This window comes from Paenibacillus sp. 79R4 (genome assembly GCF_013393165.1).
In the GTDB taxonomy this organism is placed as follows: domain Bacteria; phylum Bacillota; class Bacilli; order Paenibacillales; family Paenibacillaceae; genus Fontibacillus.
Map to the genome: position 1 here is coordinate 173,014 of NZ_QJOT01000010.1, position 57,671 is coordinate 230,684.

The 57,671-nt window shown below is 48.4% G+C and carries 54 protein-coding genes and 1 pseudogene (2 of these 55 only partly in view); 20 read left to right on the forward strand and 35 right to left on the reverse strand.

From position 1 onward, the window contains the following. From DMN77_RS15950 to DMN77_RS15960, 3 genes are all read right to left on the reverse strand, one after another. Window positions 1-210 carry the beginning of an ABC transporter substrate-binding protein gene (locus DMN77_RS15950; protein ID WP_179015665.1) on the reverse strand. It extends 813 nt beyond the left edge of the window, so only the first 210 of its 1,023 coding nucleotides appear in the window; it begins with the start codon at window positions 208-210; its stop codon lies beyond the left edge, outside the window. Window positions 211-351: 141 nt separating this feature from the next. After that, the gene (locus DMN77_RS15955) at window positions 352-2,013 is read right to left on the reverse strand and encodes a nucleoside recognition domain-containing protein (RefSeq protein WP_179015666.1); all 1,662 of its coding nucleotides are present in this window, start codon (window positions 2,011-2,013) and stop codon (window positions 352-354) included. Beyond that, complete coding sequence (locus DMN77_RS15960) at window positions 2,007-3,137, reverse strand: NAD(P)/FAD-dependent oxidoreductase (RefSeq protein ID WP_179015667.1); 1,131 nt, start codon at window positions 3,135-3,137, stop codon at window positions 2,007-2,009. The genes DMN77_RS15955 and DMN77_RS15960 overlap by 7 nt, the downstream gene beginning before the upstream one ends. Before the next feature lie 258 nt (window positions 3,138-3,395). Here DMN77_RS15960 and DMN77_RS15965 point away from each other — a divergent pair, with 258 nt between their 5' ends. From DMN77_RS15965 to DMN77_RS15990, 6 genes are all read left to right on the forward strand, one after another. Further along, complete coding sequence (locus DMN77_RS15965; protein ID WP_068780553.1) at window positions 3,396-4,841, forward strand: spore germination protein; 1,446 nt, start codon at window positions 3,396-3,398, stop codon at window positions 4,839-4,841. After that, window positions 4,838-5,992: a Ger(x)C family spore germination protein gene (locus DMN77_RS15970; RefSeq protein ID WP_179015668.1), complete on the forward strand. Its 1,155-nt coding sequence runs from the start codon at window positions 4,838-4,840 to the stop codon at window positions 5,990-5,992. Before DMN77_RS15965 ends, DMN77_RS15970 begins: the two co-directional genes overlap by 4 nt. 18 nt (window positions 5,993-6,010) lie before the next feature. Then, window positions 6,011-7,123, forward strand: a complete 1,113-nt coding sequence (locus DMN77_RS15975) for a GerAB/ArcD/ProY family transporter (protein ID WP_179015669.1) — start codon at window positions 6,011-6,013, stop codon at window positions 7,121-7,123. Between the two features lie 257 nt (window positions 7,124-7,380). Beyond that, on the forward strand, window positions 7,381-8,304 hold the full coding sequence (locus DMN77_RS15980; protein ID WP_068780550.1) for a permease: 924 nt from the start codon (window positions 7,381-7,383) through the stop codon (window positions 8,302-8,304). 19 nt (window positions 8,305-8,323) lie between these two features. Then, window positions 8,324-9,337: a TIGR03943 family putative permease subunit gene (locus DMN77_RS15985; RefSeq protein WP_179015670.1), complete on the forward strand. Its 1,014-nt coding sequence runs from the start codon at window positions 8,324-8,326 to the stop codon at window positions 9,335-9,337. Between the two features lie 31 nt (window positions 9,338-9,368). Next, on the forward strand, window positions 9,369-10,376 hold the full coding sequence (locus tag DMN77_RS15990; protein WP_179015671.1) for a CobW family GTP-binding protein: 1,008 nt from the start codon (window positions 9,369-9,371) through the stop codon (window positions 10,374-10,376). Window positions 10,377-10,499: 123 nt separating this feature from the next. Here DMN77_RS15990 and DMN77_RS15995 read toward each other — a convergent pair whose 3' ends face one another. The 18 genes from DMN77_RS15995 to nrdI form a co-directional block, all read right to left on the reverse strand. Next, window positions 10,500-12,245 (reverse strand): ABC transporter ATP-binding protein, encoded by a 1,746-nt coding sequence (locus DMN77_RS15995; RefSeq protein WP_179015672.1) that lies wholly within the window; start codon window positions 12,243-12,245, stop codon window positions 10,500-10,502. Next, window positions 12,238-14,037, reverse strand: a complete 1,800-nt coding sequence (locus tag DMN77_RS16000; protein WP_483874237.1) for an ABC transporter ATP-binding protein — start codon at window positions 14,035-14,037, stop codon at window positions 12,238-12,240. The genes DMN77_RS15995 and DMN77_RS16000 overlap by 8 nt, the downstream gene beginning before the upstream one ends. 76 nt (window positions 14,038-14,113) lie before the next feature. After that, a complete protein-coding gene (locus DMN77_RS16005) occupies window positions 14,114-15,115 on the reverse strand; it encodes an AraC family transcriptional regulator (protein WP_068780545.1) in 1,002 nt (333 codons plus the stop codon). A 2-nt stretch (window positions 15,116-15,117) separates the two neighbouring features. Next, window positions 15,118-16,614 (reverse strand): ABC transporter ATP-binding protein, encoded by a 1,497-nt coding sequence (locus DMN77_RS16010; RefSeq protein ID WP_179015674.1) that lies wholly within the window; start codon window positions 16,612-16,614, stop codon window positions 15,118-15,120. A 12-nt stretch (window positions 16,615-16,626) separates the two neighbouring features. After that, window positions 16,627-17,310 carry an energy-coupling factor transporter transmembrane component T gene (locus DMN77_RS16015; protein ID WP_229521011.1) on the reverse strand — a complete coding sequence of 228 codons (684 nt, stop codon included), beginning with the start codon at window positions 17,308-17,310 and terminating at the stop codon, window positions 16,627-16,629. Continuing rightward, window positions 17,307-19,046 (reverse strand): ABC transporter ATP-binding protein, encoded by a 1,740-nt coding sequence (locus tag DMN77_RS16020; RefSeq protein ID WP_179015675.1) that lies wholly within the window; start codon window positions 19,044-19,046, stop codon window positions 17,307-17,309. The genes DMN77_RS16015 and DMN77_RS16020 overlap by 4 nt, the downstream gene beginning before the upstream one ends. Next, window positions 19,039-20,880, reverse strand: a complete 1,842-nt coding sequence (locus tag DMN77_RS16025; RefSeq protein ID WP_179015676.1) for an ABC transporter ATP-binding protein — start codon at window positions 20,878-20,880, stop codon at window positions 19,039-19,041. The genes DMN77_RS16020 and DMN77_RS16025 overlap by 8 nt, the downstream gene beginning before the upstream one ends. Window positions 20,881-20,905: 25 nt before the next feature. Further along, window positions 20,906-21,499: an MptD family putative ECF transporter S component gene (locus DMN77_RS16030; RefSeq protein ID WP_179015677.1), complete on the reverse strand. Its 594-nt coding sequence runs from the start codon at window positions 21,497-21,499 to the stop codon at window positions 20,906-20,908. A gap of 227 nt (window positions 21,500-21,726) precedes the next feature. Then, complete coding sequence (gene rpsN / locus DMN77_RS16035; protein WP_179015678.1) at window positions 21,727-21,996, reverse strand: 30S ribosomal protein S14; 270 nt, start codon at window positions 21,994-21,996, stop codon at window positions 21,727-21,729. Continuing rightward, complete coding sequence (locus DMN77_RS16040; protein ID WP_068780537.1) at window positions 21,989-22,432, reverse strand: Fur family transcriptional regulator; 444 nt, start codon at window positions 22,430-22,432, stop codon at window positions 21,989-21,991. Before DMN77_RS16040 ends, rpsN begins: the two co-directional genes overlap by 8 nt. A gap of 46 nt (window positions 22,433-22,478) precedes the next feature. After that, entirely contained in the window at window positions 22,479-23,666 is a 1,188-nt protein-coding gene (locus DMN77_RS16045; protein ID WP_179015679.1) for a metal ABC transporter substrate-binding protein, read from the reverse strand. Then, window positions 23,647-24,519: a metal ABC transporter permease gene (locus tag DMN77_RS16050; RefSeq protein ID WP_179015680.1), complete on the reverse strand. Its 873-nt coding sequence runs from the start codon at window positions 24,517-24,519 to the stop codon at window positions 23,647-23,649. Before DMN77_RS16050 ends, DMN77_RS16045 begins: the two co-directional genes overlap by 20 nt. Then, window positions 24,465-25,169, reverse strand: a complete 705-nt coding sequence (locus DMN77_RS16055; RefSeq protein WP_372776036.1) for a metal ABC transporter ATP-binding protein — start codon at window positions 25,167-25,169, stop codon at window positions 24,465-24,467. Before DMN77_RS16055 ends, DMN77_RS16050 begins: the two co-directional genes overlap by 55 nt. Before the next feature lie 94 nt (window positions 25,170-25,263). Next, complete coding sequence (locus tag DMN77_RS16060; RefSeq protein ID WP_179015682.1) at window positions 25,264-26,472, reverse strand: GTP-binding protein; 1,209 nt, start codon at window positions 26,470-26,472, stop codon at window positions 25,264-25,266. A 20-nt stretch (window positions 26,473-26,492) separates the two neighbouring features. Next, window positions 26,493-26,642: a 50S ribosomal protein L33 gene (gene rpmG, locus DMN77_RS16065; protein ID WP_082790071.1), complete on the reverse strand. Its 150-nt coding sequence runs from the start codon at window positions 26,640-26,642 to the stop codon at window positions 26,493-26,495. Window positions 26,643-26,798: 156 nt separating this feature from the next. Further along, window positions 26,799-27,758, reverse strand: coding sequence for a class 1b ribonucleoside-diphosphate reductase subunit beta (gene nrdF, locus DMN77_RS16070; protein ID WP_068780532.1), 960 nt, complete (start codon window positions 27,756-27,758; stop codon window positions 26,799-26,801). 29 nt (window positions 27,759-27,787) lie between these two features. Beyond that, the gene (gene nrdE / locus DMN77_RS16075) at window positions 27,788-29,872 is read right to left on the reverse strand and encodes a class 1b ribonucleoside-diphosphate reductase subunit alpha (RefSeq protein WP_179015683.1); all 2,085 of its coding nucleotides are present in this window, start codon (window positions 29,870-29,872) and stop codon (window positions 27,788-27,790) included. Further along, window positions 29,859-30,218, reverse strand: a complete 360-nt coding sequence (gene nrdI, locus DMN77_RS16080; protein ID WP_068780530.1) for a class Ib ribonucleoside-diphosphate reductase assembly flavoprotein NrdI — start codon at window positions 30,216-30,218, stop codon at window positions 29,859-29,861. The genes nrdE and nrdI overlap by 14 nt, the downstream gene beginning before the upstream one ends. Before the next feature lie 598 nt (window positions 30,219-30,816). Between nrdI and DMN77_RS16085 the strand changes: the two genes are divergently transcribed. The 3 genes and pseudogenes from DMN77_RS16085 to DMN77_RS23980 all read left to right on the forward strand — a co-directional run. Continuing rightward, window positions 30,817-31,209 carry a MarR family winged helix-turn-helix transcriptional regulator gene (locus DMN77_RS16085; RefSeq protein ID WP_256872436.1) on the forward strand — a complete coding sequence of 131 codons (393 nt, stop codon included), beginning with the start codon at window positions 30,817-30,819 and terminating at the stop codon, window positions 31,207-31,209. A 79-nt stretch (window positions 31,210-31,288) separates the two neighbouring features. Next, complete coding sequence (locus tag DMN77_RS16090; protein WP_179015685.1) at window positions 31,289-32,689, forward strand: MFS transporter; 1,401 nt, start codon at window positions 31,289-31,291, stop codon at window positions 32,687-32,689. Between the two features lie 477 nt (window positions 32,690-33,166). Continuing rightward, window positions 33,167-33,377, forward strand: a pseudogene (locus DMN77_RS23980) (winged helix-turn-helix transcriptional regulator); the annotation flags it as partial. Window positions 33,378-33,490: 113 nt separating this feature from the next. Here the strand turns inward: DMN77_RS23980 and DMN77_RS16095 are convergent. Then, complete coding sequence (locus DMN77_RS16095; RefSeq protein ID WP_179015701.1) at window positions 33,491-34,060, reverse strand: YdeI/OmpD-associated family protein; 570 nt, start codon at window positions 34,058-34,060, stop codon at window positions 33,491-33,493. A gap of 75 nt (window positions 34,061-34,135) precedes the next feature. Next, window positions 34,136-34,600 carry a VOC family protein gene (locus tag DMN77_RS16100; protein ID WP_179015686.1) on the reverse strand — a complete coding sequence of 155 codons (465 nt, stop codon included), beginning with the start codon at window positions 34,598-34,600 and terminating at the stop codon, window positions 34,136-34,138. Window positions 34,601-34,702: 102 nt separating this feature from the next. Between DMN77_RS16100 and DMN77_RS16105 the strand changes: the two genes are divergently transcribed. After that, window positions 34,703-35,626, forward strand: coding sequence for a helix-turn-helix transcriptional regulator (locus DMN77_RS16105; RefSeq protein WP_179015687.1), 924 nt, complete (start codon window positions 34,703-34,705; stop codon window positions 35,624-35,626). Between the two features lie 92 nt (window positions 35,627-35,718). Here the strand turns inward: DMN77_RS16105 and DMN77_RS16110 are convergent, their stop codons facing one another. The 4 genes from DMN77_RS16110 to DMN77_RS16125 form a co-directional block, all read right to left on the reverse strand. After that, window positions 35,719-36,099 (reverse strand): VOC family protein, encoded by a 381-nt coding sequence (locus DMN77_RS16110; RefSeq protein ID WP_068780527.1) that lies wholly within the window; start codon window positions 36,097-36,099, stop codon window positions 35,719-35,721. Between the two features lie 17 nt (window positions 36,100-36,116). Further along, window positions 36,117-36,557 carry an SRPBCC family protein gene (locus DMN77_RS16115; RefSeq protein ID WP_068780526.1) on the reverse strand — a complete coding sequence of 147 codons (441 nt, stop codon included), beginning with the start codon at window positions 36,555-36,557 and terminating at the stop codon, window positions 36,117-36,119. 56 nt (window positions 36,558-36,613) lie between these two features. After that, complete coding sequence (locus tag DMN77_RS16120; RefSeq protein ID WP_069188348.1) at window positions 36,614-37,195, reverse strand: TetR/AcrR family transcriptional regulator; 582 nt, start codon at window positions 37,193-37,195, stop codon at window positions 36,614-36,616. 365 nt (window positions 37,196-37,560) lie between these two features. Further along, window positions 37,561-38,112, reverse strand: a complete 552-nt coding sequence (locus tag DMN77_RS16125; protein ID WP_068780525.1) for a CDP-alcohol phosphatidyltransferase family protein — start codon at window positions 38,110-38,112, stop codon at window positions 37,561-37,563. A 174-nt stretch (window positions 38,113-38,286) separates the two neighbouring features. Here DMN77_RS16125 and DMN77_RS16130 point away from each other — a divergent pair, with 174 nt between their 5' ends. Together DMN77_RS16130 and DMN77_RS16135 are read left to right on the forward strand one after the other, a co-directional pair. Next, window positions 38,287-38,763 (forward strand): MarR family winged helix-turn-helix transcriptional regulator, encoded by a 477-nt coding sequence (locus DMN77_RS16130; RefSeq protein ID WP_068780524.1) that lies wholly within the window; start codon window positions 38,287-38,289, stop codon window positions 38,761-38,763. 72 nt (window positions 38,764-38,835) lie between these two features. After that, window positions 38,836-39,324: a DoxX family protein gene (locus DMN77_RS16135; protein ID WP_068780523.1), complete on the forward strand. Its 489-nt coding sequence runs from the start codon at window positions 38,836-38,838 to the stop codon at window positions 39,322-39,324. 165 nt (window positions 39,325-39,489) lie between these two features. Here DMN77_RS16135 and DMN77_RS16140 read toward each other — a convergent pair whose 3' ends face one another. From DMN77_RS16140 to DMN77_RS16160, 5 genes are all read right to left on the reverse strand, one after another. Beyond that, window positions 39,490-41,220, reverse strand: coding sequence for an SGNH/GDSL hydrolase family protein (locus tag DMN77_RS16140; protein WP_179015688.1), 1,731 nt, complete (start codon window positions 41,218-41,220; stop codon window positions 39,490-39,492). 166 nt (window positions 41,221-41,386) lie between these two features. Beyond that, the gene (locus DMN77_RS16145) at window positions 41,387-42,484 is read right to left on the reverse strand and encodes a GerAB/ArcD/ProY family transporter (RefSeq protein ID WP_068780521.1); all 1,098 of its coding nucleotides are present in this window, start codon (window positions 42,482-42,484) and stop codon (window positions 41,387-41,389) included. 43 nt (window positions 42,485-42,527) lie between these two features. Then, window positions 42,528-42,749 (reverse strand): hypothetical protein, encoded by a 222-nt coding sequence (locus DMN77_RS16150; RefSeq protein WP_068780520.1) that lies wholly within the window; start codon window positions 42,747-42,749, stop codon window positions 42,528-42,530. Further along, window positions 42,746-43,930, reverse strand: coding sequence for a Ger(x)C family spore germination protein (locus tag DMN77_RS16155; RefSeq protein WP_068780519.1), 1,185 nt, complete (start codon window positions 43,928-43,930; stop codon window positions 42,746-42,748). The genes DMN77_RS16150 and DMN77_RS16155 overlap by 4 nt, the downstream gene beginning before the upstream one ends. A gap of 38 nt (window positions 43,931-43,968) precedes the next feature. Beyond that, on the reverse strand, window positions 43,969-45,459 hold the full coding sequence (locus DMN77_RS16160) for a spore germination protein (RefSeq protein WP_324254269.1): 1,491 nt from the start codon (window positions 45,457-45,459) through the stop codon (window positions 43,969-43,971). 203 nt (window positions 45,460-45,662) lie between these two features. Here DMN77_RS16160 and DMN77_RS16165 point away from each other — a divergent pair, with 203 nt between their 5' ends. Continuing rightward, window positions 45,663-46,091, forward strand: a complete 429-nt coding sequence (locus tag DMN77_RS16165; protein ID WP_068780518.1) for a hypothetical protein — start codon at window positions 45,663-45,665, stop codon at window positions 46,089-46,091. 37 nt (window positions 46,092-46,128) lie between these two features. On the opposite strand, the gene DMN77_RS16170 is transcribed toward DMN77_RS16165, so the two are convergent. Both DMN77_RS16170 and DMN77_RS16175 read right to left on the reverse strand, forming a co-directional pair. Beyond that, window positions 46,129-46,458 (reverse strand): hypothetical protein, encoded by a 330-nt coding sequence (locus DMN77_RS16170; RefSeq protein ID WP_179015689.1) that lies wholly within the window; start codon window positions 46,456-46,458, stop codon window positions 46,129-46,131. A 192-nt stretch (window positions 46,459-46,650) separates the two neighbouring features. Beyond that, window positions 46,651-48,783: an EAL domain-containing protein gene (locus DMN77_RS16175; protein ID WP_068780516.1), complete on the reverse strand. Its 2,133-nt coding sequence runs from the start codon at window positions 48,781-48,783 to the stop codon at window positions 46,651-46,653. Between the two features lie 326 nt (window positions 48,784-49,109). Here DMN77_RS16175 and DMN77_RS16180 point away from each other — a divergent pair, with 326 nt between their 5' ends. From DMN77_RS16180 to DMN77_RS16210, 7 genes are all read left to right on the forward strand, one after another. After that, window positions 49,110-50,435, forward strand: a complete 1,326-nt coding sequence (locus tag DMN77_RS16180; RefSeq protein WP_372776043.1) for a DUF3440 domain-containing protein — start codon at window positions 49,110-49,112, stop codon at window positions 50,433-50,435. After that, on the forward strand, window positions 50,413-50,871 hold the full coding sequence (locus tag DMN77_RS16185; RefSeq protein ID WP_068780515.1) for a GNAT family N-acetyltransferase: 459 nt from the start codon (window positions 50,413-50,415) through the stop codon (window positions 50,869-50,871). The genes DMN77_RS16180 and DMN77_RS16185 overlap by 23 nt, the downstream gene beginning before the upstream one ends. Further along, on the forward strand, window positions 50,840-51,508 hold the full coding sequence (locus tag DMN77_RS16190) for an IbrB-like domain-containing protein (RefSeq protein WP_082790070.1): 669 nt from the start codon (window positions 50,840-50,842) through the stop codon (window positions 51,506-51,508). Before DMN77_RS16185 ends, DMN77_RS16190 begins: the two co-directional genes overlap by 32 nt. A 331-nt stretch (window positions 51,509-51,839) precedes the next feature. Then, window positions 51,840-52,577, forward strand: coding sequence for a LytR/AlgR family response regulator transcription factor (locus DMN77_RS16195; RefSeq protein ID WP_179015690.1), 738 nt, complete (start codon window positions 51,840-51,842; stop codon window positions 52,575-52,577). A 22-nt stretch (window positions 52,578-52,599) separates the two neighbouring features. Beyond that, window positions 52,600-53,919: a sensor histidine kinase gene (locus tag DMN77_RS16200; protein ID WP_068780686.1), complete on the forward strand. Its 1,320-nt coding sequence runs from the start codon at window positions 52,600-52,602 to the stop codon at window positions 53,917-53,919. Between the two features lie 159 nt (window positions 53,920-54,078). Continuing rightward, window positions 54,079-55,908 carry an LPXTG cell wall anchor domain-containing protein gene (locus tag DMN77_RS16205; RefSeq protein ID WP_179015691.1) on the forward strand — a complete coding sequence of 610 codons (1,830 nt, stop codon included), beginning with the start codon at window positions 54,079-54,081 and terminating at the stop codon, window positions 55,906-55,908. A 34-nt stretch (window positions 55,909-55,942) separates the two neighbouring features. Beyond that, window positions 55,943-56,752 (forward strand): class B sortase, encoded by an 810-nt coding sequence (locus tag DMN77_RS16210; RefSeq protein ID WP_068780513.1) that lies wholly within the window; start codon window positions 55,943-55,945, stop codon window positions 56,750-56,752. A gap of 158 nt (window positions 56,753-56,910) precedes the next feature. Here the strand turns inward: DMN77_RS16210 and DMN77_RS16215 are convergent. Next, window positions 56,911-57,671: part of an S-layer homology domain-containing protein coding region (locus tag DMN77_RS16215; protein ID WP_179015692.1), annotated on the reverse strand (this coding region is incomplete at its 5' end). Its footprint extends 617 nt past the window's final position; the window shows 761 of its 1,378 annotated nt.

Below are 57,671 nucleotides of genomic sequence, written 5' to 3' on the forward strand. Positions count from 1 at the left end.
TGCTGGAAGCTCTACCTCACGGCCGGCATCGTCCGTAAACGTTAGAAAAGGGGCATCTGCAGGCTCAGATAACTGAACGGCTGGAGCCGCAGAGCCAGCTTCTGATGATTCCACCGCATTGTCAGCTGCTGGCGGCTTCCCGCAGCCGGCGGCCAATATCAGCAGTAGAGCTGCCAATAGGGTAAGTGTAAAATGCTTGAATGGATACATAGATCTCTTCCTCCCAATTAAAAGCGTAATTTTTACTATTTAAGCACAGAATAATGTTTGTTTTATCTCTAATGAACTTCCGTTGTCTGTTCTTGCCCTAGTTCCTGCTGCGCTTTACTTCAGCATGGAATGGTGACAGGTTCAGCCGCTTACTGCTTCCCCAATAAGCATGATCATTCCCGAAGATACCAGCGAGGTTGCTGCTTGCTTCCCGGCCAGCTTGGCGGCAAAGGGCCAGCCCATTTCCTTTTTCACCGTCCACAAGGTAACCAGGCAGGCTGTTAGTGTAGAAGCGAGATAGACCAACAGAAAAACCTGATTGGCAGGCATAGAACGCAACAGTTCCCCTTCTCCCTGGTTTAACACCAGTAATCCGTCTTTACGTATTACGGAAAAAACAATGCCGCTCGCGGCATCGGGCGGGAGATGAAACAATCTGAGAACAGGCTCCGCTAGAGCCGAAAACCAGGTCATCACCCCGGCCCATTGCAAAGCGGCAGCGATCACACAAATGATAAGAAAAATGGGCATAGCCTGGAGCAAGAACTGCTTGATCACCGTGCGAAGCCGCCATTGTACAGCGCGAACTCCCGGTTTTTGCAGGAAGCTTTGAGCTTCGTAGGACGGGGCGGAGATATGTCCTGGCTTCCGGTTCCAAATCCGGGTATGCAGCGCTCCAACAAGCCCAAGTGCTGCTATGTAGGGCAAAAACAGCCAAGGATGCCCAGCCGAGCCGAACACGGACAAGGAAGCGCCGATCTGATAGCTGCAGGCGGAACCAAAAGTGATCAGCGATATACAGGATTTTCGGGTGCAAGCGCTGCAGGCCCGGCTTTGGAAGACCGCAACAACATTGCAGCCAAATCCCGACAGCACGGGGATCAAATCGCGGCCGCTTAACCCGATAACGCGTAGCCAGCCGTCCAGGGAATCGGTAATTCGGTCCTTGACGCCGCTCTCTTCCGCCAATGCCACGCTAAGGCCCAGCAGCAGAACGACCGGAAACGCCCACAGAAAGGAATAGCAGCCGAGGGTCAACAATCCATAATCGCCTATAAAGAAAGAACGAAGCAGGAAAGGCCAGCCGCTAAGCCCCTGCTTGATCGGATCAAGCACATTCTGATCAACGACGGGCTGTATCCAGGCTGAGAACAGATAGGCCAACCACACCGGTACCGCAAACAGCAAAAGTGTGAGCGCAAGCGACAAAGGGCGCCCCCAGAGCGGATGCTCAAACCAGGTAGCCTGCGGCTGCACGACAGGAAAGTGGGAAGGCATTAAATGGGCGGCTCCGGAGCGGATTGGACCCGCTCTCTTTAAAAGCCGGATCAACGCTGTCCTGTCCTCCAGCATCAATCTGCGGGCGTTCAGCAAGTAGACGGGAATGCCCAGCCAGTCAGAGAAATATTGCTGAAGCTCGGACAGTCCCGCCGGAAGCTTGTCGGCGAAGGTTAGCACCAGTGTCGCCCGCTTGCCGTCCGTATTTACCGATCGCAGCAGCAGCGGAAGCTCCTTTGCCACATGCGTGGCTCTGACGACCAGCATTACAATATCCGCATCCGCGGCGGCTTTTAGAGCTATAGTTGTGGTGTCGCTATCATCGCCCGCCCGGATGCCGGGAACATCGTCCAAATCTATAGAAGCTGTCACAGCTCCTCGGCGCGTTATCACAGTGGAGCCGCGAAAATTGGCTTCCTCCCCTGTCTCCTGCCCCGTTAGTCCACGGAAAAGAGCTGACTTGCCGGAGGACTCAAAGCCGATCATAACTACGCTTTGCCGTCCGACCTCCGCTTTTGTCAGCATTGGCAATCCTCTTCGCAGCAGCTCAGGTCGCTCAACAACATCCCCTGTTTGCGATATTTCTCCAGCACAGCCGTATCCAGTCCCAACCGTCTGGCGATCTCTCCGGCCACGACACCAAAGCGCTGTCTGAATTTATAAATAAAGCAAAATACCAAATGCTCGTGGCTTACGCTTGGCCCGGACACGAAAAGCCCCGGCGTCCGCACGGACTCATCAAATTCGTTAAGCAGCGCTGAACCATGATCGTCCCGATCAAATAAAGGCCCGATAAGCTCCAGACTGCCTCGAAAGCCGGTAGCCAGAATAGGAGCAGAACTTGTCTTAAGGATATGGAGGCTGCCCGAAGCATCTTCACAATACACGTGATACCCCCCGCCATCAGCCGGTTCAATCCGCTGAGCCTCATACCCATCCAACAATTCCACCCGACCATCCGCTACATTCCTCAGACGGTCCTTGGTAAAAGGCGATATTTCCATACTCTGATCGCTGCTGCCTTTTTCCACCCAGCGGATATTGCGCCCGATAATCGTGACCTTCCTACCTAATCCTGCCAGATGGATTGCAGCGTCAGCCCCGCTCTCATAACCTCCGATCACGATATGCTCCTCGTCTGCGATCTCTTTCCACTCTGCGACCAGACTGTTATGAATGCCGTATTCCGCGCCGGGAAAGCTGTCCAATCGCGGATACTGGAACTCTCCAGCGGCCCAGATCACAAATTTGCTGCGCAGAATGCCTGCTGATGTATCAAGCTCAAAGCTCCCGTCCGGTTGAGCATGTATGCCTGTCACATCTACCCCGGTTTGAACAGGCAGCTCCTTATACTCGGCTACCGCCTGCAAGTAATCCGCATACTCCTCTCCCGAAGGGTGCTCCGTTCCCAGCGTATAGGCTGGCGAGGTATCCAGCGTAATAGAGTTTAAATCCAGCATGCTATAGGCGTTGCCCGTAAAGGATGGGGTGATCATTCGCATCTCTTTGGGCCACATGCGAAAGGAAGCGCCAATGTCGCTCCTTTCAAGAATACGGAAATGTTCCAGCTTCAGTTCTTGCAGCAGACTGCCCAAACCGATTCCCGCGGCTCCTCCGCCAATAATGATGCAATCGAGTATTTCCAACATCAGCACCTCCCTGTTTTAAAATCGTAATTTTTACTATTAGTAGCGATAACTTTTCTTCTAAACGCCCAGCATAAAATCTGCTTAATCGTAAAAATTACGATATAGGTAGTATAATAATCTCTTCTTTTCCTTGTCAACAGGAAATCTCAAATCCTTTGTCGATCTTTTAAAATAAAACACAACTATGAAAAAGGGGCATATTTTCTGCTTTTTTTTGCATCCTAAGCTATAAATATCAAACTTATTTAGGAGCTGGATATGGACGACAACCAACTGCATACCATTACCAAGCTGCTGTCCGACTGCGCAGACATCGTCTATAAACCGCAATGGATATACGGACGGCACGGGACTTTAATCTATATTTCCTCTATCACAGACAGTCTTGCGATTCAGGAATATATCGTCCCCTCACTGCAAGGAGGAGCGCAACCTGGAGCAACCTGGGCGGATTTCAAAGCCGAACTGTCCGCCGGGACCGCCGTCCCTGTCCCTTATACTCAGGTGTCCACCCCGGAAGAAGCGGTGGAATGTATCGTACTTGGTCAAGCGGTGCTCTGCATTGAAGGCCATCCCGTTTTTTATTGTTTTGAAGTGACTCAATATAAGAAAAGATCGGTTACAGAATCGCAGCACGAGATGGTGATCGTAGGTCCCCAAGAAGCGTTTATCGAGGATATCGATAGCAATTTGTCCCTGCTGCGCCACAAACTGAAACATCCCGCACTCAAGGTAAAAAAAATGATGATTGGAAAATTTACCAAATCCACAACTTGCGTAATTTATATTGAAGGCTTGGCAGACAAGGAAATGGTAGAGGATATCGAACGGAAACTGAAGGCCATTTCTGTAGATGGTGTGTTCGGCGCCAGCTATTTGGCCGAATATCTTCAGGACAATCTCTCCATGTTCCCGCTCTTTCATTACACAGAGCGTCCGGATGCTGTGGCAGCCTCGTTGCTGGAAGGACGGGTTGGCATCATGCTTGAGGGCAATCCTAGCGTACTGGTGGTTCCGATGACAATGTTCTCCTTGCTGCAATCCTCCGAGGACTATTATCAGAACTATTACTCAGCCAGTTGGATCCGTATCGTCCGGTTTCTTTTTGCCATGATCGCCCTGCTGATGCCTTCACTATATATAGCTATTACGACATTTCACCCCCAGATCATTCCGTCGAACCTGTTGATTACCATCGCTTCAGCCCGCGAGAACATTCCGTTCTCCGCATTAATCGAAGGATTCGTGATGGAGCTCACTTTCGAAGCTTTGCGGGAAGCGGGTACCCGCATTCCCAAGCCTATAGGACAGACGGTATCGATCATTGGCGGTATCGTCATTGGGCAAGCAGCGGTACAGGCCGGCATCGTGTCCGCCCCCATGGTTATCGTTGTCTCCATCACGGGAATTGCTTCCTATATTATTCCGCATCTGGAGTTGGGGCTTGCTTTCAGACTGCTGCGCTTCCCGCTAATGATTTTGGGAGGGACTATGGGATTAATCGGGGTAATCATAGGATCCTTTCTTATTTACGCCCACATGGCCTCTTTAAAATCATACAATAAGCCTTACCTGGAACCGCTGGCCCCGCTGGTTCTGTCGGAGTGGAAGGATACCTTTTTTCGCTTTCCGTTCCCTTTGGGAAATATGCGAACTGGCTCATTTGTCAACAGACGTGGGCGAAAGGGGAAAAAACATCCATGAGAATACTGAAATGCTGCACCCTTTTGCTGCTGTTGGTCGGATGTACGGGTTGCTGGTCTAAAATAGAGCTGGATGAATGGGTGTTTGTTTATGGCCTTTTCGTCGATGCCGGCGATGTACCCGGAACCCTCAAAGTCACCATCAGCACGCCGCTGCCCAACCATTTGAACAATGGGCAGATCGCAGGCGGCAATAGTCCAGATGAAAAGTCGTATTCCACCATTACCAAAACGGCGAAAAATATCCCTGAAGCGCTGCAAAAAATCCAGGCGGATATGACTCGAAGACTCAACCTGTCCGAAATCCGCGTTATCCTGATCGGCAAAAAATACGCCATGCAGGGGATCGGGGATTTGCTGGAATGGATCAAACGGGAGTCCTCGGTATCTATGGGTGCTTTTATTCTGGCTACCGATAGTGTGAAAGAAGTATCCAGGTTAACGCCGGTTTACGAGCAAATTCCTACGCAAATTTTGGTCAGTTTTGCTTCCAAACGACATATGGTGGACACCAACGCCAAGGAATGTCTGATTTCCAACGCTTCAGGGTTTGGCTTTCCGCTTACTTTTTTGACTACCAGCCACATTCCCTCCGAAGAGCAGCCAAATCAAAACATGAATTGGACGGGGATTAACGGTGTCATGCTATTTAATCGGGAGAAAATGAAAGGAATTCTGGGCGTTGAAGAAGGCAGGGCTCTTGCCTGGGCATACGGGCGTTTGAAGAATCCGGTATATTCTATCGCTTGGGATCAGGGAAAAAGCCAGGCCAGCGTTTTTTTTACGAAAACCTCCTCCAAATACAAGGTTGAACTGCAAAAAGGCCGTCCTGTCTTTACCATTTATCTCAAAGGCCGAGCCAGTGTCAGCAGGCTGCAGCAAAATAAAATACAGGATTCAACGCAGCTCTCGGAGCTGATCATCGACAACCTTAACGAACGGATCGGCAGCGATCTGGAACGTGCAATGGAGGCTACGCGACAGGCTTCAGCTGACGTGTTGAAGCTGGGCCAGCTGTTGGAGTGGAAATATCCCGCTTACTGGAAAGAAAATAGCAAAAAATGGGAGCAAATATACCATAGGGATGCCATTATCAATGTAGCAACCGATTTTAAGATTAACGATTTTGGAAAACAAGTTCCTGATTCCTGATGGAAAGAAGGCATAAAAATGCGTACGACGCCATGGCAATTGTTCCGTTTTGCCTTTGTTTATTTTAATTCCCAGTCCGCCGTCTTCCTGGTGCCGGCTTTGCTGTCGAATAGCACCTACCAGGCTTGGATTGGAATCATCGGAGGATATTTACTCAGCCTGATGATTTTGTTAAGCATGATTTATATCGGCAGCAGGTATCCGGATCAACCCTGGGTGCAATTCGGAAAATCCTTAATGGGCAAATGGCTGCACGGATTATTTGTGCTCCTCTTGCTGCTCTGGTGCATCTACTACACCTCCTATGACATCGAGAGCTTCGCGCTCTTCTTCGGCTCCAATTACTTGAGGGATACACCTCCCTGGTTTATTCAAGCTGTTATCGTTCCCGTCATCATCTATACCGCTCTACGCGGCTTTCGGATTATGGCCTATATGTCGGACGGCTTGTTCCTGCTCATTATCTCGGCAACGTTTTTGATGTTTTGTTTATTCAGCCAACAGGCGGATTTTCGAATGCTTTCCGCACTGACTCACTACTGGGATACGTCCGGTCAATTCACAAACAGTTTAACCACGCTCTCCTGGTTTGCCGACTGGGTCGTCTTCTTCTTTATCGTTCCGGAAATGAAGCTGGATACCAAAGTTTTCAAAAATTTACTGGCCGTAGCTACCACCATCTGCGTTCTCGTTATCCTCGGCTGGCTGCTTGTAATATTAAATTTCACTCCTGATCTGGGCCGTCAGTTTCAGTATCCGTATCTGGAAATCATCCGCAGTATGGAGCCGGACCGGATTTTATCCAAAGTCGCTCCGTTGCTGATTGGATTATGGACCACGTCGATGTTCCTGCACAGCTCTTTTTTGATCTATACGGCGTCTCGCTGTGCAATGCACTTCACAAAAGGCAAGGGGAATAGCTTTTTCATCGTATTTTGTACCCTGATCGCCATGGTGACGGCATTCTATTACGCCAACCATTTGTCTCTCTACCAACAGCACTATTATTCTTTTGAAGTTGTGATCATTTGGGCGATCGTCGAATGCATCCCGGTTTATTACACGGCCGCCTATCTGATCGGACCTTACCGCAGACGCAAAAAAGCGCCGCCTGAAGCGGAAACCGCTTAATGGCGGCGCTTACCACCAGCTTAGCCCCGCGACGTGACGATGTTGAATTGTATATTTACACTCACTTCCCCCCACTCACCCAGGCTCTTTAAGGCAGTACTTCTTCAGGTGAAATCTGCCTGCTCTATCCACTTATAAATTTCTTTTAACACCTAAATAACAAAAAATTTAGCCCAAACGATTGTTAATTGTAAAAATTACTATTAATATAATGGGAGCGATGCATATTAATTAGTTACTAAAGGAGCTTTTATTTTATGGCACGGCTTCAGACAACCTTTCCGCCAGAACTGCTTACTTTTAAAACGATGTTTATCAGCATTTTTCTGGAAGCTCTTCCGTTTATTCTGCTCGGTGTAATTTTCTCCTCCTTGCTGCAATGGTTCGTCTCGGAGCAGCGGCTGGCGCGAATCATCCCGCGAAATCCCTTGCTCGGCATGCTGTTCGCAAGTCTCGCCGGCATGCTCTTTCCGATTTGCGAATGCGGCATGGTTCCGGTAATACGCCGGCTTATCGCCAAAGGAATGCCGGTTTATATCGCCACGGTCTTTATTTTAAGCGGACCGATTGTGAATCCGGTCGTACTTTTTGCCACCTATACCGCCTTTCGCAATCGCCCGGAGGTGATTTACTCCAGAATGGGGTTAGCCGTGGTTGTCTCTTTCGCTGTCGGACTTATCGTATACCGCTTTGTCCGCTACAATCCGCTGCGCTTGAATCTTGAAGCCTTCTACGATGAAGGTCCCGCAAGCCGCAGCCATGATACCTTGACGGACAAATTCGCTGCATTTTTTACGCACACGCTGAATGAATTTTTTGAAATGAGCAAGTTTCTTGCCATCGGCGCCTTGATAACCGCAATGATACATACATTTATCAATACAGGCCAATTGGCAGCCTACGGTCAAGGCCCGGTGTCATCCCACCTTTTGATGTCCGGCTTTGCTTACCTTCTGTCGATATGCTCCACCTCGGACGCCTTTGTAGCCTCTTCTTTCGTCAACACCTTTTCCGCAGGCTCTCTGATTACCTTTCTGGTGCTGGGGCCGATGCTTGACTTAAAAGGAACACTGATGCTGCTATCAGCGTTTAAAGCGAAATTCGTATTGACATTGGCGGTGGCTATCCTGGCCACGGTGCTCCTTTTCAGCATCGGGCTGGATCAATGGCTGCTTCAGTAGGGCACGAAAGGAGCGTATTATGAAAAACCGGAAATCGATCACTCTATTTCATCATATCGTCAGAACCGTTTTATTACTCGGCCTCTCCGCTTATATCGCCTATTTGGTCGAATCGGACAGCCTGCAATTGTATATTGGCATACGCATCATGCCTTTGGTGAAAATATCGGCCCTGGCCGTTTACGCGCTCGCCGTCATTCAGGGGTTTGTTGCCTATAGAACCTACAAGGGCTCCGTCATCGAATGCGATTGCTGCGGCAATCCGCCGGAACAGCCATGGCCCAAGGCAAGCCTCCTTTACCTTGTGCTTGCCCTCCCGCTACTGCTCGGATTCCTGCTGCCCGATACCGTGCTTGGCGGTTCCTTCGCCAACAAGAAGGGCATGATCTTCGGGGTTGGAGCTTCTCCCCACGCTGCGTCGGGTTATTTGCCGCCAACCGCAGCCGCGGTCGATTCGGGCAACCTTCAGGCCGATCCCTCCGCCACTTCACCAGAAGATCCCTCTGCTTCCGCAGCTACCGGGAATACTGAGGCCGCAACGGTTGGCAAATCAGGTGGAGCGACGGAATCCCTGGATGGCTTGTTCCAAGCGGAGAATGAGTTCGAGCAGGAGCTTGCCGAACTGGCTAAACGCATCTACGTGCTGCCGGTTATCCGTGTCAAACCGGAAATTTATATGGAGATCCTGTCTTCGGTTGTAGTATTCAGGCAGCCATTTATCGGCAAAGAGATTGAAATCGCCGGTTTTGTCTACCGCGAGCCGGATCTCACAGACAACCAACTGGTGGTCGGCAGAATTGCCGTCCAGTGCTGTACGGCGGACGCGACTCCTTACGGGGTAATGGCCGAATACGCCGGCGCCTCGGAGCTTAAAGATGACACCTGGGTCAAGCTGAAAGGCACCATCGGCCAAACGGACTATAACGGAAACACCATTGTCAAAATCGATGTCACGGAAGCTGAACCGATCGAAAGACCGGACAATCCGTACATTTATCCCAACTTTGATTTTTTGGAGACTAGTGTTGAATAAATAAGGATATGCGAGTCAGGAGGAATTTTTCATGCAAACACCCGTGATCATCCTCAGCGGATTTCTGGGCAGTGGTAAAACGACACTGCTGCTTGAGCTGATTAAAACGCTGCACAGCCGGAGTCTCAAGCCGGCAATCTTGATGAACGAGCTGGGCAAAGCCGATGTTGACGGCCAGATCCTGTCCGAAGCTGTACAGGGGCTTCCACTGGAGAAGCTGTTTGACGGCTGTATCTGCTGCAGCAAAAAAAGCGAAATTTCCGGTTCTCTCAGAGGCTTGCTCGCTTTGGCCCCCGACGTGATTCTCGTCGGGCTGACCGGCGTCGCCAATCCGGAGGAAGTCGTCGATGCCATGGCTGAGCCTGAGCTGCTGAACGAGGTCACCCTGCACAAGATCATCACCGTGATCGACGCTGAAAATGTGCTGGAGTACAGCAGTATTTTCTCCTCCGATAAAGAACTTGTCCATACGCTCCGCAGACAGCTGGAGGTTGCGGACTTGATCCTCGTCAATAAGCGGGATCTTGTCACCGACTTGCATCTGTCCAAAGTGGCCCGCTTGATTCAAAAACATAACGAGCAAGCCGTTGTCTACAACACCATGTACGGGAAATTTAATTCCGATGCTGTAATTGCCGAGCTTAAGCCTTTAAACCGTCAAGCTGCAACCTCCGCCCGGTTCAATGTTGTCTCTCACCCGCATCACCCTAGTTCCCATCAACATTCCAGCTCGCCCGGCGGGCAGGGGAACGCTTCTTTTTCCCGCATTCAAAGCGTCTTGATTCCCGTGAGCGGGCAAACTCCGGTTCCTTTGAGGAAGCTGGAAAAATGGCTGAAAGCGAAGGGAAAACATGTGCTGCGCGCCAAAGGCTACGTCCTTCTGGACGGTTCCCGCAGCGCCTCGCTGATCCAGTTCTCCGGCAAGCAGATCCAGCATGAACGAACGGAATACCCAGGTCCTTATTATATAGTCATCATTGGTTACGAATTGGATGAACCCGCCTTACTGGCAGACTGGCAGACCGGTGTGGTCGGCTGATCCATGCATTTGCTGCATGCTGGCCCTCATGGCTTGCTGCCCCTCATTACGGCGCTTGAACGGCCGCATACGCCAAATAGCGCATCCCATAAACTTGCGGGTGCGCTATTTGCATTTTCTCTTTCAAATGCTCCATCCCTCCGCGGTCTGGCGGATAGTCAGAAATCGCTGATAGATCCCCTCCTGCTTGCTTAATTCCTCATGATTGCCGCGTTGCACGATTTGTCCATCCTCCATAACAAGGATCTGGTCCGCGCTTTCGATCGTCGCCAGCCGGTGAGCGATAATGATGATCGTTTTACCGCGAACCAAAGCGCTGATGGCCTGCTGGATCGCTTGCTCATTTTCCGGGTCCACGCTGGCGGTGGCTTCATCCAAAATGACAATCGGCGCGTTTTTCAGCATCGCCCTGGCGATCGAAATCCGCTGCTTCTCACCCCCGGATAGCGTGGCCCCGCCATCGCCAATGACGGTATCATAACCTTGCGGAAGCGCCATGATAAAATCGTGGCAGCAGGCCTGTTTTGCCGCCTCCACCACCTCGTCCATTCCGGCTTCAGGCTTGGCGAAGCGAATATTGTTCGCAATCGTGTCCTGGAACAAATATACCTTTTGGAATACCATGCTGATATTTTCCATAAGGCTGCCGCTTGTGATGTCCCTGATATCCACACCCCCGATCGAGACACTGCCCCGGTTCGCCAGATAAAACTTGGCGATCAGGTTGCAGATCGTCGTTTTGCCGCTGCCCGAAGGGCCAACGATCGCCGTCGTCGTGTTCTCCGGCATGATGAACGAAACATCGCGCAGCACCTCCCGTTGATCATAGGCAAAGCCGACCTCCCGGAAGCAAATATCATATTGCGTCAATCGCATATCCTGGCTGTCCTGATCAATCGATTCCGCATGATGAATCTCCTCCAGCTTATCGAGCGTTGCATCGATTACTTCAAGGACGTGAGCGGCGTTGTTTACCGTTTCAACATGGCCGAAAATGACAAACGAGAAAATCGCCATCATCAGCATCGTTGGCAACTCCATCGCCCCGTTTGCGGCAAGGATGGCTGAAACTGCCACAATGCCTGCGGATGCCCCTTTCAGCGCAAACAAATGGAGGCAATTGTAAGGCACGTAATTCCTCTCAATCCGGATGTTAATGTCCTTGCTCATTTGAAAAGCCCGGCGAATCCCTTCCCGGGACACCCCGTCCTGCTTAAATGCCTTGACTGCCGGCATCCCCCTTATATACTCGATGGCGGCAGCGATCATGTTGTCCTGGGCTTTTTGGTGAACCGGGGCGTTTTTACGGCTTTGTCTCCCCAGCAGCCTCAGGAACAGGGCAGACAGCAGGATTCCTGTCAGTGCGACTCCCGCGACTGGAGGGCTGTAAACCGCCAGGCAGGCCACCATCGTCAGTGCGCTGATATAACCGTTCACCACCACATCGATCATCTTCATCCCCAGCAGCTCGATAAACGACAGATCCGTAGTCGCTGCTGCAGCGATTTCCCCCGTATTTTTGCGGCTGAAGAAGCCCAGCGGAACCTGCTTCAAAATGCCGCCGATCCGGGTTCTTTCGTCCGCCGCCGCCTCACATCCGATGCTTTCCTGGGTGGAAGCCCGCAAATAAGCAAACCAGAAGCGGCCCGCCACCGCCAAGGCCATCAATCCCGCCATGTAAAATACCCAATCTAACGTTAATCCGCGAACCCCGTTCTTATCCTCGATAATCAGGTTTAGCCCGTAGGCGGCAAGCATAATAGGCATCGCTGTGAACAAGGTATGAAAGAACGAATACACAAAGCCGCGGTAAAGCCGTTTTCTTCTTGGGCCGATCCATTGCATTATACGTCCGATGGATTTAAACATGAGTCCCCACACTCCCCGTTGCACGATTTGCCGCCCAGCGTCTGGCTCCCGTATGTGCCTCCCACATATTCCTGTATAGCGGGCAGCTCCGAAGCAGCTCATCATGTGTCCCGGTCTGCACCATCTGGCCCTTTTCCATTACGATAATTTGATCGGCATGCCTGATGGTAGACAGCCGGTGTGCGATCACAAGCAGCGTCTTGCCCCGGGTCAAGGCGGCGATCGAGCGCTGCAGCTTATCTTCGTTTTCCGGGTCTGTAAACGCGGTGGCCTCATCCAAAATAACCACCGGCGCATTTTTCAGGATCGCTCTGGCGATGGCGATTCTCTGCTTTTCTCCCCCCGACAGCTTTCCTCCCGCCTCCCCGGCGTTGGTATCGTAACCGCGCTCGAGCTTGTGAATAAACTCGTCGCAGCAGGCTGCTTGTGCCGCCTTGACCACCTCTTCATCCGAGGCTTCGGGATTGCCTAGCCTGATGTTTTCCTTCAGAGAACAGTTGAAGAGAAAATTATCCTGGGCAACGAAGCTTACAACATCGGCCAGCTGGGCCAGCGGGAGCTGCTTGATATTAACTCCTCCCAGCCTGATCTCCCCGCTGCCCGGCTCCCAAAAACGCGCGATCAAACGGGCAATCGTCGATTTGCCGCTGCCCGAAGGACCAACCAACGCGGTGAAGCTGCCCTCTTCCAGTTTAAGGCTGATATCCGCGAGCGCTTTGGCAGTTTGCTGATTCGCTTGTCCATCCCCGGTTTCGTAGGAGAAGGAGACGTGATCCAGCTCGATATCGTAATGCTTCAGCTTGGTATGCTCCCCCGCGTTGTCCAGGATCTCCAGATTCAAATACTCGTCGGCGGCTTTGACCGCATATTCGATCGACTTGGCATCATTGACGAATACCGTGAAGCTGGTTAGGGGGCCCACGATGCCCAAGGACAAAATCAGACACATGGTCAGCTCCGCCGGGCTTAATGACCCGTTCATATATAGATACATGCCGACCGGCATCGTGCCGAGCAGCGTCGACGGCAAGATAGAACCTCCGAAATTCATAAGCTTCCAGGTGCTTTTAAACCAATTTAACGTATAATCCTTGAACGACGTGACCGCTCTTTCATATTTTTCATAAGACGCAGCCGAGCGGTTAAACGCCTTAATGACTTCAATGCCTTCGATATATTCCACGATGACACCGTTCACCCGGTTGCTGGATTCCATATAATCGGCGTACTGTTTGTTAAACGTCCGCATGACAAAAGCATAAGCTACAGCGGCGATTGGTACAGTCAACAGGGCTGCAAGCGCCATCCGCCAATCAATCAGCAGCAAATAGACGAACACGCCCGCAGGCAGCAGCAGGTTGGAAATCCCCTCCGGGATTACATGGGCCAGCGGAAGTTCAATGGTTTCCACACGGTCAACGATGACGCTCTTCAGTTTGCCTACACTCTGATTCAGCACAGCACCTAGCGGCGCGCTCACCAGCTTATCAGCGATTTTGAGCCGGATCTGCTCGATGATGCTGTATGCCGAATAATGGGCCAGAATGGTGGATATCGCGTAAAAGATCAACTGGGCCGCATATCCCGCCAGACAGACAGCGACCCAAAGCCCGATCCCGGATACCGTCTCTTCACCTTGAAAAAATAACACAATAATTCGATATACGCCCACATAAGGGATAATACCTCCGGCGACACTGAGGATCGCGCATATGATGGACATCGCCATTTGCCACCGGCAACTGGCGGTAAATGAAATGACAGTTCCCAGCCAATGTTTCTCTCTCACGATGCCTGTTCCTCCCTCAACCTATTTTTGTCTCCTCCCGAAAAAAAGGGATGATTGGCAGTCGCCAACCATCCCCATCTTATAAATTTGTCCGTGCCTCATCCACTCCATCCGGCAGCGCTTCACTCCATTCGGACATAAAATTCCGATATGCTTGCGGCGGCGCGCCGATTACCGCCTTAAAGGCGGCTGCAAATTTGCTGGCATTGTCGTAGCCCACCTTGGCCGCGATCGTGGCTACACTGTCACCGCTTTGGCGCAGCAGCTCTGCCGCCGCTTGCATGCGATAAGCGCGCATGTAGGCATGTAGAGGAGAACCGTAAACCCCTTTAAAGCATTCTTTCAGAGCCGTCGGTGAGATCATGAATCGCAAGGACAATTCGTCCACTGTAAAACGCCGCTCGAGATTTTCCGCTAAAAATTTCATGATCGCTTTTACCGTCTCCACCCGTTTTCCGGGAAAATAAGGACGCTCGTTCCCATCGGCCGGAACATCAACCGTGCTCAGGAACAGCAGCAGCTCCAGCGCCTTGACCTTGAAATAATCTTGTTTGAGTCTTCCTGGCACGTTATAAAGCTGAGAGAAAATAGGCTGAATAGCCTCATCCGCACGCCTGATGAAGGTTCTCCCGCCATGGCAAAAGCTTTCGCGCAGTCCCGGTAAATCGATGGATAATCCCCCAAGTGAAGAAGAGAGCGTCCGGCACGCTTCTTCCATATATACAGCCAAGGTTATGCCCTGATAGTAACCGAGCGGAAAGCCAAACGTACCGGTGTGCTTCTCCCTCGTACCAACCTGCAAATCCCTCTCCCCTAAGTACAGGCAAGCGCCGTGCCGGAAATTCCATTCGATCCTTCCTTGCCGGCAATAATCGATTCCCAGCATGTCCATTTCTGTGCGAAATTCGGAAACACAGCTTTGCATGCGAAAATCGTTAAATACCAAATCGATTCCGGGGAGCACTTGGTAACAGGTCATCGTCCCCCGGCCCGTCTCATTCTCCATCATGTATACGGTGCAGCTCCCGTCGCCTGAAATCGCCGCCACATTGCTCCCGTGATCTATTTTTCCGCTAAGCATCTCTAACCCACCCGCAGTGTTTGCATAAGTGAGATCACTTCGGAATAATGACTTTTCGAGACCGGATGTTCGGTTCCCAGCCGTCCCTCGCTGAAGAACAACAGACGCTGGCAGGCGCTATACACCAATTCATAATCATGGGTAATGATCAATACCGCCACTCCGGAGGCGGCGATCTCGCGAATCAGCTTCACCACACGGCGCATATTCTCCCCATCCAGTCCGGAGGTTGGTTCATCCAGGATCAGGATGTCCGGTTGATGCATTAAGCCGACGGCAAAAGTGACGCGCTGCTTCTGCCCGCCTGACAAGGCAGCCGGATGGCGGTCGCGATAGGTCCACAAATCAAGTTGCTTGAGCAGACGCTCGGCCCGTTCCTCCGCTTGAGCCTCCTTCTCGTGTCCAAGCATCAGCTCGTTCCAGACGCTATCCGAGAACAACTGGTAGTCGCTATCCTGCATCACGAACCACAGTCTGCCAAGCCGTTGTCTGGCCGAGGCTCTGCTTCCCCCGAGCCGGATCCCCCCGGATCGTTCCCGCAGCAAGCCGCACAGGGTTTTGGCCAAAGTGGTCTTGCCTGCCCCATTGGGGCCGGTAACGGCGATCACCTCGCCCTCGCTTAAGGAAAAGCTGACGTCCCCCAGAACAGCCTGCTTGAACCTTCCCGGCGAAATGGACACGTCCTGCAACGCCATCCGTTCCTGCCCCGGCCCCCCCTTCCACTCAATCTCGGAAAAGGGACGGTTGACAACCGGCGATCTTAGCCCATACTCCACCAGCTGTTCATCGGACAAGGCGAGCAGTTCATCCGGCGTCCATTCGGCGGCAATTTCTCCGTTTTGCATATAGACGATCCGATCCGCAACCGGCAGCAAATAATACAGTCGATGTTCGGCAATGAGCAGCGATTTCCCGTCCGCCTTTAAACCGGCGATAATCTCGGACAATTGCTGCGTCGCCGCCATATCCAGGTTGGCCGAAGGCTCGTCCATAACCAGGACGGGCGGATCGGACAACCGCGCGGAGGCCACGGCAACCTTTTGCTTTTCGCCGCTGGAGAGCTTGTGCACCTCGTTTTGAAGCAAATGCGTCAGGCCGCTTTCTTCCGCCAATTGTTCCACACACCGGCGCAGAACCTCCGGGTCCATCCCGTAATTTTCCCCGCAAAAGGCAATTTCGTCCCGGACGATCGATGTGAAGAACTGGCTGCGGGAATCCTGAAACACACTCCCGACCATTCTCCCGAACTCCCACGGCTCCATCTGCCCGATGTCTTTTTGCCCGAGCCGGATCTTCCCGGTCAGCTGTCCTTCATGAAAGTAAGGAATCAAGCCATTCACCAGCCGGGTTAGGGTTGTTTTACCGCTGCCGGAAGGCCCTGTTATAACCACGCATTCCCCCTCGTAAAGTGTCAAGCAAATCTGTTTGAGCTGTTCCGAGGACTCATTATATTGAAAAGACACGTTTTCGATTTCAACAATTGCATTCTTCTGCGCCATATAGCTCCCTCCTTAACGGCATATAGCAAACAGCCAGGCGATATATATAATCGGCAAAACAGCATCCTGCAGGCGGAAAGCAATCGGGTAAATACTCGTTTTTCGTCCCGGATCATCGATGCCCTTAGTGGTTGCCGATGCGGCCAATTCATCGGAAATTTTCAAGCTTCTCATTAAAAGCGGCACGATCGTATATTCAAAGGTACTAAAGGGCCGCAGCCAATTTTTCGGAGAAGCGATGGAAACCCCTCTCAGCTTCGCCGCCACCTGGATCGCCTCATATTCCAGCCTCATCACCGGCGGAAAGCGAAAGCTGACAGCCAGCGTGACCAGAACGCCCATCGGCAGCCGAAGTGTGCGCAGCGCGGCGATCAGCTTGCCGGAAGGAACTTTGCTTAAAGACAGAGCGGACATGAGCACAGGCATAAACCGCAGTCCCAAAAAAGTCAGAATGTTTAAATAATTCAATACTTCCAGAGACGAGCCGGCAATCCAGCCCTGCAGAAGATACAGAAGCAAGGCGAGAACCAGATATTGCACCGTGGTTTTGTATATCCCTTGGGCGAACAAATACAACGCCATAAACAGCATAATCCAGGGCAGCGCGCTTAAATCCGCCAGGAATACCGCCACGCTGGTAATCAGGGTCACCAGCATTTGCGTACGGGGATCCACTTCCATCATCGCTTTCATCATTTAACCCGCCATCCGTCGGTATTTTGTTGCAAATGCCACAAATTGGCGTATAGGCCCTGTTTCTCCAGCAATTCCGCATGGGTTCCTTCTTCGGCGAGCTGTCCCTGATCAAGCACCAGAATTTTGTCGGCATGCTGGATCGTCTTCAAGCGATGGGCGATCAGAATGACCGTTTTGTTGGCGACCAGCTCGTTAATTGCCTGCTGCACCGCCGATTCATTTTCCGGATCCAGCGACGCCGTCGCTTCATCCAACAGCACGATCGAAGCGTCCTTCAGAAGTGCTCGAGCGATGGAGATCCGCTGTTTTTCGCCCCCCGACAGCGTCGATCCCCCTTCCCCTACCGGTGTGTCGTAGCCCTGCGGCAGTCTGGATATAAATTCATGGCAGCAGGCGCGTTTGGCCGCTTCTTCGATCTCGTCCTGCGTAGCGTCCCTGTTGCCGATTCGAATGTTGTTGCCGATCGTATCCTGGAACAAATACACGTCCTGGAACACCATGGATATATCCCCCAGCAGGCTCTCCGGATTTATTTCTTTGATTTCCCGGCCACCGATACGGATCGAGCCGGAATCAATGTCCCAGAAGCGGGCCAGCAGACGCGTCACCGTACTCTTGCCGCTTCCTGACGGTCCCACCAGTGCGGTGATCGTATTCGGCTCGATGTGGAAGGACAAGTCTTTCAAGACCGGCTGGTCGGAATCGTACCCGAAGGAGACCCGGTCAAATTCAATCGGCGCATGCGCTCTGACGTTTTCCGTTCCCGGCAGCGGCTTCTCCATGCGAACATCCATGATGCGCTGCGCGCTGTAAGCCGAATAACGCATTTCTCCATAATTCATCAGCACGACGGTTAACGGCTCGAATACTTTGGTTCCCACTAAAAGGAACAGCAGAAATACGGGAAGCGACATGGTACCGCCGATCAGCAAATAGCTGCCGACGAATATCATCAAAGTCATGCCGGACCGCGTCAGCAGCATCGCCCCCATTATCATGGGTCCCATAACCCCTTCCAATGAAATCGAAGCCCGCTTTAATTGATCAAAAGAAAGGCGCAAGCGCTCGAACCGCTTTCCTCCGATGTTATGGGCCTTGATCTCGCGGATGCCGGCCAGATATTCCTGCAACCGGCTCGCCGCTTCATTTTTGGCCTTGACATGGCTTTCGCTCAAGCGGGCCTGCACGGAATCGGTAAGCCAGAGCAACAGGACTCCAAAGGGAATGGCGATAAACATGGCCAATGCCATGCGCCAATCGAGAAACACCAGCCCGAATAACGCAAGCACCGGCAACATGATCCCACTGATCAACTGCGGAACATTGTGCGATATCGTATGTTCGACCTGACCATAGTCGCCAAGCAGCAGGTTCGTAATATCGCCCGGGTCCCTTTTTCCAAAAAAGCCAAGCGATAAATGACGAATATGCTCAGCCAGTTTCAATCGCCCGGATGCCGCCAGACTGTAAGCCACTTTGTAGGTTTTGTCGTATAACGAGGCATACGCCGCGTACTCCACAACCAGCCAGATAAGCAAAACGGCGCAAACCGTCCACAGCCGCCCGATATTTAAACCCGCCTCCGGTTCGGCAAAGGAGCGATAGATCGTATTAAAAATATCGACCAGCAGTGCTGCCGGAATGATCTTGGCGATCCCGTCCAGCAAGGCCGCGATCGTGGAAGGCCCCAGGCTTCGGATGCTTCCGCCGGAAATGTTATAAAAATATTTATACATGGCCGCTCCCTCCTTCGGCCCCAATCCAGGCGGCTTCCCGGGACCCGGCTCCCAGTCTCCAGGATGCGGCATGGATATGGGCCTGCCACATCTGTTCGTACAGACCGCCTTCTCTCCGCAGCTCCTCATGAGTGCCGCGTTCTACAATTTCTCCGCGATTCACGACCAGAATTTGCTCGGCCCCGCGAATGGTGGACAATCTGTGGGCGATAATCAAAACTGTTTTTCCTTTCACCAGTTCAATCAAACCTTGCTGAATTTTATGTTCATTCTCGGCGTCCGCATATGCCGTAGCTTCGTCCAAAACCAGAATCGGCGCGTTTTTAAGCAGCGCCCGGGCGATGGCGATCCGCTGCGCTTCGCCGCCGGACAAATAAGTTCCGCCTTCTCCGATTTTCGTATCGTAGCCTTCCGGCAGCTGTTCGATAAAATCATGGCAACAAGCGGTCCTGGCCGCTCGGATCACCTCGTCTCGGGTAGCCTTCGCATTACCCATCCGAATATTTTCTTCAATCGTGTCATAGAAGAGATGGACGTCTTGAAATACAAATGAAACGGTGTCCATCAGCTTTTCCGTCCCTATTTCGCGAATCGGCACACCGCCGATCGTAATTACGCCCTCCTGTATGTCCCAGAAGCGCAGCAGCAGGTTAGCGATGGTCGACTTTCCCCCGCCGGAAGGGCCGACGAGCGCTGTCATCTCGCCCGCTTTTGCCGTAAAATTGATATTTTTCAAAACCGGCTTATAGTCCTTGCTTTCTTTAGACTCATAAGCAAAAGACACCGATTGAAAAGCGATGTCATAAGATTCCGGCGTCCGTGGCACCACCGGCTCCTGGGTCACAGGCTCGGCCAGCACACTTTCGATCCGCTTGTTCCCTTCCACGATTTCTCGCAATCCGCCCCCCAAATATAGCAGCTTCAACAAAGGCGCCGACAAACTTGGCGAAACGATCAGGAACAAAATAAAGGTAATAGCAAACGCCTGGTTCCCCGAATTACCGTTAAAGAGCAAAATGCCCATCGGAACAACAAAAGTAAATAAAGAGCTTATGATAACAAAGAAGAGACTATAGGATGTTTTGCATAGATCCGTGATTTTTAAGGAAATATCCCGGTAACGATCCACGGCTTGCTTAAAAGTCAGGAAAGAATCGGCGGTAATGCCGAATACCTTCACGGCGGGCATGCCCCTGACGTATTCCACGCCGGTGGCGTTCATTTCTTCAACCGCAAACTGAAATTGGCGATAAGCCTTTTGCCCGCCTTCACTGGCAAACATGCGTGCCTGCAGCCAGAAGCCGATGCCAATCGGCAGCAGCAATATGAGCGCTAACCGCCAGTCGAGCCAAAATAAATAACCGATTAGCAAAATCGGTATTACAATTGCACTAACCAGATCGGGAAGTTGATGGGCAATAAACTTCTCGATTTTTTCAACGCTGACTTCAATGATTTTTTTCAATTCACCGATCGCTGTTTTCGTATGATAGCCCATCGGCACTATGGCGACATGTTCGGTCAACCGAAGCCTTAGTTGATAAAGAATGTTGAAGGCCGCAATATGAGAGCACATTCCGCCAATGTATAATGCGATCAGTGCGGCAACCAAAGCTATAAATGCGATAATCCCCCAGCGTAAAATCAAATCTTTGTTGATATCCGCAGGTGTTTGCGCATGCCGCAGCAATTCTTCAATAATTTTGTAAACCGCTGCAAATGGGGCGATTTGAAGCAAGCTGGACAGAATGGAGAACAGGCTGGCTGTGATAAGCAGCGCTTTTTTCTCGCCAACGATCTTGATTAGCCCGGACATCTCGGATTTCGCTTCCATATTCATCCCTCGCCTTCGTATCGGTCTATTTAATCAATCCGGACTTCATAAAGTGTTTGCGCAGCAACTTGGCAGCAAGCAGGCTGCCAAGCAAGGTCAGGATGAACGAAAAAGCCGAGCTCCCGATGATCCAGACCGGAGAATACGCAAAATAGGCCATGCGTTCCCGCATTTCCGGGTCATACATCGCCTCAAGATAATCGCTGCCATACACGTATATCGTCACATAGGCGCCCAGGCCAAACAAAGCGCCATATGCGGCATAGGCCAAAGCCTGGCGTGAAATTCGGCGATATTGTCCTCCGTCTCCCTTGAACAGCACCGCTTCGCCAATCAGGCCCGCCAATATAAAGAAAGCAAGCATCAACGGAACTCCCATGATCGTATATATTAGTCCTGTGACAACCGCCATGAGCAGCAGAGTCCCTCTTTTGCCGATCTTCATCGCCATAACCAGATATACCGTAGCCGAGAAAAACAGACAGACGCCGGATATCAACGGCATGGCAAAGGCCATGACGGGCGTCAATGCAATCCCCACAATAGCATTAACAATATAAATCAGGATGCTGAATATACCGATGAGTATGTAATCTTTAGTTCGAAGCTTTTGTCTCATTCAAATTCTCCTCTCTTTATCTAATTGATAATAATAATCATTATCAATTAGATTTTCTGTTTTTTCAAGCTTTTTTATAGGTTTGTCATTTAATCTCCTAAGTTTTGGGCTTACGAGAATCAAAGATATCAAAAGGGCGGCAGAAGCGGGAAAAGATATCGTCCTCCTCATTTCGGGAAGGCGCATCCGCTCCTGTGCTTCTGTCGCCCGTATGGTAAAATGTTCGGTTACCAGCTGGACTTTTTCACACCGGGAATTTGTCCCCTATGGGCCATTTCACGAAATACGATCCGGGACACCTTGAATTTGCTAATATATCCTCTTGGCCGTCCTGTCACAGCACAGCGGTTATGCAGACGTGTGGGCGATGAATCGCGGGGCAGCTTTTGCAAAGCCGCATAATCGCCTTTTCCTTTTAACTCTCTGCGCTTTTCCGCATACTTTTGAACCAATGCTTGCCGCTTCTGCTCTTTAACGACCTTTGATTTCTTAGCCATTTTTACTCCCTCCTTTACTTGCTGTACACGAGTTGCACAGACCAAAAATTTCAAATTTATGCGAGATAACGCGGAACGATTCCGGTAGAACGATGCCGCTGTCCAGCGGACAAAAATCGATCGGAAAGGTTCGCTGGCATTTCATGCAGATAAAATGGTGGTGATGATGGTCCGGGCCGCATCTCAACTTGAAACGGACCCCCTCCGGAAAATCGAATTGCTCCAGCAGATTGATTTCCGTCAGCAATCGGAGATTACGGTACACCGTGTCGTAACTAACTCCCGGAAGCCGCTCCGATATATAAGCGTGAACCTGACGCGGCAACACGAATCCGGTGGAGACGGAGAACAGCTCCGCGATCCATCTGCGCTGCGAGGTAATACGCAAACCGTTGGACTCCATAGCTTGAATCATAGGATTCGACTTGTTCTCCATTCTTCCATCTCCCGTTTTCATATCCCCTTCACCAGATTCTTATAGACTATTCGTTCAACGCTGTCTTTAGCGAATCGAGATTCTGACGCATGACTGCAATATAGTCGAGACCGCCGTCTATCTCTTCCTGCGTTAACCCTTCAATTGGATTGAGCACCGCCGATTTGGCTCCGATTTCCGATGCGATCGTGTCGGCTACCTTGGAGGAAACCAGGGTTTCAAAGAAAATGGTCTTCACATGATGCTCCTTGGCAAACTCAACGATTTTGGCCATCTGGGAAGCTGACGGCTCCTGCTCAGGCGAGAGCCCGGCGATCGGCACTTGAGTCAACTCATATTGTCGGGCCAGGTAACCGAAAGCGGCATGCTGGGTAATGAAATCCTTGCGCTTGCTGTCCTTCAACGCCTCGGTAAATTCCTTGTCGAGCGCCTCCAGCTTGGCTACATAAGCATCGGCATTCGCTTTAAACTGTTCAGCATATTGCGGCGCTGCTTCGGACAGGCCTTTTTCAATGTTGCGAACCTCTTGAATCGCCAGTGCCGGCGACAGCCATACATGCGGGTCTAACCCCCCGTGATCATGGGCATGCCCATGCCCATCTTCTTCATGTCCATGCTCACTCTCGTGTTCGCCGTTCTCATCGGCGTGCTCACCATCTTCATGAGCATGTTCGCCCTCTTCATGCGCCTCTTCACCATGTTCATGCGCCTCTTCACCATGTTCATGCGCCTCTTCACCATGTTCATGCGCCTCTTCGCCATGTTCATGCGCCTCTTCGCCATGTTCATGTTCATGCTCTTCCGAGCCTTCCATCAATTCAATCCCCTGGCTGGCCTCAATCGCTTTGAGCCCGCTGCCCGTCGCGCTGTCCAGCACCTGCTCTACCCAACCTTCCATACCCGCGCCGTTATACACAAGCACGTCGGCCTTAGAGATAGCGGCCATATCCTGCGCGGTAGGTTCCCAATCATGCGGTTCCATCCCGGCGGGAACCAGATTCTCCACATGGGCCAGTTCCCCCGCTACATGACGCGTAAATTCATACATCGGATAAAAGCTCGTCTTGATTTCCAACGTTTCCGCTGCAGGTTTATCCGCGGCCGCTTCGGGAGCAGCGGACGAGCCGTTGTTGCTCGCTGCGTTGCCCGCAGTACCTGCGTTTGAGCCGCAACCGGCTGCAACCAGCATCATTGACAAAGATAAAACAGTTAGACTACGATTCCAAAATTTCATGTTTCAGTAACTCCTTCTTTGGATATTGTTTTTTGGTACTGCGCCGACCATAGACTCGCAGCAGCTTTTGCAGCAGCAGTGTGATCAGCAGAAATGTGAGCAGGATTAATGCAATCGTCCCGCCCGGTGGCGTATCGATATAATAAGACATACTAAGGCCGGAAAATACGCCCGCCAGACCGGTGCCAATCGCGATCAGAATCGCTGCCGTGAAACCGGAAGCAACGCGCAAGGCCAGCGAGGCAGGCAAAACGATCAGCGCGGAGACCAGAAGCACGCCTACAACCGGCATGGCAGCAGCAACGATCATCCCGGTCAATACCGCAAAGGACAATGACAGCAGCCTGACCCGAACTCCGGAGATTGCCGCGGTATCCTCGTCAAAGGTCAGATTGTAGAGAGGACGCCGCAGGATTATAAAGTAGAGAAAACCGATTAACGCCACGGCAGCAATCAACAGCAGCTGGGTGTTGCTTACTGCGACAATGGAACCAAACAGATAAGAGCTGAAGCTCTTGCTCCAATTCTGCTTCAGACTCATCAGCACCACAGCCAGCGCCAGCCCCGAAGTCATAATGATTGCCACCGGCAGCTCGCTGTATGTACGATAAGAACGACGAAGCTGCTCGATCACGATGCCTGCGGCTACAGCCAGGGCGAAGCCGCTGAGGGAGGGATTCAGCTGCATGACCGAGCCGAGAGCTACCCCGGCTAGAGATACATGCGAAAGGGTGTCCGCCATTAATGCCTGGCGGCGAAGCATTAAGTAGACGCCGAGCAGCGGAGCGATAACGCCGATTAACCCCCCTGCCCAAAAGGCGCGCTGCATAAATTCGTAGCCGAGCATGTCCATCCCTCCTCCTTCCGCTCCAATTGAATCAACATATCGAGATACGGCGCCGCTTCCTCAAGCCCATGGGTAACCATAATAACCGTATGGCCTTGCTGCGTTACGCCAGCTCTTAAAAACTCGTAAAGCTCTATCCGGCTTGCCGCATCCATTCCCGTCGTAGGCTCATCCAAGACGAGCACTTGCGGCTCCTGGGCCAGCGCCCGGGCGATGCAGACGCGCTGCTTCTGCCCCCCCGACAATTCTCCGACTTTCCGATCGCGGAATTCCCACATGCCAACCTGTTTCAGACTTCGTTCAACAATCTGCCGCTGCTCGTTCTTGAAACGACCGAATAATCCCAAGCGAGAGTAACAACCGGAACGGACCAGCTCGCTAACCTTGCTGGGAAAGCCGGCGTTGAAGGAAGACACATGCTGCGGTACATACGCCACGGCCATCTTCGAGCCGTCCTCCATGAAGCGATTAATTCGGACCGAACCGCTCCATGGCTTGATCAGGCCCAGCATCAGCTTCAGCAAAGTAGACTTCGCTGCGCCGTTAGTCCCCGCAACACCGACAAATTGCCCGGCATGGATGTCCAATGACAAGTTTTCGATGACCGGTTCATTCCCGTATCCAAACACCACCTCGCGCATGGATGATAAAATCACATTCATCTCTTCCTTTAATCGTAATTTTTACGTTTTATAAAGAGCATAATATCGTAATAATTACGATTTGTAAACCCTATTTATTGAGTAAATCTCATGCTTCACTCAGCCACGGCAGGGGATTATTAAATTTATTCCAGTCTTGCTGCATTTCTTCGTTGCTCAGCAGACAGCGGGCCAGCCTTTTCTCGATGTCCCTCTGATCCATGTCGATACCGATGAAGACTAATTCGGTCATGCGGTCGCCCCATGTAGGATCCCAGCGCTTCCGTGCCTCAGGCTCGCTCTCCAGAACTTCACGCTGCTGCTCCTCCGGCAATGAAGCAAGCCAGTATCCGGCAGGGCCAAACTGTATGGAAGGTCCCGCCTGACTTAACGAGGCAGCCAGATCGCCGCGCGCCGCGATCCATACCAACCCCTTGGCCCGCACCACCTCCTCAGGCCAATTGCTGAAGAAATAGCTGAGGCGCTGCGGATGGAATGGAATCCTGCTGCGGTACACAAACGATCCGATCCCGTATTCCTCGGTTTCCGGGGTATGCTCCTTCTTAGTAAGCTCCGAAATCCAGCCCGAGGACATGCTTGTCTTTTCAAAATCAAACAAACCGGTATTTAAAATCTCCTTGGGGTTGACAACTCCATTTACAGTACGAATGATTTTGGCCGATGGCTGAAGCTTTCGTAACACCGCCTCCAGCTTGACCAGATCCTTCTCTTCTACCAAATCACATTTGTTCAACAGCAGCACATCACAGGTCTCGATCTGATCGATCAGAAGATCCACAATATCCCTATAGTCAGCCTCTGTAGCAGCCTGGTCCCGATCGAGCAGGCTCTCTCCTGACGCAAAGTCATGCCAGAAACGGTTGGCATCCACCACAGTTACCATCGTATCCAGGCGGGACAGGGAGGTTAAATCGATATCCAGATCCGGATTAGCATAAGTAAAGGTCTGTGCTACCGGGATGGGTTCACTGATTCCGGAGGATTCGATCAGAATATAATCGAAGCGCCCTTCAGCAGCCAGCTTCTGCACTTCGCGCAGCAGATCGTCGCGCAATGTACAGCAAATGCAGCCGTTGGACATCTCTACAAGCTTCTCCTCTGTTCTCGACAATACGTTCCCTGATTTCACCAGATTGGCATCCACGTTGACTTCGCTCATGTCATTGACAATTACTGCCACCTTTAATCCGTCCCTATTGTGCAGAACATGGTTCAGCAGCGTTGTCTTCCCGGCTCCCAGATAACCGCTGAGCACTGTTACCGGGATCTTCTTCCTTGCTTCTTGTTCCGTATACATATATAACCTCCTTCAGCAGATTAACGTGTCTCTCTATGCAGCGTGTATTTTCTCAGGCGAGGACAGTACTTGCGCAGTTCCATGCGCTCAGGATGTGTTTTCTTATTCTTCGTAGTCGTGTAATTGCGGTCTCCCGTCTCGGTACATGCCAAAGTAACAACCACTCTCATTCCCAACAACTCCTTAATCGTAATATTTACGATTAGTTATTTTACAGGCTCTTTCTTCACTTGTCAATCGGTCTATTTATTTCATCGGCGCAAACAAAAAACAGGGGATTCCTCACTATAATCAGTGAGAAACACCCTGTTTATATACAAATCAACTTAGAAATTGAAATCTTCGTCCGTGAGCGGCTCAACATTCAGCGCACGCACGTAGCCATTGCCTTTTTTGGAGAAAAAGTCATGCTGCTTCGTATCGGTCCGGATCCCGTTCAGTACAATCGGATTGATCTCCTCGTCCTCGAACGGCGGCTCGAGACCCAGATTCATGAACGCCTTGTTGGCATTGTAGCGCAAGAACGTCTTCACCTCGTCCACTAGGCCGATCTTCGTATATATCAGTTCCGTATACTGTTCTTCATTCGCATGCAGATCCTTCAGCAGCCCCTGCAGCGTATCAGATACATCCCTCTGTTCTTGTTCATCGAGCCCCGCAAAAACTTCCTGCGCCAGTACGCCAACATAGACGCCATGGATGCTCTCGTCGCGCAAAATCAAGTCGATGATCTCGCCGCTGCAAGTCATCTTGCCCTGGCCCGCCAGATAGAGCGGATAGAAAAACCCGCTATAGAACAAATAGCTCTCCAGAAGAACAGAGGACGCCATAGCCAAGTACAGCTCGCGCGGAGAATGGATGCTCGTATAGTATTCGCGGATGGTCGCCGCCTTCTTTTGCAGCATCGGGTTCTGCTCTACCCAGCGAAAAATTTCATCGATCTCTTCATTCGAAGCCAGCGTAGTGAAAATGCTGCTGTAGGACTTGGCGTGGATCTGCTCCATCATGCCCATAAAGCCAAGCACCGCTTTGCGCTGCAGCCCCTCTACATGCTCCATAATCTGCGGCATGCCAACGCCGCCCTGCACTGTGTCGAGCAGCGTCAGCCCGCCAAGCACCTTCATATAGGCATCTTTCTCATCTTCGTTCAACGTCATCCACGACATTTTGTCATCGGACAACGGGATTTCATCATCGGTCCAGAATTGCATAATATTCTGATTCCAGAACATCATCGTAAAGTCATCATCCGGACGGTTCCAGTTAACTGCTTGTAATGCGCACATCGCTGTTTCTCATCCTTTCTTCTTCTCTGTTACACTGAGCAGGTAAGGCATTCTTCCACAGACAGCTTCTTCGTCCGCGTATAATACAACGATTTCAGCCCTTTATGTGCGGCGTACAAATAATAGCGCGCCAGCTGCCGGGTCGTCACATTGCTGTTCACATGCAGAACCGTCGAGATACCTTGGTCAATATGCGGTGCAATTTCTGCGATCAGATCGATCACCTTGAACTGATCCATTTGATAAGCCGATTTATAGAAGAACATATTTTCCGCGCTCAGGTACGGCATCGGGTAATAAGTCGTTGAATTGGCATAAGTACGGGTCTCGATTTGCTCCACGACAGGCATCACACTGGATGTCGCATTCTGAATATAGGAAATACTTGCGGTTGGCGCGATGGCTAACCTGTAGGCGTGATACAACCCGTTCATCATCACTGATTGCTGCAGCTCAGCCCAATCCTCCGGAGAAGGAATATACATGCCTTCGAATAGTCCAGCCACCTTATCCGTGCGTGGACGGTAATCCGTATCCACATAACGGCTGAAATATTCGCCTGTCGCATATTCGGACTGCTCGAAGCCGGCGAAAACCTCGCCCGTCTGAACAGCAATTTCCATACTTTTTTCCAGAGAATAATAATTCATCATCGCGAAGAACGTACGGGCAAAGTCCCTCGCCTCTTCGCTCTCATATGCGATCTTGTTCTTGGCCAGGAAGCCGTGCAGATTCATGACCCCAAGGCCGACGGAATGCATCTCCCGGTTCGCCTTGGCAACGCCTGGAGCGTTCGCAATGCTCGTCATGTCACTTACAGCTGTCAATGCGACCATGCCTTCATGTACGGATTCACGGACCTTCTTCCGCTCCATCACGTTCACGATGTTCAGCGAGGCCAGATTACAGCTGATATCGCGGCGAATCATATCCTCGTGACCGTAATCCTTAATCTCCGATGTCTCCTGCAGCTGGAAAATTTCCGTACACAGGTTGGACATTTTGACCTGTCCGATATTTTTCAAGGCATGCTGGTTGTTCGCGTTGCTCTTGTTCATGATATATGGATAGCCGGATTCCAGCTGAACCATAGCGATCTTCGTCAGCATGTCCCGTGCGCTCATTAATTTCTTCTTCTTCACCCGGTCGTCCGCCAGCAGCTTGTCATACATCACGTCCAGATCCATATCATCCAGATGTATTCCGTAAGCTTGGTATACACTATATGGGCCAAACACATGAAGCGGTTCGTTAGCTTTGGCCAGTTCATAGAAGCGGTTCGGCACAATCAAACCGATCGACAGGGTTTTCAGGCGAATCCGCTCATCGGCGTTAATCTTCTTGCTATCCAGAAACTCAGCGATATCCCAGCCGAAAATATTGTAATACCCTGCGCCCGAGCCTTTGCGCTGTCCCATCTGGTCCGCATAGGAGAAGGCGTCCTCCATCAGCTTCAGCACCGGCATTATGCCTTTGGCCGCGCCTTCCACGCCTTTGATCGCTTCGCCGCGTCCGCGCAGCTTCGACAAGTTGACCGCAACTCCCCCGCCGATCTTGGACAGCTGCATACACGTATTTAATACGTAGTTGATAGAGTTCAGAGAATCATCCATTTCCAGCAGGAAGCAGGAGACCATCTCGCCGCGCCGGCTCTTGCCCGCGTTCAGAAAGGTCGGGGTAGCTGGCTGCAGCCGCTGCTCCATCATCGATCGTGCCAGCGTGCCGGCCGTATCTGCATTTCCTCGGCCAAGATATAGCGCTACGATAGCCACCCGATCGGGATAATGCTCCAAATACTTGGACTTGTCGTTCGTCTTCAACGCATAGTCCGTATAAAATTTCGATGCCGCCATGTAGGACGGGAATTCAAATTGATAGCTATGGGTAATCGCAAATACTTGATCTATTTCATCAGCCGTATACCGGTCGTACACATTTTCATAGTAGTCATGATCGATCATATACCGTACTTTATCGGCCGTAGTCGGGAAGATCATCGTTCTACCCGCTACTTCCTTCATAAACTCAGCGACAGCTTCCCGGTCCTTCTCCAGCTGGAAGAACCCGTTCTCATCACGCTGCATCAATTGATTGTTCAGTTCAATATGCCGCAACCCGGCTCACCTCCTGCTTAAAAATCTCCGCATCCTTTTTCGTCCCGGATAGCTCAAACTTAGCCACAACCGGCACCTGGTAGCGCTCGGAGATCAAGTCCGCACTTTTCGCAAATCTCTCGCCCCAATTGCGGTTACCACTGGCCGCCACACCGAGCATCCGGCCATGATTATGTTCCAAAAACGCCGAGACTCTTGATGGTATCTGACCGAACCCGGTCGTATATGTAATCAGCACAAACGGCTCCTCCAGCGTCATGCCCTCGTCAATTTGCACGGCAGGCAAGTCGAGCTTCTGAATGAACCGTTTTACATTCCCTGTCTTGGAATCATACGCAATTAACATCGATACTCCCTCACTTTTCCCCTTACAATCTATCTCTTACCTGTATTTCTAATATAAAGGTTAAAAACCTATAAACAAACAACATCTTGTTGTGCTAAATCAATTTACCACCTATATATAGTATTGTCAATCCGTACAAACGTCCCAAATCGCTTGGATAATGTAATAGATTCTCAGAAAAAACGCTTTAATCCGGCCTGTAGACAGCCCCTCGTCAGATCCCTTTTTAAATAAATAATTTTTAAGAATTTTTGAACTTGTAAAACCGATCTGATCTTCACCCGGACTTGGATGGCAAGGACTGCTATGTCAACGTGACGAGAAAAGCACGAAGCGCATCCAGTCGGCGTGATTGAGCCGTCCCATCGGCGTGATTGAAGTCTAGAAATCCCGTTCGCCCTGCTAGAGTGCTTTTTATATCCTTTTTGTCAGCTTGTAGAACTGCCCTGCTTATATCCGATTAAGCTCGTAAGCTTTTGCCGGATGAAATGGCTTGACAAACATTATGTTTAGAAACTAAACTATACCCATGAAAAAAAATCTAACCCCACTAACCGGGCAGGAACAACAAGGTAGCCGTAATCTTGGCAGACTCATTATGCAGCTGCGCCGCCTGGAGCGTCAGCCTCACACGTTTGGCTCAGCCGGGCCGCTGACGCCAAGTGAAATCCATACTATAACGGCAATCGGCCCCGAGGGCAATGTGCTGATGAGTGAACTTGCCAGTCGTCTGGGCATCACCAAGGGTGCGGTCACCCAGCTTATTGCCCGGCTGGAGGCCAAAGAGCTGGTTGTCCGTTCGCCGCATCCGCATGATGCCAGGGGGATCGTCCTTTCCCTTACAGCTTTGGGACAAGAAGCCAATGCGGCCCACGATAGGGTGCATCTGGGTTTTTACAACCAGCTACGCACCCAAGTAAGCGCCCAGGAAATAGAGATATTTGAAAAATGCATCGACAAACTCAACGATTTTTTGCAGCAAAATCATTAATTTTTTTTGCTTATTTGGTTTAGTTTCTAAACTAAATAACAACGATACAAACGAAATTCTATACAAGCAGGAGGAACTCATGAATCGTTTTCTTATGATGACAGCTTTATGTCTAGGTGCTTTTGTTTCCCATTTTACAGCCGGTGTCATGAATGTATCGCTACCGCAATTCGCCGACCTGTTTCATAGCGAGCTTGGCGTTGTTCAATGGATCACCACCGGTTATTTGCTCGTAATCGCCTCCCTCCTTCCATTGATGGGCAAGCTGGGGGACCGCTACAGCCATCGAACAATTCATAATACCGGGTATGTTATTTTCGCACTGAGCTCTATTTTGATCGCTTTCTCCCCCAATATCGCAATTATGCTGATTCTGCGGGCAGTACAGGCAGTCGGAGCATCGATGTTCCAGGCGACCAATATCGCGATCATTGCTCTCTATTTGCCCAAAGAACAACGGGGACGCGCCCTCGGTATCGTCAGCACGGCCGTTGCTTTGGGCGCCATGAGCGGCCCCATCGCCGGCGGATTTATTGCTGAATGGCTGAATTGGCAATGGCTTTTCCTGGTCCATGTTCCCGTATCCTTGATGGCTACTCTGCTCGCTATTCGCTATATTCCCGCCGGCAAGAAGAATAGTATGGCAGGACGGGAATCAGCCACCGGAAAAGTCCCGCTTGACCGCCTTGGCGCAATCCTGTTCATCATTTCAATCGCCTCTATGATTTACGCCATCTCAGCCGCTCAGCCGGTGGCGTTCATCATAGCCATCACAGGATTTACAGCTTTTCTACTGTGGGAGCTGCGCCATTCGTCACCGTTTCTGCCGATCCGGCTGTTCCGCACTTTCCCGCTCTCCGGGGGATTGATAATCAGCACGATGTCGTTCATGATGGCAAACACCGTTCTCGTTGCCCTGCCCTTTTACTTAACAGGCAAGGCCGGATTTTCACCTTCGATTTCCGGTTATATCATGGCCATCTATCCGATCCTGCTCGGGGTTGCTGGCCCCGTTGCCGGGGGTTGGTCCGACCGTTATGGGTCCAGGCGGCTTATGCTGCTCGGCATGCTTGGCATGGGCCTTGCTCTTATCGTGCTGGCCCTGGTCCCGGACCAGACGGAGGCCAACGTCCTTATGCTGCTTGGTTCGCTGAGCCTGCTCGGCATCGGGATGGGGTTATTGTCCGCGCCGAATAACAGCTTCATCATGCAATATGCCCCTAAAGAACATACCGGTTCTATCGGAGGCATGATCGCTTTGACACGCAATTTAGGGATGGTTATGGGGGCCGCGCTGGGGCTTGGAGCGATAAAAAATGCAGCGGCCGGCTCTGTGGGTCAGGAGCATGCCTCCCTGCTTGCAGCGCTGCGGCCCGTGCTCGGAGGTTATATCCTGGTAACCGGATGCATACTGGTCCTCCTCGGATGGAATCTTCTTCAAGCGGCACGCCGCCAACAGGCCGTTGATCGTCAGCTCTGAGCGTGAGCTTAGAGCTGATTAGCCTGTGATTTCCCGCTCCTTTACGCTGGAGTTTTCTTCATAAATGGCCTTGCTGAAAATAAGTCTTACGAGACGCTGGTGGAACTTCTGCTGAATTCTCATGGAAATCCTGTCTTACTCCAGCAGAACCGGCAAAACTCTAACGAAACTCTCACAAGCACTTCAACAGAATTTACGCAAAACTCCTGCAGAACTCCTGCAGAACTCCAGGAGAACCCCAAGAGAACTTCAGCAGAACCCCAGGAGAACCCCAGCAAAACTCTAACGAAACACCATATCGCTATTTAAGCAAAAATGAGGGGTATGGAAATGTAACGAAACTCCATAACGCTATTTGGGCAAAAAACCGCTACTTAGCCCCTTATTTGTCAAAATAGCGACACCCAGTTTCGTTAGAATTTTAGTTTGCCCTTTTCGGCGCAAATAGCGATCTCCAGTTTCGTTAGAATTCCGGTGGTCCCGCCCAAAGTGGGAAATGAGCTGACGAGTAAGGCTGGAGCTTGAAACCGATTTTCGACTCGCTCTGCATGTGGGGAGAGACTCATATTATTAGAGAGTACGGCACAAATCTGCTGTATTGGAAGACCACATTCTCAACAACAAGGATATCGGCCTTGCGACCGAAGCGGACCAACCCTCAAAAGGAGAAGAAGCATTCTTATCCTAGAACTTTAAAAAGCTCCTGAACCGTCTTAAGAGACAGCTTCAGGAGCTTATTTATTGCGGGCTACTACCAGCCGCAGGTCGATTCCGGTTCCCTTCAGCTCTGCTCTGCCTATATTAATGGGCTAGCAGGCGTCCATGATCGTTCCATTTCCCGTACATTTTATTTTCTTTCGTGTTAGTTATGAATTTGTCTAATCTGCGCCTAAATAATTCTGGCTGATTCTTAATGCTTTGTATCGCATCGATCCGCACCCTTTTATAAAGATCCGGGAAGGCCAGGAAATTCTCATGTACTTGCTTATCCTCTTTTAACCTTTGCAAGATCACTTTATCCATCTTAAAAGAACCGGGCCTCATATCAGGAAGAACCTTTCTTCCTTCGTCTCTCATAAACCCTAACTTTTCAAGGCGGCGGACGCGCTCTTTATTCAATTCCGTCCATGAACTTTTTTGGCTCCTCGGGGATAATCTCTGCGCCAGCCCCGTTTCAGATATTTTCTGCTTGACTCCGTCGATCCATCCGAAACATAAAGCTTCCTCGACAGCGTCCAAATATAGCAGTGTATCGGGGCTCGGCTTCATACTGACCCTGACCCAACAGGATTTTTCAATCATGCAATTGTCCTGCAGCCAAGCTCTTAAATCCTCCCTCGACTTCGCCGGAATTAGATTTCCAATTTCCATTCCCATTTTCACAAATCAAATCCATTCTTCTTTTCTGAATTGATTCACATCGCCTATGAGGTACGTTATATGAAGTTACTGTTTGTTGGTAATTACGTTATCAAGAAACTTGTCTGCGTCTCCATTAAACTTCCAGGAAACCCCGAATTGATCAACCAGCATTCCAAAGCATGAAGACCAGGGAGTATGGGACAACGGCATGATCACATAACCACCTACAGATAAATAAGCAAAGTAATTTTCCAGTTTCTGTTTATCCTCATTCACGATACTAATTAGTATATTGTTGCCTTTAACCAACTCACCCGTCGCACTTTTCATCGAAGGCAGAATATCCGACATCATGATTTTCCCGCCTGCGAATTCTATGGAAGACTCCATAATCATATTCAACTCATTTTCCGGCAACGGGTAGTTGGGATCTTGCGGAAAATCCTTGAATTTAACCTGTTTTACTTCAACTGCGTTTAAAGCCTCCGCATAAAATTCAATCGCTTGCTCTGCAACTCCATCAAAATTTAAATAGACAATAGCTGACATAAAGTAAACCCTCCTTCTTGTTATAAATGTAGTATAATGAATAAGAGATGACATACGTATGTCACCATTTAGAAAATAAAGTCCCCAGAAGAAGGAGACCACATGGAGAAGGTTGAGAGATTAATATCCATCATCATGATATTGCTGAAAAAGGATGTGGTTTCAACCAAAGAATTTGCACAATTATTTAATGTGTCCAAGCGAACGATTCTTCGTGATATGGAGACATTGAGTCTATCAAACATCCCTATCTATTCTGTCAACGGAGTTCATGGCGGTTACGGGATCCTGGATGAATACAAGTTTGACAAGCGTCTCTTAAGCAGCTCCGACCTGGAGAATATATTAACCGCGCTCAGCGGCTTGGAACAAATTCTAATTAGCGAAGAAGTTGAAGTGACTATTAAAAAAATAGAAGCAATGGTCAATCCATTGTCTCCGAAAGGCTCCATCCAACTGTCCTTTTATGATTGGGAGGGGCGGTCTGAAATTCGTCAAACCTTGAAAAAGTGCCAAGAGGCAATATTAGCAAGAAGGTTAATTTCCTTTGATTATATTGATAAAAACGGCTTAAAAACGAAGCGATTAATCGAACCCTATCAGCTTCATTTCAGCGAAACGAGCTGGTATTTGAAAGGATTCTGTTTGCAGCGCATGAAATATAGAACATTCAAATTATCCAGGATCGATCAGTTTCAAATGGATGAAAGAACATTTAACTCTAGAGATCATTCGCTGGAACAAGAATACGAAACAAGCTATCAACCGGAATTAATCGCTCTAAAAGCGTTGATCTCGCCCAGTATAAAAGATCATTTCATAGAAAGATATGGAAGCAAGAGTATTGAAAACTATAGTTCTGAACTTTTATTGGCCACCATTGATGTTCCTCAAAACAGCTTTGGATTTCAATTTCTGGCAAGCTTCGGAACCAATCTGGAAATCATAGAGCCAACAGACTATGTTGCCGACTTTCGTAATTATTTGAACGAGATGATGAAGAAATACATTACAAATCCCGAATAAGCAAAAAGCTCCTGAACCGTCTTAAGAACCGTTTCAGGAGCTGACTTGTTGAGCATGGGAAGATTAAGTCGAAGGCTTGGAACCCTCCCCCACTAATTTAAGCGATGCACCATCTCATATTTGTTTCCGCAAGGATCCTCAAAATAGACAGCGTAATAGGTCGGGCTAATCGGGAATAGCTGGGGGCCGCCGTTTATTTCCCCCCCATTTTCTGCAACCAGCTTGGCGATGTGATCCACTTCTTCCCGGTCATTGGCCCAAAACCCGATTAAATTCTCATTCGGTGTATGTCCGGCATCCTCTGTAATGGCAAAGTACGGGGCCATAGGAAGTTCTCCTTCAGCGGCAAACACCCGCCAATTTGCACTATGAAAGGTGCGCGTAAATCCCAGCTCAGGAAGAAGCTTTTCGTAAAAAGGCAGCACAACTTCCAGATTGGTCACTCGCAGATCGATATGGCTGAACTTATTCATTTATATTCATCTCCTTATTATGATTCACGGGAAGAACCCGTTATTTCCCTCATTTTGTTCAGTACGTCTTCCCAATAAAGCTTCATTTGTTCCCGTGTATCCGACTGATTCAGGCATTCTTGATGAAAACTGATCGTGGTTCTGTCAGATTTATCGGCTATCAATCGAATTTGCAGCGTAGACGGTTTGTCCCAGCCCTTCATCTTCCACCTTAAACGAATTTGTTTCAACGGTTTAACCACCTTGAATTGTCCGCTAATTCCCTCGCTGGATTGAAAGGTGTCCCCCTCTTGGAATGTACGGAGCGAAACCGTTCCAAGCCATAATTTTAAACCTTCAGGGGAGGTTAGAAACATCCATGCCTGAGCCGGCGAAATCGGCAGCGTCCTCCGAACTCCTACCTGAAAACCAACAGATGCGGTTTGCCCGACCATTCTGATGCTTTCGCTTTGATTCATCACTACACCTCGCTTATTATGTTTGTTAGTACTAACTAACACTATGAGTAAAAAAATCATGGGGTCAATGCCTTAACAAATAGATCGATACTCGAATGCATAAAATCTTGCATCGTAACTTCAGTAAACGACGCACCGAACAACTGCGACATAAAAGCTCCGTAATTTAGCCACATCAACGTCATAGCCTGAGTTTGCGCGTCCGTGGATATCATTTTGTGCTTACTTTGCATCTCGTCAAAATATTTCGTTAACAATTCCAGAAATTTGCGCGGATGCCTGTCTGCCTTCTCGCGGATACTTGTTAATTCGTTATCACTCAAGACGATAATAAACAATTTGCGGTTACGCTGCATGATGTCATGGTACATTTGGCAAATCGTAAATAAATCCTCTTTCAAATCCCATTTGATATCCTCTTTAAAAAGCTTTTCCATTTCAACGGAGTAATGATAACGATCAACGGCTTGCTCAAGCAAATTCTGTTTACTTCCGAAATTGCGAAACAAAGTCATCTCGCTGACACCTGCTACTGCGGCGATTTCTTTGGTCGAGACACCTTTGTATCCTTTTTCAGCCATTAAATCGATAGCGGTCAGCATCAATTTACTTTTATTGTCCAAGGTCTGCATATTCATCAAACATATACCTTTCTCAGTATGGTTTGTTGCCGATAGTTAGTGATCACTAACATTTGGCTATATATTACAATCATTCTTTACGAAAGTCAATCTGAACTATCGTCTTATCGTTTTATTCTATGTTCAACTTTTGCTTGTTCTGCCACATTTTGGCCCTCCTTGCCCAATATCTACTTCCTATAAATACTGCTTGCACTTGTTCTGAGGTATCCGCAACGCCGCATCGAAATATCTGGATAAGTATTCTCCTTGATAATTCTGAGCGGGCTGTTGCTCGACCAGTGTAAATGCATAAGCTATTATACGGCTATACCAAGCCGAGATGGGAAACTGTTCATTGGCGAAGTGATCCTGGAGGGCATTTAATTTTTATGTTTTCGCAAAAAGATGCTTTTTTCGTTTGGATTGTACGATTTACGTGACAGCAACAAAGCGCTTTCCTCCAGTGCAGATAGAAAGGTTATGCTTCCGATCGTGACGACGGCCCATACCGGTATAAAGCCAAGGTAAATGCAAACCGGCCACAAGGCGATCAATGTAAGGCCCGCTGCTTTGTTGGCGATTGTGTGCAGTCCACCCCATTGCCGAAATTTTCGCTTTACAAGCGCGACATTGAATAACCTGACGGTAGCCACCAAAGCAAATATAACAATAAACAACCTGTCAGTGGGTATTAAAAGCGGCGTGATTATAATTATTACGCTATAAAAAACAACATCCGCAAGACTGTCAATTTTTGCACCAAAAGAAGAACCTACGTTGAGGCGACGGGCAAGAAATCCATCCAGCACATCGCTTATTCCGCAAATTATATACAACACTAATAAAATGCTTGTTCTTTCTATACATACCAGCATCAAAAGGGACAGAGGGATTCTTAGAAAAGTCAAAATATTGGGTAAAGATTTTTTCATAGGACTCCATCGAGGACATTTTATTTTGAGGAACTGTTCAAATTGTATCACTGTCGAAGAGGAGGTTTCAACGGCATGGAGGACTGGTTTTATCGATTGATCAGTTCGAAAGGTTATCCCCGGTTGTTGCCTCTTGTTTTACAAGTAAGGGAAGGATTTGACAAAAGGGTTTAGTTGCTATACACTACTTTCATGATGAACAGTGAGAAACTTACAAATGAGAGCATTGGAAGTCTCCTTCTGGACGTGTTCCAGGCGTTTGGGAAACAAGATCGAAAGATTAGGGATTATGGTGTAGAGGAACCGTTATTTCATTCCGAGATCTATACGCTCGCTGAAATCAAGGAGCATGAAGGCATTCACATTACAGCGCTGGCTGAACGCTGCGGCGTAACGAAAGGAGCTATATCCCAGGTATTGAAAAAGCTCGAGCAGAAAGGGCTGGTGAGCAAAGAAAAAGATGCCCGCAATCAGTCCAGATTGATGCTTAAGGTCACCCCTAAAGGTGAAATCGCCTATGCCCGTCACTTGGAATATCTGAACCAATTTAAACATATGGTTGTAGAGGTATTGGGGGATGCTCCTAACGAACAGGCGCGAGGGATCAAAGATTTCTTAACGAAATTGGAAGAACGTTTATCCCATAATTAGGCGCTAATTTTTTTTAGACAAAGTGTTTAGTACCTATACTCATTAATGATTTACTATTTAGGAGGTTATATTATGGAACCCGTTATTGTGCTGATTGTCGTCACGGTTATTCTTCTCATTGCAGGTGCTGTCGGTGTACAGCGATTGCGCCCATGGCCGGTTGCGCTTCGGGGCGGTCTCGCGGCGATGTTCATGCTGACCGGGACGGTTCACTTCGTCTATCTTCGCACGGAGCTCATCGATATGGTCCCGCCTGTTCTGCCATATCCCGGCCTCATCGTAACGATCACCGGTGTGCTGGAATGGATCGGAGCGATAGGTTTATTGTGGCGTCCTACTGTCCTTTGGGCATCTGGCGGGCTGTCGCTACTGCTGATCGCCATGTTTCCTGCCAATCTATACATAGCGATTAACGGCCTCTATACCAGTCCTGAAGACGCCTTGATCCCCCGTACGCTCATGCAGATCCTGTTTTTGTCCGTTGGTGTATCAATTTGGACGTATTATTTCCGTCATCGATCCATCCGGAAGCCGGGTGGAAAGTTCGAAGCAACAAGGTAAAATAAAAACAACTCCCGCTTCTGCTATTTTCCCTTTTTCTCAGGATTAAACTGCTGGAAATCATAAAAGCAACCATTATAATAAATGGTTGCTTTTTGCTTGGTCGTTTGGTCGTGGCTTTTGTTCATCAGAAGAACTTGCTTTGTTTCTATGTTGTTGTCTAATTTACAGCACATAACCGAACCCTAAAATCGTGAAGTGCTTGTCCTCCTGTCCGGCTGCCATTTCGATCTCCACCGTATGCTCCATCAAATCCTGTTCGTCATAGAGGATCACCGCATTGCAATGTGTCCAATTCGCGATATGTGGATCACCCTGCCTCACCAGCCTTCCGTCTACCCATAGATTTGCCGTACCGAATTCAGGATCTCCGGAGTCTTTGAACACCAGAATAAGCCGTTTACTCCGAAGTGTCATCCTGAAGCGATCAACCCCTGATTTAGCGGTATGCATCCAGTTATTAGGGAATTGTGGTGTTCCGTAAGTATGATCGTCCATATTTGCTGTGTGCAGATCGGTATCTGTCTCCCGGAATCCCCCCGCATCAATCCGAGCGATCCCTTCGCCATTCAGGCGATCCAAGAGTTGAATCCCCATATAATTATTCCCGATAATCGGCGGCTTGTCCGTTGAGATATCCTCCTCCGCAGAGATGGTCTGGTCGGTAACTGTGAATAGCCAGGCCAGGCAATCGGCCATAACTCTATGTCCCGCATTGGTAGGATGATAAATATCGTAGAAAAACTGCTTTTTAGAGATGACCTTGCCCTGATCTGCAGTCCAGCGGAACTGCTCTACAACGGCATCCTTCACACTAACCATCGGAAGATCATAATGCCGTCCGACAGGAGCTAGACGATCCTGAAGATTCCAGTCATTCATAAACACGCTGAACAGTAAAATTACCGCAGGCCGGCTATTTGCGTTCAGCGCCTTGAGCACCAGGCTCTCGTAACAATTTCCTGCCGTCTCGTCGTTCGCATCATTCACGGCAAACTCCACAACGACAATATCCGGCTGGGCGGTTCCTTCCTTCAGTACATCCCGATCATAGCGGACAATACCCAGCTCCGACGGCGTGCCCCCCAGACCGGCCTTGATCAGTCGAATCGAACTGCCCTCCTGTGGAGCGAACATTTGTTTAAAGAGATCATAAGAACGATAAGCGTAACAATGACTATGAATCGGAACTGCCCCTGCGCCCTGAGTGATCGAGCCGCCAATGTAAGCGATCGTGACAGATTCACCTTTTTTCGCCTTCTCGATGGCCGCCTTCAATCTCTTGTTATTGCCCGGAGACATGAGAGACTTCTTAATCATCTCCCGATAGGACTGCGACTCGAACTCGACCGGTGAATCATTCATAAGCTCCGGAACCCGGTAACCATCATTCAGATAGAAAACAACGCTAGTCGTCGCCAGAGCGCCTGCTCGATCGAATTCAAAGGCGAATTTGGCAAGAACATCATCATCCGGAAATGCTTCGAAATCGTCCAGGATCAGAAGCGTTTCCGAGCCATCAGCAGGGCATGAGATGCTCATTCGGGATCCCGATTTGTTCTTCCCTCGATGCTCAAGCGTAAAATGAACGTGAGCAATCTCCTCTTCATGCGCTTGAACGGAAATTCCAATACTGTGTACCAGTCGGCGAAACCCGCTAGAGCTCTTCAGAAGCTCAAGAATAGCTTCATCTGATACATTGCCCGCAATCCGCGCCTTATCCACAAGCCGATTGCCGTCCAGGTAAATTTCTTGCGAGAACGTCCCATCCGGACGAGGCGTTGCTTCAATCATAGCTTCATGCAATATGTATAACTCACTGCGTTTGGCTACCGGATCCCGCGGCGCTATCGGACCTCCTGTTCCATTTACAAGATCAGACGAAGGGTTGCTCATGGATCATCATCCTCTCTAATAATAGATTAAGAAGAGTATAGCGCTTACATAATGGTGCGGCAAGCTAGCTCGCAACGATTTGAGTCTTCTATGGAGCGCCTGCTCCAAATACACCTAATAAAATCGGGAGCACGCTAAAATACCTTCTGCAGTGCTTCCCCTATTTCTAATTATGTTCATGCTTTTTCTTCCGTCTGCGCAGGACGGCAACAAATAGCAAAAACAGTGGCATAAGCAGGTAGGTAGTCATGATATGGAAGGGGACTGCCGTCTTGATCCAATATGCAAAGACTGAAAAATTGGGCAGATCCCAAATACCGAGCACTAGACAAAACAGCCCGATCGGAAAAACAACCGAACGATAATCCGCAACCCGAAAATATTGGGTTATTGAGAGCGTAGCCGCGTAAACATATAAACTGATTTGCAAGAAATGTCCGACCACCCACATCCCAAGCAGAAATGCCTCCAAATTTTCCAAAAAGGTGCCGATGCTCACATAACGAAAGACAACAAGAAGCGGGTACAATTTATTGCCTAAGTCCGGTCCCAGCAAAAACAATGCCATCAGATTGGAGTAAGTAAGGAGCAGCACGATAATGACCAGCGAAATGTACCCCCATTTTCTCCCCTTCTGCGGATCCGTCACACTGGGCAGCAGAAAACTCATCAGAAAAAACTCGCTTAACCAGCCCATCATAGAGAACGAACCTTTAAGTACTGGAGTGAGCCCATGACTTAAAACCGGGAGAATCGCCTTCGGGTCCAGATCTGGAATCAGCAGCAGCATAAAAAAGATTGGGAATATAAATACGGGAAAGAAAAGAACATTGCTTCTAGCCAACACTTCTACACCGCCGCGGACGGCGATCGTACATAGAAACATCAGCGTTACCATAATCACCATGACAGGTGTTTTGAACAGGAAATTGCCGGTTACGAAATCCGCATATTGCCGGGTGATTGCACCCGCGGTATGTAAATTATAAAAAATAATCCAAAGCCCTAATATTTTCCCGGGAACTTTGCCGAGAATTTCTACGCTATATTGAATAATCGTCTGTCCGGGGTAAAATTCATGTAAACGGGTTGCCGTATATACTGCAATAACCCCTGCTACAGCCGCCAATAAGCCAGTGAGCCAAAGATCATTTTGTGCATATTGGGCTGTTAACGTAGGCAATACCAGAAAACCGGAAGCCAGTACAGCCGGGTACAGCATAAGCCCCATTTGAAAAGAGGAAATCCCCCCTTTTTCCAGCATCAATTCTCACCTCTCCTTGTTTAGTCAATCCCATGCAATTACGTTACAGCTCCAGCAGTCTCTCGAGCGGTTTATAGATGAGCAGGATCAGGGTAGTTGGCCCCGGCGTATTGGGGAGGTCGAGCATGGACAAGCCCAGCACCAGAAGGAGCAGCGAGATAAATACAACTTTATCCCTTATTGGTCTGGTTTTCAGTCCCTTCCACTCCAGCAGAATGACCAGCAAGGTCATGATCAAAATCATCAGAAAAAAATGCCATTTCATTTCATTTTCACGTCTCCCTGCGATGAAGAGATTAATCCCGGTCTAAGAATCTTTGTTTCAATATCCGTTATAATTTGCACCTCGGGGAATCGTTCTTCCCAGTTATCCTTCACTTTCTCCCATTGTTTGGGATATTTCCGGTGGAACTCCCGGGCGAAATCCAAAATGTCTATCTTGTACTCACGTTGAGTCTTATCAAGAGCTACCTTTATTCGCTCGTAGACATCATTTTTGAATCCCCTGTTCATAGCTTGAAGGGAAGACGGGTCCATAGGATTCAGCGAGGTACTATTCTTTATAATATCCCCTTCTGTCACCACCTTAACCGTTATCTTCCATACATCATCCTCAATCTTGGGAATCAGCTTAATGTTGGCCCACACGGGTTTCAAAGCGATAATGCCCTGCTCCGGTTCCGGTGCTTTAAACACGACCGTGTACTCTTTAATTTCATCCCTCAGCCACATTACCCCCCTTGTGTCCCCTTCAGACAATTCCCCGATCATTCTGTCTTTTCTAAAGATGGCACTCCCCATCAGATATGGAATGGTCTCCAGCGGCTTCGCCGATTCTTTTTCCGGAAGTATATGGACCATCGGCAAAATGGCCGCCTGGGATTCCCCGTTCAGCATGAGACTCAATTGGTGCAGCGTGACCCGTATGCCGATATGCAGATCCGCCAGCCTTCGCAGCACTTCGGCCGAGGAGTTCTCCAGCTTAGGAAACACTTCAAGCGCTTTCGACGCTTCTCCTTTGCTTACAAACATATAGGCACGCTCTCTTGACTCAGGAAATCGAACTAAATAATCCAGATGTTGTCGTATTCCGGATTTAGCAACCGCCTCGCTAAAAATAAAGATTCTGCATTGCCCCCAGAACATATCTCTGGATAATTCCCGCTGCAGCTTGGAGAGAGCATCTGCAATATCAATGCCCGTTTCTGATTGAACCGTAGTCTTTGCCACTGCTGGGGAAGTGCCTCCTCCGGATGTTCCCGATCCGATCTGGGCCTGGGGAAGGATAACCTGTACGGTTGCCCGAACCTCATTATTCTCGGCTTCATCAAAAGCGAGCGCAGAAATCAGGGCCATATCATCAAGTTCAATACGGTCCCAGCAGCCGCCTAACAATAGAAGCAGCGGAAAAGAAATCACGGCTTTCAAGATCCAAGCTTTTTTCATAGTTTCAACACTCCTCACTGAAGCTGCCCAATCCCAATCTATTTGCCGTTTCCGCGGGTTGGATCCGGTCTTTGTCCAGGGGGCTGCCGGTATTTCTTGTATTTGCCTATAAAACGCGGGCGCGTGTTCATCTTCCACCAGTGTTCCCTGGCCAGAGTATCCTTCCATTCATTGAAATTGGGTGTGCTAATCTCGGACAGATAGGGCACTCCGAAAGAGCGTAGATTGCACATATGCAGCACAATCGCGATAACCCCCATCACGACCCCGACAAGCCCAAGGCTGCCCGCCAGAAAAATCAAGGGAAAACGCAGCAATCGAACGGCGATTCCTGTAATGTAGCGCGGTATCATAAACGAAGATATCCCGGTAATTGCCACCACAATAATCATCGGCGCCGACACCAATCCGGCCTGAACCGCCGCCTGTCCGATAACCAGCGCTCCTACAATGCTGACCGCAGCCCCGACCTGCTTAGGCAGCCGCACTCCCGCTTCGCGCAGCGCTTCAAAGGTAATCTCCATAATTAACGCTTCTATTAATGCTGGAAAAGGAACAGCTTCCCGGGAGCTTGCCATACTAATGAGCAGTGAACCGGGCACCATCTCTTGATGAAAGGTAATCACGGCCACATATAAGGACGGAAGCAAAAGAGCAACGGCAACAAAGCTGTAGCGCAACCAGCGAATGGTTGTAGTAATTATTGAACGCTGATAATAATCCTCCTGCGACTGGAGCAGCGAGAAGAAAGTAACCGGAGCGACCAGAACAAAAGGTGTACCTTCCGTCAGAATCGCCGCCCTTCCTTCCAGAAGACAACTGGAGACGACATCCGGCCGCTCGGTACTCAGCAATTGCGGAAAGGGGGAATAGGGATGATCCTCAATCATTTCCTCAATATAACCGCTCTCCAATATGCCGTCGATCCGGATATGGTTAAGCCGGCTCCGGATCTCCTCAATCAGTGTTTCGTCCACAAGATCTTCAATATAAGCCAGAACGACACTCGTCCGTGTATATTCGCCGATTTTAACGGATTCCATTTTAAGCTTCGGAGTTTTAATAATGCGCCTGATTTGTGAGGTATTGGTACGCAAATCTTCGGTAAATCCTTCTCTGGGCCCTCTGATTCCTACTTCTGCAGACGGCTCTTCTACGGCCCGTTTCTCCCACTTTGTCATGCCAAAGCTATAACAGGCTGTCTGCCCCTCAATGATCAATATCGTATTGCCGTCCGATAAAGCTTCCGCGCACTCGCTAAATAAAGTAAATTTTTTCACTTGCAGTGATGATACTCTCCGTCTGATCAAATCTCCTATATCCTCACAGTTTTCGTTCCCCTCCAGCATTAGTGGAGTAACAACAAACCGTTCAATTCCTTCAGTATCCGCTAATCCCTCGATATGCATTATCAAAGCTTTGGTCCTGCCTTCGATCAGGAAAGAATGGTACATTACATCTGAACAATGGTTATACAGCTGGCGAAGATAGGCTTCATTCCGCTGCAAATCCGAATAGAGCTTCTGCACTATAAATAGCTCCTTTCGCTGAAGCTGGATACTTTTATATAAAATCACCCGAATGAATTAGCTTTATTCAAGCGATATTATGAATTTCTCCTGCTAAGATCCGACTAGGATAGAGCCATTTTTTGCCACGGTATTATTACTGCCTATACCTCCGCTAAAAATTATCATAGGGTAATTAGGAATAAGGCGAGGAGGTGAATAAGGTGGGACGTTTTTTGGACCAGCAAGTATCGCAAAATTCCAGCACAACCGGGTCTATCGGCATCATTCTGGTTGACTCGTCACCCATGCTGTTTGGTACCCTGGGATTGGATGTTTCCGAAGCGGGGCCAAATCTGCGCATTCAATTCACTGCGTTGGTAACCATAAGTGGAATTATTAGTGAAGAAACACCGATTACCATAGATATCTTCCGGGGTACCGGACCAGATGCCGTACTTATATACTCCCTGACGGAACTTCTGCCGATGGGAACAGTCCTCAAAGCTGTCATAGCTGACGGAGTAGACTACACTCCACCCAACTCGGGATTTTTGATCTACCAGGCGTTTGTGAGCAAAGGCGATGCGCCTACACAGTTCCCCGCCAGAAGGGGACCGGAAAGCTTCAGTGCAGCGGCCTACTCCGATTAGACAAAAAAATCCTGGAGCCTATCACTCCAGGATCTTTCTAATACGGGGAACTCAGATATTTTTTTATGCGCGATACCTCACTTGCCAGACTCAATTTTTGTAAATCTACGGATTCGCCATCATTTTCAACCAATCCTAAATGAGTTAAATCCCCTGTTTCTCCCATGCTTCCGTTAATTTGAAGCTTTGCAAACAGATCATTTTGGGGCGACAGCTCTTTCTCATGTACCGCTTTATCGTCGTTATCTCCCTCAATTCGCACAAGAACCGGTAAGCTGCCTTCGACTTCCCTTAATACATATTTTCGTCGGTTGTTCGGATTGTTGATACATTGGTACACGCCATCAATCGGCCTAAGAATATCCAATAAAACTCACCGCCTTTTACTTCATTTTTAATAAACTATTCCCGAGGAAGCTTAAACTTTCATTTATATTTATTTTAGTATGCTTTTTTTAGAGAATCGGGCGGAATGATCCCAATAGGGCACTCATTGTCCTTAATACGACAAAAATCGACCCGAATATTGTAATTGCTTAAATCCTTCATGAATTATGTCTCAGCTAGAGGTAAGTCTCCCTGCTTGAGTATCCTCTCGATCCCGGACCCATCCATGCTGCTGCAAGTACTCCATAAAGCTATCGCTGTCCAGCGACCTGCTAAAATAATACCCTTGATAATATTCACAGCCGAACTCATGAAGCAATTCCATTTGTTCCTGTGTTTCTACACCTTCCACAATAAGCTTGACCTTTAATTGACTACAAAGGGAGATCAAGGATTTTACAATCTGCCGGCGGTACCTATCACTGGTGATCGTACGTATTAGCGAAGCATCCAGCTTAACCACATTGGCATATAAATCGCACAAATACAGCAATGAGCTGTGACCGGCTCCAAAATCATCAATCGAGATACTCAGCCCCATTTCCTTGATTTGCTTAAGTTTGTTTAAAGTAGCCTCACTTAGATCAATGGTGGCATTCTCTGTAAGTTCCAGTTCAATACAATGAGGGTCAACCTCAAATCGGCGAATACACGATTCCACAACTTCAACCAGTGAATCATCCTCCTTCAGCTGCTGCGGGCTTAAGTTCATGGACAAAGAAACCTGCTCATATCCTTGGTCATGCCAATATTTCCAATCGCAACAGGCCTGATGGATGATCCATTGCCCCAATTGATGGGTTAAATGAGCTTCATCACAAAGGCTTAAAATAACCAGAGGCGATACGGTGCCATAAACCGGATGCATCCATCGCAGCAAAGCCTCCGCCCCCATCACTTCGCCTTTATAATTTACCTTTGGCTGATATTCCAAATGAAAGGACGGGGCATGATGGAGCAAACCGTCCCTGATTTCGGCCGCCAAAGCGCGAGCCAGGTAACCTGTTTCATCATGTCGGTTCAAAAAGCTTCTCTGTTGACCGGCTTGAATATATTGCACTTCGCTGGCCAGATTCCTGAAGGCCGTCATCCGCGAGCGGTGATGCTGCCTGGCCTGCAGTCGGACAAAAGGCATATAAATCAACACGGCCAATATCAGATTTGCCGCCTGCAATACGACTCCAGCCATAGATCCTGAACCAAGATAACCGGATAGAAAAATAGGGGTTGTCCATTCAACCGCATGGGTTGCCGGAGGAATCCAGCCTATATATACGGCTATCCAGGAGGTAATCCCTAGAATGACAGGCGACATCAGAAACGGAATCAAATAATAAGGATTGAATAGGATAGGCAGACCGAAAATGATGATCTCGTTGATGTTAAAAATGCCCGGCAGAATAGAAATCCTCGCTAGCCGCCGTTCTCCTCCCCTCTCTCCGGCCAATAGCAAAGCGACGAGCAGTCCCAAAGTAACGCCGGCCCCGCCGAGATACACATATATATCAAAAAATTCTTTTGTAAATATGGCGGAGATAGCGTTCTCAGAAACTTCTGTTCCTGCCCCTGACATCGTATTATTCATAAAATTACCGCCATGTATGCCTAGGAACCATAAGACATGTGTTAGAAGAATTATCATCAACGCTGAGAAATAGTTGTATTCTGAGAACCAGGCCTCGTGAATGATTCGCTGAAGCATTATTTGGATAACATCGAACCAATGCCTTGCTACGCTGAAGAAGAGAATGGTAAGCAGTGAGGGGATAACAGCCCGAAAAGAAGAACGGATTCGGGAGCTTCCCTGATAATCGATTAAATTCGAGGGACGGATGCGATCGCGGCAATTGTAAAAGAAACAGAACATCTTGCAAGCTAATACAGATATGATCAGTGCTCCGGAAATACAGGCGGTCCCTGCTTCCGCAGCGTTAGGGATCAGCTTCGAATCATTGCTGAAGGTAATATATGAAGCAAATGTCGTTATTACAATAACGATAGGGTTTACCTCTCCGGAAATCACAAGATTTTCTTTGCCTGCCAAGGCATAACTGACTGTAATCAGGGCTGTCATGGACAGGATCTGCAGCGTTCCGTGGTAAATCGATAGACTGATGTCCCGCCACCCGTCTCCAAGCGTATGTTCCAGAAAACTCTGGTAGATCGGAATGGGCAGATTCGTCAGCGCCAATATAAAGGAACCGATCAAAATAAGCGGCATCAAATATAACAGCCCCCTGCGGAGCCCCTGGAGAGTCTGTTGGTTAGCGAGTCTGGATGCAAGCGCATCAAGCTTCTCCATCATTCCTGTACTTCCCCTTTATATAGATGTAAATATAAATCGTTTAGCTATTGATGTTTTCTTAATTAATTGTATGTTTTCAAGATATATTTTCAGGGTTTTCAGGGGCCGTCTTTGTTCCCAATTAATATTTTTTTGTTCTCAATACAATAAAGGCCCAAGGTTTTGTCTAATTTTGAAAAAATTTATCGGAATAATCTTATTCGGAACATCAAAAGATCAATTTGGAACATACTTCCTGTCGAATTATGAGAATTTTGTATGATTTTTATCAGCCGAAGTGGTTTAAGGCAGATATTGTATAAAATTGCGGATTTTTAAGTCTGGAGGTGTTCCAAATCCCCAAGGTATATTCGCCCAAAAATGTATTAACTGCTGCGCGAGAACGATTCAACCTGGTATTCTCCAATTTTGATTCGATTTACCTGTGTGTATCCGGTGGAAAGGACAGCTCTGTCATGCTCCAGCTTTGCGCTGACATTGCCAGACAACAAAATAGAATCTTTAGCGTTTTATTTATTGATTTGGAAGCGCAATATGAAGCAACGATTCAGCATATTGAAGAATTGCGCCGGATTACGGCTGATGTAGTTGAGAACTTTTATTGGTGTTGCTTGCCATTTTCCTTGCGCAACGCAGTATCCGTGATACAGCCTACTTGGATCTGTTGGGATCGTCTGGAACGGAACAAGTGGGTTAGGGACATGCCTGTACATGATTGCGTAATCAATGAGGACAACCTGCCGGAGGACTGGACATGGTTCTATAAAGGGATGGAGTTCGAGGAATTTACGTCTCGTTTCAGTGTTTGGTTTCAGAAGATACATCGTGGGCCTGCTGCAGCGGGTATTGCCATCCGCAGCGATGAGAGCCTTCATCGATTTAATACCATTATTAACAAAACCAAAGATACCTACCTGGGTTATGTCTGGACAACGAAGTTGCGCGCTCCTGATTCACCTAGTCCGATTTATAACTTTTATCCGATATATGATTGGAAAACGGAGGATATCTGGGGAGCGGTAAGCCAGTTGAACCTTGCTTCTAACGACATCTATGAGCTGATGTACAAAAATGGCTTGAGCATTCATCAGCAAAGATTATGCCAACCGTACGGCGATGATCAGCGCAGCGGACTGGACCAGTTCCGCGCCCTGGAGCCCGAAACCTGGGAAAGGGTTGTAAGCCGGGTTCATGGCGTGAACTTTGGCAATATTTACGCCCGTTCTTCTCTGCTCGGAAATATGAAATCGGAAAAACCAGCCGCCATGACCTGGCAGCAATATAGCGTTTTTTTACTGGAAAGCCTTGGCATTTACGCGCCTGAACTGCGGGATCATTATTACCGCAAGATCAAGTCCTTTTTGCGGTGGTGGTCTTTTCACGGCATTCAGCTGGCAAGCATCCCGGATGAAGCAGACCGCAAGCTGGAGGCTCGCAAGAAGCTTCCGACCTGGCGGAGGGTAGCGAGAGCGATCGAGAAGAACGACTTTTGGCTGCGACGGCTCAGTTTTGCCCCCACAAAGTCGGATGTGCAGCATTTGAAGCAGCTCCGGCAGAAGTATCGGAATCTGATCTATTTGGAGGATGCTCAGGACAAATACATGCGCAGGGCAATCACGGAGGATCACTATGGAAACAATTCAGTGCTTTGAGGGAAAATATGATAAAGCCATATTTTACTCCAAGATGGGCCGTTTTTTTGCAGAGGAACGATATATTCGTCAAATGCCTTATTTGCGCAACGAATCCGATAGAATATGGTTTCTCATCGAGAGAAACGGGATGGTTGTCGCTTTTTCCTCGTTAAGGATCATGGACGAGTATATTTTGTTTACTACGGAATATGTAGAGCCCGGGTACCGCAAACAAGGGTTATTCAAGGCTTTGACCGCGGCCCGATTCGCTTACTGTGAAGAGCTCAACATGCCCATTCGAACTTCTACTGCTTTGGAATATATTAAGAATTATTATCTGGAGCAAGGTTTCGAGATCTATCGAACCACCAGAAATTTCTGGTTTTTATTGAGAAGAAGCGACAAGGAGTTGGCCCCGGCCTATGGAAGAAAGTATACAATTATCCGAAGCTAATTCGGAGCTGGAAGCACTGCTGGATAGATTAAAGCAGATGATTAAACGAATGAGCCTGGAGGAGCAAGTACAAACGCTAAATAAGATTCGAATGCAGCTGCGGACAGTATCCCCCTTTTCCGAACCGGTCGACCTGGTGCAATGGATACGAGCCGATCGAATCTATGCAAATGCTTATAACCCTAACAAAGTAGCTCCTGCAGAAATGAAACTGCTCTACACATCCATCCTTCTGGATGGCTTCACACAGCCGATCGTAGCCTATAAAATCACCGATCATCATTACGAAATTACCGACGGGTTTCATCGCTTACGTATTGGCAAAGAACATCAGGATATTTTAAAAAGAACCTATGGTTATTTGCCCTTAACCATTATCGATAAACCTCTTGCCGAGCGTATGGGATCAACGATCAGGCATAATCGTGCCAGAGGGACGCACCAGATTCGTTCGATGTCCCAAATTGTCCTATCGCTAACTCAGGAAGGATGGAGCGACGAGAAGATCGCCGAGAATCTCGGCATGGAGCCAGATGAGATCATTCGTCTCAAGCAAATCACCGGATTAAAGCAAGCTTTCCAAAATCACGAGTTCTCCAAATCTTGGACTGAATTTGAGAACAAATATTATAAATAAGCACAGAGAGACGGCGGTGTCCGCGACACGCGCCGTCTTTTTTGTTGAATTTTTACTGCACCTTTTTCTCTTTTCCCCCGCCGATAATAACCCTTAATCTATTTTTCAATCCCAAAACAGTATTGTTCACAGAAATTTAAAAGTTTACTGTATTCTTTTTTATATCCTTTTTTCGAATAGATAACTAATATGTTCATATTTCAATAAATTTGTATAATACGATATGCTGCATCTAAAATTTTTAGTGTTAAATCATTTACATTGATTCAGACTATAGACAGAAGAACAGGGCTAGGTTCCTGTCGGATGGGAAAAATGGATGGTGAAAACGATGATAACAATATTTTTATGTGATGATAATAAGGAAACCTTGGACCAATATGCCATGATGATCGGGCAGATTTCCAGCAGAAACAATATAGACGTTTCCATTTCGTCATTCTATAGCGGAGAAGAACTGCTTTTTCATCTTTCCGATTTTCCGAATCAGGCGGATATTATTTACCTCGATATCCTGATGCGCCAAATGAACGGGATGGATACTGCCAAAAAACTTCGCCAGCTTGGATGTAAATCAGAGATTATATTCCTTACCACCAGTGAGGACTATGTATACGAAGCATTTGATATTGCCGCGGTCCAGTATTTGCTCAAATCTTCAACCCCTTCGGACAAGTTCGAACAAGTATTTCTCCGGGCAGTAAGCATGGTTCAGCAGAAAACAAGTGATCTTTTCATATGCGGTTCCGGCAGCAGTCGAACCATTATCCCCATCAAGGATATTGCTTATTTTGAAATCTGGAAAAGAATCGTAACCGTACATTACAGCAAAAATAAAAGCCTGGAGTTCTACTCCACCATGGAGCAGCTGGGCATGCAATTAGCCGGCAAGAATTTCGTTCGCGCCCATCGTTCTTATTTGGTGAATCTTCGCTACATTACCTGGTTTCATCAAAATAGCCTGGTTCTCAAGACAGGTGAGAATATTCCTATAGGGGTGACCTATATGAAAGACGTCAGAAAAACTTTTGCCGACTATGTAAGTGCTGCAAGCATTCATGGCTATTAATGGCAAAGAGATGGTGAAACTCATGATGCCTTTATCATTCGCCCTGTTAATTGTTTATAATGCCTACTATCTGTCCTATTTCAAAAGATACTTTCCGTCAAAAAGAAGCCACTGGCTTTCCTATGTAGCCGCTATCGCCATCAGCACCGGTATCACAGCGATCTCCTATTTATTGCTCGATCACCGATTTGTGGTCTACATCATAATAGGATCTATCATGCTTTCCTATCATTGGCTTTTCCGTGGCAGCCACTTGCAATTTTTATATGTAGGCACCCTTTACATGTTTTCTTTATACAGCAGCAGAGGCATCGTTATTTCGGTTTATGCCATCGCATTTAACAAGAGCATTAAGGAGGTTCTTGAGCAAGACACTTACTATTACACCACATTCATACTTGCTGTTCTTCTTTCCATACTGTCCAATCTGCTTACCCGCAGGCTAATCGTCTCGGATTTAAGAGCCAGACAGCTGCTATATAACAGGGAACAACTCAAGTTTGTGATCATTTACCTGTTCCTTCAATTGGTCTATCTTACGCTTGTAAACGATGGACGTTTCCTTGGCTTGAAACAAGCCTGGTTCACAGATTTATATTGTATTTCCTGCGTTGTAGGTAAATTGTGGCTGATATTCATCTTTAATCATACATCCAAAGTATCAGAGCTGTTCGAATATGAACTTCATACCCGCCAGCTGGAGGAGCAGCTATCCCGCCAAATGCACCATTATCAATCCTATCGCCGGTTTACGGAGAGCTTTCGCGCATTTCAGCATGACTATAACAATATGATGAACTCAATGAAAAACTTGCTGCAGAACCAGGAGTATGAGCAGGCGGCCCGGATGCTGGGCAATATTCATGATACGATGCATAAAAATGTACAAATTCATCGAACCTACTCCAACAATGTCCTCCTCGATGCTATTTTGCAGGATGCAGCCAACACTTGTGAAGGCAAAGGGATCTTTTTTTCGGCTATGGCCCACCTCCCCGAAAGTATCTCATTAACCGAACTGGAAATCGTCCGTATTTTCACGAATGTAATAGATAATGCCATTGACGCCTGTGATAAAGTATCCGGTCCTGACCGATTCATTAAGATTACCAGCGGAAACACTTACGATTGGACGACCATTGAGGTTTCTAATTCATTTGATGGTCATTTGCTGATGAAGGGTAGCGAACTGCTGTCTACCAAAGAGAACAAAGAATTTCACGGTCTCGGTCTGAAAATTGTAAAGGAAACCATAGAGGGTTTGGGTGGACTGGTGCATCTGGATCCTGATTCTGAGCAAGGCATCTTTCAAATAAAGCTCATTCTACCGACATCCCCCTAAACCTCTTATGGACAGGTTGAACAAGAGGACAACGCTTTCAAATCTCCCCTCCTATAAATTCAGCACAAAAAACGATGAATTCGGAACATTCACCTCTAAAACGAGAGGAATTTATCATTAGATTGGATTGGCAAAATATTAGCTTTAGGAGGCCAAGAAATGAGATCACCAGTATTTAGGGCCAGTTCCATCATCTCCGGGTTTTTGTTAATTCCTCTTTTATTTTCCGCTTCTCCTCTATATGTCAATGCGGAAGATGCGGTTCCGGAAATATCGGATCGGATGGATAGCGCTCCTCCGGACCAGGCACAGGATTCTCCGGCATCAGCAAGTATTTCTGAGTTCCCAACCGAAGGTTATGAGCAGTCAGTAACCCCAGTTGAAGCGGAAGAAGAACCTGACTTTTCGGAAGCAACTGCCATATCTAATAGTTCGCGCAATGTTTTCTTTACCCTGGAGTCATCCAAGACGGCTATGTACGACTTAAATACTCCTAGCCTCAAAACACTGACGGTTGTTCATTATCCGGATGCCATTGATGATTCACTGACAGGAAGTTTCGGTATAGCACTCGTACCGGCCCTACTCAGCCAGAGCACGACGATACTACATTTCCCGAACCAGCAAAAGCTGCTTCTCGATGGCATTCCAGAGCCAATCGTCTATCAAGCTGCAAGTACGAATTGGCCGGAATTCCTGGATAGACAGGAGGAGTTTTTATCTGGCGAAGAGCTTTCAATAATATTAGCCATCTCCTACTCTACCGACGGCGGGGCTACCTTTTCCGAAATCCCGCCAAATCCTATTAGCAGTACAAATGCGATTCGCGTAGAGCATCACAGCATGATTCCTAATTCCATAGCACTTGGCACCGAACCTCTCGACTTGAAATTGGCAAGCACTTATCAACCGTTAACCATAAACATAAGTTTTCCTATGAAGCTCGCAGACAATAATATAACAACGGGGGAATTTAATGGCGCTGTCGCTCTGATGGAAGAGTGGAAGCTGGTAACTTCGATCTACGAATCCATGTCTACGGTTGAAGTCCCAATAACTACAATCCTATCTTCCCCTCAAATCCACGGCATTGTTCGTCAAGTGGAACTGCCCGAAGGGGCGGGCATGGATTGGAATCAGGGCAGCAGCTTGTCCGGCCAGACAGTGGAACTGCTTGAAGAGAGCAGCAATAATGTCATTGCAACAACGGTCACCGATAAGAATGGCGAATACGCCTTCTCACATATTGCTACCACAAGAAGGCTTCAGGTAAGAATCAATAATGAAGATGGACTAGTCTTTTTTGCAGATCCTAATACGGACCCAGGCAGCTATCAGCAAAAGAATACAGTGCCTGTTGGCGGAGTTACGGATATGGACAGGGCTAATCAGCAGCTTAACGGCTTATTCTCAATGGTTGCCAACTGGCTCAATAACCAGTATTCACATATCCCTGTCAATACTGATACGGTATGGAAAAACAACGATATTGATGAATCCGCGCGGATCAGTCAGGATGTCAATTTTATGATTGTAAGCAAATCAGCAAGTGAAGCCGGCAATTCAAAACCGGATGACAATGCTGACAATAATACTTCTATCTTCACTCCGGGCCATAACTCGCCTGATACAGGCGATGCAACTATTGCTAACGATAACACTCCAGACACCATTGATGTCTCCAATCCAAACACCAGTTCACCGACTATAGACAACACCTCTAATCCTGGTGACAGCATTCCGGCTACGGTTGATATCTCTGATCCTGGCAGCAATGGTACCAATAGTCCTTCTGCTGATAATCCGAATCATCCATTGCAGGATTCCTCGCCACCGTCAGTCATTATAGAACCTGTGGAAATACCGACAAGCAGTAGTGAACTTGACGAAATACCGCAAACGGGAGATTCGGATATATCATGGACTTATTATGCATCCCTGATGCTGCTGTCAATTGCTGTTTTTTTCAAGCTTGGACGCAGGAAATAACATCATACAAAGTACGGAAAGGCGGTAAGAACCTATGAACAGACGCAAAGCCATCCTTGTCGCCTTTTTCAGTATGACCTTCCTGTATTCCCTGATTCACCTTGGAATTTATACGTATGATCACTACCATACAGCTTATATAGTTAAAGGGTTGGAGCGGCAAATGAACTCCTCTGCTGCTCCAGCCCTTGTACTTCATTCAGAAACCTCTGAGGTTGGCGTAGAAAAAGCCCGACAGGCAGTACTCCCTCAGCTTGGTTCCTTAGCTCGGCAGAATCAGGATATCGCTGGTTGGCTCAGTATTGAGGGGACCCCGATTCATTACCCTGTTATGCATACCCCGCAAGATGCGGAATTTTACCTGGATCATGGCTTCGACCGACGTAAAAGCAAAAGTGGCCTCCCTTTTTTGGACTCCCGCTCCAGCATAGCAGAACCAACCACAAACTGGATCATCCATGGACACAATATGAAGAATGGAAGCATGTTTCACGCGTTGACCTATTACAAGAATAAAGACTATTACGAAAAGCACCCCATCATTCAGTTTGACACTCTCTATGAGCATGGGGAATATGAAGTTATCGCTGTGATTCTTTCCAAGGTATACCGCAAGGATGAACAGGTCTTCAAGTACTATCAATTTATAAACGCAGAGACAAAAACAGAATTTGATGCCTTCATTCAAAATATAAAACAGCTCGCTCTTTATAATACGGGGATATCGGCCGAGTATGGGGATCAGCTTATAACCCTCTCAACATGCGAATATTCCAATGATAATGGACGTTTGGCAGTCATAGCTCGAAGGTCTCAGAGCAATTCCTCCAAGAGAACCAATTAGTTTTCCCTTCCTTTGATTCAGGACTGGTGCCAGATTTTCTCCGCCAGTAAATTCAATTATCTTTATGCTTGGATTGTCTTACCGCGTTTTGGGTTTGCTTATATAAGCCAAGAAGAGGGGGCCATTGTGGCCACCCTCTTCTTTACTTATAGGTTTGCTTATTCCATATAACCTTGGATGAAACGCATCAGAATCGTCGCAACCTCCGCACGAGTCGAATAGCCTTTCGGCACGAGCGTCGTATTGGAACGCCCCTTAACGATGCCTTCGGCATTCGCCCAGCTCATGGCTGTATATGCCCAACTGCTAATGCTTGACGCATCATCATAAGCAGCCAGCTCCGATCTCTTCGTTACATCGTATCCTTTGTACACCGCAAAGTTATACAGAATTAATGCCATCTGTTCACGCGTTACGTTATCATTTGTCCCGAATCGACCACCGCCATATCCAGTGGCAAAACCATTCGCATTGGCCCAAATGATCGCATTTGTGTACCATTCTCCGTTTTTCACATCCGTGAAACTATTGGTCCCCTTCACTACAGGTGAGCCCTCAAGACGATAAAGTACTGTCACCAGCATCGCACGCGTCATTGGCAGATTCGGGCTAAACGTTGTCGCAGTTGTCCCATTAAATAGTCCTCTGACTACACTGAACTCTACAGCCTTGTAGAACCAGTCTGACTCTTTCACGTCGATAAAAGGATTCTTCCAGACAACTACGCTGTCACCTGTGTTATCCTCTGTAGTGTCACTAGTACTGTCATCTATATTGCCACCTGCAATGTCTCCAGTATTACTATCTGTATTGCCGCCTGCGTTGCCACCTGTAATACCTCCTACATTACCTCCTGTGCTGCCGCCTGCGTTACCTGTTTCTTGGCCTGAACCTGGTTGTTCACCTGGTTGCTCTCCCG

Coding starts and splice junctions, on each gene's coding strand:
- DMN77_RS16085 (WP_256872436.1), top strand. CDS start 30,817: ATGCAGCTGCGCCGCCTGGAGCGTCAGCCTCACACGTTTGGCTCAGCC.
- DMN77_RS16175 (WP_068780516.1), bottom strand. CDS start 48,783: ATGATGGAGAAGCTTGATGCGCTTGCATCCAGACTCGCTAACCAACAG.
- DMN77_RS15985 (WP_179015670.1), top strand. CDS start 8,324: ATGAAAAACCGGAAATCGATCACTCTATTTCATCATATCGTCAGAACC.
- DMN77_RS16010 (WP_179015674.1), bottom strand. CDS start 16,614: ATGGCGCAGAAGAATGCAATTGTTGAAATCGAAAACGTGTCTTTTCAA.
- DMN77_RS16115 (WP_068780526.1), bottom strand. CDS start 36,557: ATGAATCAAAGCGAAAGCATCAGAATGGTCGGGCAAACCGCATCTGTT.
- rpmG (WP_082790071.1), bottom strand. CDS start 26,642: ATGAGAGTGGTTGTTACTTTGGCATGTACCGAGACGGGAGACCGCAAT.
- DMN77_RS16095 (WP_179015701.1), bottom strand. CDS start 34,060: ATGGAAATTGGAAATCTAATTCCGGCGAAGTCGAGGGAGGATTTAAGA.
- DMN77_RS16110 (WP_068780527.1), bottom strand. CDS start 36,099: ATGAATAAGTTCAGCCATATCGATCTGCGAGTGACCAATCTGGAAGTT.
- rpsN (WP_179015678.1), bottom strand. CDS start 21,996: ATGGCTAAGAAATCAAAGGTCGTTAAAGAGCAGAAGCGGCAAGCATTG.
- DMN77_RS15960 (WP_179015667.1), bottom strand. CDS start 3,137: ATGTTGGAAATACTCGATTGCATCATTATTGGCGGAGGAGCCGCGGGA.
- DMN77_RS16090 (WP_179015685.1), top strand. CDS start 31,289: ATGAATCGTTTTCTTATGATGACAGCTTTATGTCTAGGTGCTTTTGTT.
- DMN77_RS16135 (WP_068780523.1), top strand. CDS start 38,836: ATGGAACCCGTTATTGTGCTGATTGTCGTCACGGTTATTCTTCTCATT.
- DMN77_RS16155 (WP_068780519.1), bottom strand. CDS start 43,930: ATGAAAAAAGCTTGGATCTTGAAAGCCGTGATTTCTTTTCCGCTGCTT.
- DMN77_RS16105 (WP_179015687.1), top strand. CDS start 34,703: ATGGAGAAGGTTGAGAGATTAATATCCATCATCATGATATTGCTGAAA.
- DMN77_RS16150 (WP_068780520.1), bottom strand. CDS start 42,749: ATGAAATGGCATTTTTTTCTGATGATTTTGATCATGACCTTGCTGGTC.
- nrdI (WP_068780530.1), bottom strand. CDS start 30,218: ATGTTAATTGCGTATGATTCCAAGACAGGGAATGTAAAACGGTTCATT.
- DMN77_RS16060 (WP_179015682.1), bottom strand. CDS start 26,472: ATGTATACGGAACAAGAAGCAAGGAAGAAGATCCCGGTAACAGTGCTC.
- DMN77_RS16040 (WP_068780537.1), bottom strand. CDS start 22,432: ATGGAGAACAAGTCGAATCCTATGATTCAAGCTATGGAGTCCAACGGT.
- DMN77_RS16210 (WP_068780513.1), top strand. CDS start 55,943: ATGAACAGACGCAAAGCCATCCTTGTCGCCTTTTTCAGTATGACCTTC.
- DMN77_RS16045 (WP_179015679.1), bottom strand. CDS start 23,666: ATGAAATTTTGGAATCGTAGTCTAACTGTTTTATCTTTGTCAATGATG.
- DMN77_RS16030 (WP_179015677.1), bottom strand. CDS start 21,499: ATGAGACAAAAGCTTCGAACTAAAGATTACATACTCATCGGTATATTC.
- DMN77_RS16125 (WP_068780525.1), bottom strand. CDS start 38,112: ATGAAAAAATCTTTACCCAATATTTTGACTTTTCTAAGAATCCCTCTG.
- DMN77_RS16120 (WP_069188348.1), bottom strand. CDS start 37,195: ATGAATATGCAGACCTTGGACAATAAAAGTAAATTGATGCTGACCGCT.
- DMN77_RS16025 (WP_179015676.1), bottom strand. CDS start 20,880: ATGGAAGCGAAATCCGAGATGTCCGGGCTAATCAAGATCGTTGGCGAG.
- DMN77_RS16200 (WP_068780686.1), top strand. CDS start 52,600: ATGATGCCTTTATCATTCGCCCTGTTAATTGTTTATAATGCCTACTAT.
- DMN77_RS15995 (WP_179015672.1), bottom strand. CDS start 12,245: ATGTTTAAATCCATCGGACGTATAATGCAATGGATCGGCCCAAGAAGA.
- DMN77_RS15970 (WP_179015668.1), top strand. CDS start 4,838: ATGAGAATACTGAAATGCTGCACCCTTTTGCTGCTGTTGGTCGGATGT.
- DMN77_RS16205 (WP_179015691.1), top strand. CDS start 54,079: ATGAGATCACCAGTATTTAGGGCCAGTTCCATCATCTCCGGGTTTTTG.
- DMN77_RS15955 (WP_179015666.1), bottom strand. CDS start 2,013: ATGCTGACAAAAGCGGAGGTCGGACGGCAAAGCGTAGTTATGATCGGC.
- DMN77_RS15975 (WP_179015669.1), top strand. CDS start 6,011: ATGCGTACGACGCCATGGCAATTGTTCCGTTTTGCCTTTGTTTATTTT.
- DMN77_RS16185 (WP_068780515.1), top strand. CDS start 50,413: ATGGAAACAATTCAGTGCTTTGAGGGAAAATATGATAAAGCCATATTT.
- DMN77_RS16195 (WP_179015690.1), top strand. CDS start 51,840: ATGATAACAATATTTTTATGTGATGATAATAAGGAAACCTTGGACCAA.
- DMN77_RS15990 (WP_179015671.1), top strand. CDS start 9,369: ATGCAAACACCCGTGATCATCCTCAGCGGATTTCTGGGCAGTGGTAAA.
- DMN77_RS16015 (WP_229521011.1), bottom strand. CDS start 17,310: ATGATGAAAGCGATGATGGAAGTGGATCCCCGTACGCAAATGCTGGTG.
- DMN77_RS16190 (WP_082790070.1), top strand. CDS start 50,840: ATGGAAGAAAGTATACAATTATCCGAAGCTAATTCGGAGCTGGAAGCA.
- DMN77_RS16100 (WP_179015686.1), bottom strand. CDS start 34,600: ATGTCAGCTATTGTCTATTTAAATTTTGATGGAGTTGCAGAGCAAGCG.
- nrdF (WP_068780532.1), bottom strand. CDS start 27,758: ATGTGCGCATTACAAGCAGTTAACTGGAACCGTCCGGATGATGACTTT.
- DMN77_RS16145 (WP_068780521.1), bottom strand. CDS start 42,484: ATGCTGGAAAAAGGGGGGATTTCCTCTTTTCAAATGGGGCTTATGCTG.
- DMN77_RS15980 (WP_068780550.1), top strand. CDS start 7,381: ATGGCACGGCTTCAGACAACCTTTCCGCCAGAACTGCTTACTTTTAAA.
- DMN77_RS15965 (WP_068780553.1), top strand. CDS start 3,396: ATGGACGACAACCAACTGCATACCATTACCAAGCTGCTGTCCGACTGC.
- DMN77_RS16050 (WP_179015680.1), bottom strand. CDS start 24,519: ATGGACATGCTCGGCTACGAATTTATGCAGCGCGCCTTTTGGGCAGGG.
- DMN77_RS16140 (WP_179015688.1), bottom strand. CDS start 41,220: ATGAGCAACCCTTCGTCTGATCTTGTAAATGGAACAGGAGGTCCGATA.
- DMN77_RS16020 (WP_179015675.1), bottom strand. CDS start 19,046: ATGTATAAATATTTTTATAACATTTCCGGCGGAAGCATCCGAAGCCTG.
- DMN77_RS16005 (WP_068780545.1), bottom strand. CDS start 15,115: ATGCTTAGCGGAAAAATAGATCACGGGAGCAATGTGGCGGCGATTTCA.